The following is a 48,995-nucleotide window of genomic DNA, read 5'->3' as shown; positions in this document are numbered from 1 at the left end:
AAAAAAAGCATAACAATCTTAGAAAAAAATTCAATAACTTATAAAAATAAGCAGCAAGATCTATCCTTTTTTAATATGTTTCACCAATATAATTCATATATTTTTAACTTTTAATAGTAGTTACATCAAAAACAAACCATAGTAATAGGAGATCTATGTAAGATTTTGCAATTAAATAACTATAAAACTGGAAATATTTGAACGTAATACTTGCCCCAGCTTTGATATGTTGCACCGCCATCGTCTTTCTCATAAATACGCTTTCTAATTTGAAAGTTTTTTTTAATATCATGTCCAAGATTTTTTAGAACTATTCGTAAAACAAGCGTTCTTTAAGCACAATAAAAAAAGAGTACCCCAGGTCCAGGATACCCTCTAAGAGCTGATAAATCAGCGTTTCTATTATTCGCCAGCGTTGGCGTCTTTGAAGCCATATTTCTTGTTGAAACGGTCCACTGCACCGTCTGCTTGTGTGAATTTTTGACGTCCAGTATAGAATGGGTGTGAATCAGAAGTTACTTCAACACGGATAACTGGGTAAGTATTTCCGTCTTCCCACTCAATAGTTTCTTCAGAATTTTTTGTTGAACCTGACAAGAATTTAAAGCCGGTTGTTGAGTCCATAAATACAACTGGATGATACTCTGGATGAATGTTTTGTCTCATATTATTTCTCTCCTTTGCCCTGAGATATTTGCTAAATCAGAGTTATTTCTTTACAACATGTAACATGTTAACATGTTTCGTTGTTGGTTGCAATTATCTAATTTAAAATAATTTTGCTTTGTCTATTTAAAAAGCTTATCTTCTCATGTTTCTTTTTGGTTTCTTATCTGTAAATGAAACATCATGGAACGAATCGAGAAATTCCTGATTCGTTTTAGTTTTCTTCAAAAAACTGATGAATTGTTCGGTATATTCTAACGAATCTCCCAGCATGTTATTCCGCAAGCGCCAAGTCTCTTCTAATTGTTCTGGGCTCATCAATAGTTCTTCTTTACGAGTGCTCGAGCGTTTCAGATCAATCGCTGGGAAAATGCGTCGTTCTGCTAATTGGCGGGATAGATGCATTTCCATATTGCCGGTTCCTTTAAATTCTTCATAAATCACATCATCCATTCGGCTGCCTGTATCCACTAAAGCTGTAGCTAGGATAGTCAAGCTGCCGCCTTCTTCGATATTTCTAGCTGCTCCAAAGAACTTTTTAGGTTTATATAAAGCCGCCGGATCGATCCCACCGCTTAATGTGCGACCACTTGGTGGTACAACCAAGTTATAGGCTCTGGCTAAACGAGTAATACTATCCATTAAAATAACAACATCGCGCTTATCTTCTACTAAACGCATTGCCCGCTCTAAAACTAATTCTGAAACACGGGTATGATTATTCGGTTGTAAGTCAAAAGTTGAATAAACCACTTCTCCATCTACACTTCGTTCTAGATCTGTCACTTCTTCAGGACGTTCATCAATTAATAAAACAATAAGTTCTACATCTGGATAATTTTCTGTAATCCCATTGGCTACTTCTTTTAAAATACTGGTTTTCCCCGCTTTAGGAGGGGCTACAATCAATCCGCGCTGCCCAAAGCCAACTGGCGAGAATAAATCCATGATTCGGGTGGAAGTCCGTCCCGGCGTTGTTTCTAAAGTAAAAGGCTTTTCTGGATAAAGCGCAGTTAATGCCGGAAAGTGTGGACGTTTTTTCGCTTCTTCGGGATCTTTTCCGTTGACACTTTCCACATGCATTAGGCCATAATAACGCTCAGATTCCTTAGGAGGACGCGCTTTACCGGCCACTTTATCGCCATTTCGTAAACTAAAACGACGTATTTGTGAATTTGAAATATAAATATCTTCTGCACTCGGTCCGTAGTTGATTGGACGTAAAAAGCCGTAGCTATCTTGTGAGATGATATCTAGAATTCCTTCCATATAGAAGAACCCTTGTTTTTCCGCTTGAGCCCGAATCACAGCTAGTGAGAGTTCTTTTTTATTCATTTGACTATAATATGAAATTTTAAAACTTCGAGCATAATTATAGATTTCTTTTAGCGTCATATTATCTAATTCCGCCATCGTTAAATAATCGCTCATTTTGTCTCCTCTACCATTTCTATATCGGATCCTAATTTTGTTAATTTTTCAATAATGTGATCGTAACCTCGTAAAATATATTCCACTGAACGAATCGTTGTTGTCCCTTGAGCCATTAAACCAGCAATAACCAAACAAGCACCTGCTCGCAAATCAGAAGCCTCAACTTCTGCGCCGTGCAATTGACTTGGGCCATTGACGATCATAGTACTTCCTTCAATTGAAGCATTCGCTCCCATACGTACTAATTCTGGAATATGATTCATTCGTTTAGAATAAATAGTATCAATCACTTCAGAAGAACCATTGGCTTGTAATAACAGCGGTGTAATTGGTTGTTGCAAGTCAGTCGGCAGTCCTGGATAAGGATAAGTTTTCACTGTCACTGCTTGTAAATTCTGAGTTTTAGGCACATAGATTGAATCTTCCGTAATCTCTAGTTCTACACCAATTTCTTCTAATTTAGAAAGATAACTATCTAAATGCTCGTAAATAACGTTTTTAATTTTAATTCCTTCACCGTAAGCCGCCGCCAAGGCCAAATAAGTTCCTGCTTCGATGCGGTCAGGGATAATTGCATGTCTGCAACCATGTAAATTTTCGACCCCTTCAATACGAATTTCATCCGTACCGGCTCCACGGATTTTTGCACCCATATTATTCAATAATGTAGCTACATCTATAATCTCTGGTTCGCGAGCAGCATTTTCGATCACTGTGCGTCCTTTGGCCTTTACTGCAGCTAACATAATGTTAATAGTTGCACCTATAGAAACCATATCTAGAAAAATCCGGTCACCTTGTAACCCATCTTTTGTGGTACGTAAATACATCGCACCATGTTCATTTGTAACCTGTGCTCCTAAAGTTTCAAAACCTTTGATATGTAAATTAATGGGACGCGGCCCTAAGTCACAACCACCCGGCAGCCCAACAACACCTTCGCCGAATTTTCCCAATAAAGCACCCATGAAATAATAAGAAGCACGTAAGCTATTAATTTTTCCGCTTGGCATTGGAACTGAGACGATGTGAGTAGGATCAATTTCTAGTTGATTGTTTTCAAAAGTTGTTTTAACGCCCATGATTTCGAGGATTTCAATTAAAGAATGGACATCTTGGATATCGGGAACTCCTTCTAAAATAACGGGAGAATCCGCTAAAATTGCGGCGGGGATTAAAGCAACAGCACTATTTTTAGCGCCACTAATCGTTACTTCACCTGATAATGGTTGCCCGCCGTGAATGACAAATTTTTTCATTTATTTTCACCTATTAATTATTATTTGATATATACGCATTTATTCTACCATAACAGAAGACTTGAAAAAAGCCAAAAAAACTCACGGATCCCTAATAAGATCCGTGAGACCTATTGAAAGAACGGCTTATGCTTTGTCAGCTGAACCGAACCAATCAATATGGTTTTTAGCTTCTTTAATAATCGCTTCTTTACCAGGCGCTAATAATTTACGTGGGTCAAAGCCTTTTCCTTGTTGGTCTTTGCCTTCTTCAATATACTGGCGAGTAGCTTTAGCAAATGCAATTTGGAATTCTGTGTTTACATTAACCTTTGAAATTCCCATTGTAATTGCTTTTTCGATTTGATCTTGGGGGATACCAGAACCACCATGAAGTACCAAAGGAACATCTTTACCTACAGCATCTGTGATTGCTTGCAAGTGATCAAAGTCTAAACCTTTCCAGTTTTCAGGGTAAACACCGTGAATATTTCCAATACCACAAGCTAAAAAGTCAATTCCTGTATTAACCATTTGAATACATTCGTCGATATCCGCTAATTCACCTGTACCCACAATACCGTCTTCTTCACCGCCGATTGTTCCTACTTCACATTCAACCGACATGCCTTTTGCATGCGCTCTTTTAACAACATCTTTCGTTTTTGCCAAGTTTTCTTCAAAAGGAAGAGATGAACCATCAAACATTACTGAAGTATATCCAGCTTCGATACATTCTAATGCATGTTCATATTCACCGTGGTCTAAATGAAGAACAACAGGGACGGTAATGTTCATTGAATCAATTAAGTTATTTACCATATCAACAACTAATTTGTAACCGCCCATGTATTTAGCAGCGCCCATAGAAGTTTGAATTAATACGGGTGCATTTTTTTCTTGCGCAGATTGAAGGATCGCTTGCGTCCATTCTAAGTTGTTTGTATTGTACGCACCAATTGCATATCCACCTTTACGAGCTGCCTTAAAGATTTCTGATCCTGATACTAATGGCATAATAGTTTCCTCCTAAGTTTTAAATAAACGTTTTTTGTTAAGCTTTGCTTAACCAACACCCTTATTTTAGCAAATTATTAAAACTTTTTCTACTAAATCTAGAGGATTCTGTCGAATTTCCAACTTTTTCGCGTCATAAAAGCCAAATTAAAGGAAAATTTTCAGAAAAAATTTCTTACTGTAATATTGAACGAGCATTATTTGCGCTTTATATTGTTCGTTCAACTATTGATTGAACACTACTTCTACTTGACGTTGTTCGTTCAGCTATTGATTGAACATTACTTCTACTTTTCATTGTTCGTTCAGCCATTGATTGAACACTACTTCTACTTGACGTTGTTTGTTCAGCTATTGATTGAACATTACTTCTACTTTTCATTGTTCGTTCAACTATTGATTGAACACTACTTCTACTTGGCGTTGTTCGTTTAACAGCAAAAAACCTCGAAAAGGCTACTTTTCGAGGTTTACTTTTTAATCTTGTTCTTTCGTTTCTAATGCAGCTTCGACAAAACCCCGAATCAATCTTTGCGGACGATTAGGGCGCGAAATTAATTCTGGATGGAACTGGCAGCCTACAAAAAATTTATTTTCAGGAACTTCCACGATTTCTACCAAATGATTGTCTGGAGAAACTCCTGAAAAGACCATTCCATTTTCCTTAAAAACCTCACGGAAACCATTATTAAATTCATAGCGATGACGATGGCGTTCTTGTACCACTTCTTCTTGGTAAGCTTGTGCTGTTTTTGTCCCTTTTTGAATTTTACAAGGGTAAAGTCCTAGACGCAATGTGCCCCCCATATCTTCTACGCCTTCTTGGTCTGTCATAAGGTCAATCACATTGTATGGCGTTTCTGGATCTCTTTCCGTGGTGTTGGCACCTTCTAAACCAATAACATTTCTGGCAAATTCTACACAAGCCATTTGCATCCCTAAACAGATTCCTAAAAACGGAATATCATTTTCGCGAGCATAGCGGATAGTTTCGATCTTTCCTTCAATACCGCGATCGCCAAAACCACCAGGAACTAAAATTCCATCGACATTGCCCAACGCGTCAACAACATTTTCAGCTGTAATTTCCGCTGAATTAATAAGTTTTACGTCAATATCTGAATCATAATAAAAACCTGAATGTTTTAAAGCTTCGATGACAGAAATATAAGCATCCGGTAGCTCAACGTATTTACCGACAATTGCAATCCGGACAGTTTTCTTCAAGTTCAGTACACGGTCTACTAATCCTTGCCATTCGGTCATATCAGCTTCTGGCGCTTCTAAATGCAAGCGGTCTAAAACGATTTGATCCATTTTTTGTTTTTGCAAGTTTAATGGAATCGAGTAAAGCGTGTCTACATCAAGCGATTCGATGACGGCTTCTGGCGCAACATCACAAAACTGTGCTAATTTATTTTTCATCCCTTGAGAAATAGGTTCTTCAGTTCGTACCACTAAAATATTTGGTCGAATTCCCAAACCACGTAGTTCTTTTACACTATGCTGTGTTGGTTTGGTTTTCATCTCTCCGGCTGCTTTTAAATAAGGAATTAATGTTGTATGAATGTAAAGAACATTATCTGCACCGACGTCTGATTTCATTTGGCGTAAGGCTTCTAGAAAAGGTAAGGATTCAATATCGCCCACTGTACCGCCAACTTCGGTAATAATAACATCGGAGTCGGTCATGTTGGCCGCACGCATAATTTTTTCTTTAATCTCATTTGTAATATGCGGAATCACTTGAACAGTGGCTCCTAGATATTCGCCCTTTCTTTCCTTGCGAATCACTTCAGAGTAGATTTTCCCTGTAGTTACATTGGAGTATTGGTTTAAATTAATATCAATAAACCGTTCATAGTGTCCTAAGTCCAAATCTGTTTCCGCACCATCGTCAGTGACAAATACCTCGCCATGTTGATAAGGACTCATTGTTCCTGGATCCACATTAATGTACGGATCAAACTTTTGGATTGTTACTTTTAATCCTCGATTTTTCAATAAGCGACCCAAAGAAGCCGCCACAATTCCCTTTCCAATAGACGAAACAACGCCGCCAGTGACAAAAATGTATTTGGTCATAATAAAAACTCCTTATCTTTTTTTCAGGTGCTGAATTTAGAAATAAAAGAAAACTCCCTATTCAACTTGAATAGGGAGCCTAATTTTTCTAAAACGTTCCTAGCTCTTTTTCATATAAGAGCGCCCAAGCAAAATATTACCTTGTTCGTTTTAGAAAGTCAATCGTTTAAATAATTTTTATTAATAAAGTTCTAAATATTGTTCTCGTTCCCACTCTGATACAGTTTGTCTAAAAGCAGCCCACTCCATCTGTTTGGCTTCAATAAAGTTTTCATAAATGTGTGAACCTAATGCCTCTAGAATTACTGAGTCATTTTTTAATTCCTTTAAGGCGTTATGAAGAGTCGAAGGTAAATCAAAAATTTGCGCTTTTTCTCGTTCATCTTCAGTCATCACATAAATATTACGATCGACCCCTTCAGGAGGCACCAGTTCATTTTGAATTCCATCTAAACCAGCTTCAAGCAAAGCAGCTAGTGCCAAATAAGGATTAGCAGAAGGATCGACTGAACGCAATTCTAAACGCGTCGATAAACCGCGAGAAGAAGGCACACGGATTAATGGGGAACGATTATGACCGGACCAGGCAACATGTACTGGAGCTTCATAACCAGGTACTAAACGCTTGTAAGAATTAACTGTCGGATCACAAACTGCAGTATAGGCCCGTGCATGTTTAATTAAACCAGCTAAAAATTGGTAAGCTGTTTGACTTAATTCTAATTCACCATTTTCGTCATAAAAGGCATTTTCGTTGCCTTTAAATAAAGACATATTACAATGCATACCCGACCCAGCAATGCCTTCCATCGGCTTTGGCATAAAAGTCGCATGCAAATCGTATTTTCTAGCAATCGTTTTAACTACTAATTTAAATGTTTGAATACTATCACAAGCATCAATGGCATCTGCGTATTTAAAATCAATTTCATGCTGCCCAGGAGCTGCTTCATGATGAGAAGCTTCCACTTCAAAACCTAATTTTTCTAATTCCAAAACAATATCGCGTCGGCAGTTTTCTCCTAAATCCATCGGAGCAAAATCAAAATATCCTCCATGATCATTTAGGTTTTTAGTGATCTTTCTATCTTGGTCTAATTGGAATAAGAAAAATTCTGGCTCAGGGCCCAATTCAAAAGAAGTAAATCCTAATTCCTGCATGTGGCACAAAACACGTTTTAAATTTCCTCTTGGATCTCCAGCAAAAGGAGTGCCATCTGCATTGTAAATATCACAAATTAAACGTGCAACTTTGCCGTGTTCAGCTTCCCAGGGAAAGATCATCCAAGTGGTTAAATCAGGATATAAATACATATCACTTTCTTCGATCCGTACGAATCCTTCAATAGAAGAACCATCAAACATCATCTTTTGGTCCAGTACTTTATCCATCTGACTGATTGGTACTTCCACGTTTTTTATCATACCACTAACATCGGTAAACATTAAACGTAAAAAACGAACGTTTTCTTCGCGGGCAATTTCCTTAATCTGTTCTGTAGTGTAGTCTACTTTTGGCATATTGTTTTCCTTTCTTTTTTACAGTTTGTATTCAAAGATTTATACATATTTTGTAGCCTATAGCTTAGGGCGATTTGTATCAAATGGATTTTTTGGATTAAGCCCTCCTTGGGATAAGATCTCGTCGTAAAAAATACGGCGAACATCCTTATCGGTAAGTGGTTTTTTGTTTCTTGCTTTTTTCTCTTCTTCTTTTTGCATCTTGTACACACGTTTGATGCCAGCCATATTCAACCCATCTGAAAGATAATCTTTGATTTCCAACAACACGTCAATATCGTTTAAGGAATATAAGCGTCGGTTGCCTTCACTTCTTTCAGGATGAATCAAATCTTGTTCTTCATAGTAACGGATTTGGCGTGCACTTAAATCCGTCAGTTTTATAACTGTACCAATTGGAAAAACAGACATGGAACGACGCAGCTCTTTTTCACTCATACGCTTACTCCTCTTTCCTTAAGTTGCTCCACCTACTTTGAAACTATACCAATTTATAAAATTTCTGTCAACAGTTTATGTAAGAAAAGCTCACACAAAAAAGTAGTCAGAATTTCCTCCGACCACTTCTACTTTGTTTGATTCATATGTGTAATAGCAAAAGAGTTCTCTTTAGCAAAGCCTTTTACTATATACTCTTGCTTTTTTTCTTCAAAATCGGTCGAAACGACTAAGGTATTTTGTTTCAACTGCTCTAATAAACGACCTTCATCCGGCGCCAACACTAATGTATAAGGCTGTAATTGTTCCATCATAATCGATTTAATCGCCTCAACTAACTGATCTTTGCTAGCAGGATCCTTCGCTGAAAGTAAAACATTCGGAAATAATGTCGGTACAAATGAATCTTTTTCAATTAAATCTGCCTTGTTATAAACAACCAATACAGGAATTTGTCGCAACTGCAATTCATCCATTGATTCTATCACTGTTTGTTCCTGTTGCTGCCGATTCTTGGCCGAAGCATCAATCACATGTAACAATAAATCCATGTTTTGACTTTCTTCTAAAGTAGAATGAAAAGCATCCACTAATTGTGTAGGTAAGTCTTGTATAAATCCGACCGTATCTGTAATGGTCACTTCAAATCCTTCAGGTAGACGCCACTTTTTCGTTAACGGATCTAAAGTAGCAAACAGTTGGTCTTTTTCATAGGTATCCGCACTTGTTAATAAATTTAATAGTGTTGATTTACCTGAGTTGGTATAACCCACTAAACCAATTTGATAGACTTGTTGCTCATTACGTTGTTGACGTGTCCGCTTGCGATGAGCCTCCACTTCTTTTAACTCGCGACGGATACTTGTCATTTTTTTACGAATTAAACGGCGGTCTGTTTCTAATTTCGTTTCACCAGGACCTCTAGTCCCAATTCCACCGCCTAAACGAGATAAGGTCTTTCCTTGACCAATAATACGAGGAAAAGAATATTCCAATTGTGCCAGTTCCACTTGCAGCTTCCCTTCTTTGGAACGTGCACGTTGAGCGAAAATATCCAAAATTAATTGAATACGATCAATTGTTGGTGTCTCTAATGCTTCTTCAATTAATTGTCCTTGTCTAGGTGTTAATTCATGATTAAAAATTACCAAATCAATTTCAGATACTTCGATTAATTCCTGTAATTCTTGCAATTTTCCTTTACCAATAATTGTCTGGTGATCAAATTGATCGCGATTTTGTCTGATAGAAGAAACGACCTTTCCATTTGCCGTTTGTGCTAAGTTTTCTAATTCTTCCATAGATTCTTCAAAGGTATGAAAATTTTCTGGGGTCTGGACACCCACTAGTACCACTCGTTCTGTTTTAGCCATAATTCACCTCCAACCAGTTAGCGACTTCTGTTTTTACTTTAGATACTGCTTCAGGGTCTTGGAGTAAATCGAACCAATGAAAACACATTCGGTTGTTAAACCAAGTCAACTGTCTTTTAGCGTAACGCCTAGAATTTTGTTTAATAAGCGCAGCTGTTTGTTCTAATGAACGTTCTCCTGCAAAATAAGAAAAAAATTCCTTATAGCCGATTCCTTTGGCTGCTTGACTATCTGGATACTCTTTTATAAATGCTGCCTCTTCAACTAGACCTTTTTGCAACATATCATCCACACGTTTATTGATACGTTCATATAAAAGTGAGCGCTCAGTTGTTAGCCCAATCATAAAACTATCGTATAAACTCTCAGGTGTTTTTTTAGGAGCGGCAATACTTTCTCCTGTAGTTTCAATCACTTCCAAAGCACGGATCACTCTACGTTGATTATTGGCATGAATTTTTTGAGCTGCTAATGGGTCCTTTTCTTGTAATAAGGCATAAAGAGCTTGAGACCCGTTTTTTTGCGCAAAAGCTTCATACTTTTGTCGAATGGACTGATCCGTTTCTTCTTTTGTTCCTAATTGATAATCATAAAGGAGGGATTGGATGTACAACCCAGTCCCTCCAACAACAATTGGCAGATGACCTCGATGAACGATTTCTGCGATTTTTTGTCGTCCTTGTTTTTGAAAATCGGCTACCGAATAACGTTGACCGACGTCACAAATATCGATTAAATGGTGAGAAATTCTCTCTTTTTCTTGTTCAGTAACTTTAGCTGTTCCGATATCTAACTGACGATAAATTTGCATAGAATCTCCACTAATAATTTCGCCGTCGAAATACTTAGCCAACTGAATACTAAGGGCAGTCTTTCCCACAGCCGTTGGACCTGCAATCACTAATACTTTTTTCATGTCTTTTGTTGATTCTTTCTTCTTGCGGCCGATATCTCTTCAGGAAAATCTGTAAACACGCCCGCTACTTGTAATTCCATCACTTTTGTTAACGTCTCTTCGTCGTTAACTGTCCAAGGACGTACATCGATAGGATAATTCGGAACTTCCGCATCATGTTCTAAAGCCCAGTCAATTCTTGGGTGAATCCCCTTAATATATGAACGATCTAAAGCCGTAGTCGTTGCCTCTTCGGAGTTTCTCATAACTAAATCGATGCGCGTCTTAGGTTCAATTTTGTGGATTCTTTCTAGTGTATCAACGTTCAAACTACAATACCAATAAGTAAAGGGCCATTCTTGGCTAGTCATAAGACTTGAAACCTTTTCTTCAATACCAGGATATGCTTCTACATTTGTCTTAAACTCGATTTCTACAATTCCACGATAATTACGCGCAACAAGTAAATCAATCACTTCTTTTAAGGTAGGAACTTTGGTTGATTCATATTTTTCATCAAACCAACTTCCTGCATTCAGTGCCTTTATATCCGCCAGTGTTTTATCTTTAATAGCTCCCTTACCATTGGTGGTGCGATTTACCTGTTCATCATGCATGACAACTAGTTCATTATCTTTGGTTAATTGCACGTCTAGTTCAATTCCTTCTGCTCCTGCGCGGATCGCTTCAGCAAACGAAGGCAGTGTATTTTCTGGCCTTGTTCCACTAGCTCCTCTATGAGCAAAAATTTTCATTGATCTCACTCCAATCAGAGTTATTGTAACACGTATAGAAAAAATCAACAAAAAAGCGCTATGCCATAAGTACATACAATAGGAAACACTCGAATGACAATCAACAGAATTAGCTATTCTATCTTCTCTGCTGTAGCTTCAAGCAAAGCAATTAATCGCAGAAATTGTCTTTTTATTTTTCGAATGTTTTAATATCAAAAGACTTATGTCACAGCACCCTTTGGCTTATTAGAGAGGTTTGGAAAAATAAGTCAGTGGTTCATCGCTTAGCTTTTTCATTTGATTTTTCTTTTCATAAATCATTTCGGTTAATTCATCGGAAAGTTCTTCCACTAACATACGTGCACCTTTAAAGGTATACCCACCAATTTGAACGGTCTCTTCAGGGGATAAAACAACTTTACGAGTAGCGATTCTTTTAAAAAATTCATCTAAAAAATAATTAGGTAAATAAAAGCTATTTTGTGCAGCAAAAGAATGCAAATAAATATAATCGTCTACTGTAATGTAACAATCATCAAAGGCATTAAAGCTAGTATATTGTTCCATCATGATGACACGTTTATCTAAAATCTCGACTATTTTTTTATTTAATAGAACCAAAGTTTCAATTTCTTTGACTCTATGCTCTAGCATTCGCCGTTTTTCATCTTTACGTTGATCAAATCGTATACGTAAGTTAAATGCAATAGCCACAATAATTGCACCTACTAATACCCCTAATAAACCTGCGAAAAAAACTTTCATCTAACTTGCCTCCTTGTCTAAGTTTTACTGGATGAGTTTATCTTACCAAATTTTCTTCTTTATATCCAAGGTTTTATATTTGACCTTTATTGACCAAATGTGTATACTGTCAATTAGAAAAGAGATTTTGGCGTGATAAATTCGTTTTTTAATGATAAAATAGTTTTTAGACGTCAAAATTTTCTATGATTTAAAAATAAGGAGGAACACTAAATGAATTTGATTCCAACAGTAATTGAACAATCTTCCCACGGGGAAAGAGCGTATGATATTTATTCTCGCTTATTAAAAGACCGTATTATTATGTTAAGTGGTGAGGTGACAGATGACCTATCAAACTCCATCATTTCACAACTACTATTTTTGGATGCACAAGATTCAGAAAAAGATATCTATCTATATATTAATTCACCAGGTGGTAGTGTGACAGCTGGCTTTGCCATTTATGATACCATTAACTTCGTCAAAGCAGACGTACAAACAATCGTTTTAGGTATGGCTGCTTCTATGGGAAGCTTCTTACTAACAGCTGGTACTAAGGGCAAACGCTTTGCTTTACCAAATGCTGAAATTTTGATTCACCAACCATTAGGCGGTGCGCAAGGGCAAGCCACTGAAATTGAGATTGCTGCTCGTCATATCTTAAAAACACGTGATCGCTTAAATGAAATCTTGGCAGAACGTACAGGTCAACCAATTGATGTCATTAAACGCGATACCGACCGCGATAACTATATGACAGCTGAAGAAGCCAAAGAATATGGGTTAATTGATGAAATTATGACCAACAAATAAATAATAAATGAGGTGCTAGCTCCAATCTATTGAGCTAGCATCTTTTTTATGCCCATTAAATAACTGTTGTATTCAAATCGTCGTTAATTTTGTTGTTACGTAAAATGTTTTGTCATTGCCAAAAGCATAAGCGGTATTTTACCAAGCACCATTTTAGTAATCACTATATTTTCCGTTTAGATAGTCTTGCCCTAATTGGCAATAATGATCCACATTTTCTTTATTGGCTTTGATTTCTTCTGGTGTTAATTCACGGATAACTCTTGCTGGGCGTCCTAAAGCTAAGCTATTTGGCGGAATCACTGCTCCTTGAGTCACTAAAGAACCAGCACCAATCATACTATTCTCACCTACCACTACGTTATTCATAACAATCGAACCCATACCGATTAAAGCGCCGTCTTCAATTTTACAGTCATGCAACAGGCACTGATGACCTACAGTAATGTTATTACCAAGCACACAAGAAATATCATGATCAACATGAATCACCATTCCATCTTGAACATTCGTCCGATCTCCTACAAAAATAGGTGCGTAATCACCACGAAGCACACTGTTAAACCAAATCGTTACCTCTTTACCTAAAGTGACATCTCCAACAATTGTCGCGTTTTCTGCGATAAAATTTTTCATGATTTCTCCCTTCTAATCCAATTAAAATAAGGATATAAAATTATAAATGAGGGTTCCTTTATCAAACTTTCCTTCATTATTGTCAAAATGAAGGGAACTCTTTCGAACTTCCCTCGATTTTGAATAAAATAAGGGTTCCTTTGCCAAACTTCCCTTCTTTTCATCTAAAATGAAGGCTCCTTTGTTTAGCTTCCCTTCTTTTGTAAAGTATATCACATCACTTACTAGCAATAAAAAAACGACGCCAACTTTTTAGTCAGCGCCGTTCATTTATTTCTATTCTTGATCAGCAAATTGACTATTATACAAGTCTGCATAAAAGCCACCTTTAGCAAGTAAAGCATCATGCGTTCCTTGCTCGATAATAGAGCCATGATCCATGACTAAAATTAAATCCGCATCGCGAATTGTCGATAAACGGTGAGCAATAACAAAACTGGTTCGCCCTTTCATTACTTGATCCATTGCTTTTTGAATCAGTGCTTCTAGACGAGTATCTACCGAGCTAGTTGCTTCATCCAAAATCAAAATTTTAGGATCAGAAATGACTGCTCTTGCGATCGTCATTAATTGTTTTTGACCCAATGAGATATTATCCCCTTCAGAAGCGGTTTCCATATCATATCCTTCTGGTATCGTCCGAATAAAATGGTCTACATTAGCAGTCTTGGCTGCATCGACAACTTCATAATCTGTCGCATCTAATTTACCAAAACGAATATTATCTGCTATTGTTCCGCCGTACAGCCAAGCATCTTGCAATACCATACCGAACAACGAACGCACGTCACTACGATCCATTTCTTTTGTATCAATGCCATCAATTTTGATGGCTCCTTCGTCTACATCGTAAAAACGCATCAAAAGGTTGATGATCGTTGTTTTACCAGCGCCAGTCGGTCCGACAATGGCTACTGTCTGCCCTGCTTTTACACTAAAGTTTAGGTCTTCAATTAATGGTTCGTTAGACTTATAAGAAAAGCTTACATGATCAAATTCGACATTGCCTTCAACATGCTCAGGTAGAGCCACTTCATTTTCACTAGACTCTTCTTCGTCTTCATCTAAGACTTCAAATACACGTCGTGCAGAAGCTGAAGCACTTTGTAACATTGCAGATAGTTGCGTAATATTGCCCATTGGTTGACTAATTTGCCAAATATATTGAATAAAGGCCTGTAATTGTCCAACAACAATAGCTCCACTTAAGACAAACAAACTACCGACAACTGCAATCACAATATAAGTTAAATATGCAGTCGATTGAACAAGCGGCATCATAAGCCCAGAAATAAATTGCGCTTTAAAACCATTCTTTTTCACCGACTGATTAACTTTTTTAAAGTTTTCAGCAGTGTTGTGTTCCTGACCAAAAAGTTTAATCACATTAAAGCCGGTCATATGCTCTTGTACAAAACCGTTCATTTCACCTAAAGAGTTTTGCATACCATTAAAGTATTTTTGCGATTTTGAGATAACAAAGCGGGAAATAAAATAAGAAGCTGGCACCATAATCATCGCAGCAAGTGCCATATAAACATTAATATAAAACATCATCGAAAGAGATAATATGATACTTAAAAAGGCATTTACTAATTGCACTAACGATTGTTGTAAAGCTCCACTAACGACATCCACGTCATTGGTTACCCGAGAAAATACATTTCCTTGTTGGCGAGTATCAAAATAAGAAACAGGCAATCGATTAATTTTATGAGAAATATCTCTACGAAGGTCTTTCATAGCTGATTGCACGACACCTGTCATTAACAATCCAGCAGCCAATTGAGAGCCTCCATAACCGACCCCGATCATTACAATCGCAATCACTGTTTGTTTAATATAGTCAAAATTTATCGGATCTCCATTGGCAATATTTTTACTAATTTCTGTCGTTGGAAGTCCTGTTACATAAGGTAGTGCTGTATTAAAAATTACAGTTGCTACTACAAGAAACATCACCAAAATAAATTTAAATTTATAAGGTTTCAAATAATGACCCAATCGTTTTAAAGAGGAAAAAGCATTCATTGTTCTAACTCCTCCTTCGATAATTGAGACGAAGCAATGTCATAATAAACAGAGCTTGTTCTTAATAGCTCTTCGTGGGTTCCTTCCCCAACGACATTTCCTTCGTTCAATACAATAATTCGATCAGCATTCATAATCGTGCTGACACGTTGAGCGACAATTAATACAGTCGCATCAGTCGTCTCTTTTCCAATTCTTTCGCGTAATTTTGCATCTGTTGCAAAATCCAAAGCAGAAAAGCTATCATCAAATATATAAATCGCAGGTCTTCTAACCACTGCTCGAGCAATCGCTAAACGTTGTTTTTGTCCACCAGAGAAGTTGGCACCACCTTCAGAAATTCGCGTATCTAATCCATCAGGCAATTCAGAGACAAAATCGCTGGCTTGTGCGATGTCGATTGCTTCTTTCAACTCTTCGTCGGTGGCATCTTCATTGCCATAAAGCAAATTGTCGCGCAACGTGCCAGAAAATAGGACTGCACTTTGTGGGACATAACCGATTTTTTTGCGTAAAGCGTCGATATCATAATCACGAACATCAACACCATCCACTAGAATTTCACCCTCGCTGACGTCATATAGACGTGGAATGAGTTGAATAAGTGTCGATTTTCCGCTTCCTGTACTACCAATAAATGCCACTGTTTCACCGGGTTTTGCTGTAAAGTTCGCATCACGAACGACTGGTGATTCCGCATGTCCTGGATAAGCAAAAGTGACATCATTAAAAGCTAAATAACCATTTGTTTCTGTTTTTGTGACCCCATTTTCTTTATTATGAATAATTGATTCAGTATCCATTGCTTCTTGAATCCGATTAGCCGATACGGCTGCTCTTGGATACATCATAAAAATAGTAGAAAACATCATAAATGAAAACAATGCATGGAAAATATATTCAATAAAAGCAATCAAATTTCCAACTTCCAATGTTCCAGCATCGATTTGAATACTTCCTTGCCAAATAATATAAGCCATCACAATATTAAATAGAAAGAAGAATCCTGGTTGAGCTGAAGACATCAAACGAAATAAGTTTTTTGAACTTTTTTCATAAGCATCATTTACCTTAGCAAAACGATTCTCTTCAAAACGTTCATTAACGAATGCGCGAATCACTCGCAGTCCGGATAAATTTTCGCGTAAAATATTATTGATACGGTCAAGGTTGCTTTGTTGTTTTCTAGACAAAGGATTGGAAAAACCTGCGATGGCTACGACGCCAATCAATAGGAAAGGCAAAGCAATCAACACATACATTCCTAAACTTCCACTAGTCCGCAGTACCATATATAAACTTGCAATAAACATCATCGGTGTCATAAAACCTGTTCGCAAAAAGTTTTGCATGAACAACATAATTTGGTAAGCATCATTTGTTACCCGCGTAATTAATGAGGATACTCCTAATTGTTCATATTCGTTATGAGAATAATCTTGTATTTTCTCAAAAAGGTCTTGACGAATAGAGGCAGTGACATTTGTTGTAATACGTGTCATAAAATACCCCAACGAAATATTCATCAATACACCAACAATGACCACTGCTAACATGATTAATCCTATTTTTTTAATATAGGCATCATCATTATTGGCAACCCCTACATCAATCATTTGACTCAATAATGTAGGTAATCCTAGCTCAATAAGGATAAACCCGAAAACACAAATGAAATTAAAGAATAATAGCCCCTTATTTTTCAAGGTATAATGCATCATTAATTTCAAAATTATCCCCTCCTTTTTCTGTGCAATTACTTTAAAGATAGCACATAGCGATGAAAAAAGTAAAGAAAATGAGAAGCGAAATTAACAAGTTTTTTCAAAGGTCTTTTCATATACGTGTGTCAGCTTTTTTTGCTTATTATAATTTTTTTATTTTCATGTAATTTTCTTGTTTTTGATGGCGCATTTCTATACTTATTTTTATTTGTATGATAAACTATCAATGGACAATTGGTTACAGCTCAAAGGTGTACTATGTTATTTTATATATCCTATTAAGCTGCCAAAAACGGATTCTTATTGGATCAAAGAATACTTATTCATTTAAGTAAAAAAGTCAAATAAATATAATCGTTATAATAAAGGAGAACAGATACATGATTTACAAAGTTTTTTATCAAGAAACCAAAGAACGCAACCCTAAAAGAGAGCAAACACACTCTTTATATGTTGACGTTGAAAATGAAGTCGCAGCACGTCATGCTGTTGAAGAAAACACCCCATACAATATCGAATATATCCAAGAGTTAACTGGGAATCACTTGGAATATGAAAAAGAACAAGCTGATTTCCATATAACGGAGTTTTAGAATGAAGTTATCGCTAAAAAACAACGAAACAGGGGTTTTCGCTGTTGGCGGATTAGGTGAAATCGGGAAAAACTGCTATGGGGTGCAATTTCAAGACGAAATCATCTTGATTGACGCGGGAATTAAATTTCCAGAAGATGAATTACTTGGCATTGACTATGTAATTCCCGATTACAGTTACATTATTCAAAATATCCAAAAAGTAAAAGCTTTAGTGGTTACCCACGGTCATGAGGACCATATCGGGGGTATCCCTTATTTATTAAAAGAGGTAAATATTCCTATTTATGCCGGACCATTAGCTTTAGCTTTAATCACAAATAAATTAGACGAACACGGACTACTACGTGATGCAGATCTTCATGAAATTAATGAAGACACTGTAATTCGTTTTCGTAAAACTTCTGTCAGCTTCTTTCGAACAACTCACAGCATCCCCGATGCTTTAGGTGTTGTCGTTAAGACCCCGTCAGGAAACATCGTTGAAACTGGTGATTTTAAATTTGACTTTACACCAGTCGGCGAGCCAGCAAACCTTCATAAAATGGCAAAAGTTGGTGAAGAAGGCGTCCTTTGTTTACTTTCAGATAGTACAAACGCTGAAATTCCGACTTTTACTAAATCTGAAAAAACGATTGGTTCTTCTATCCTCAAAATCTTTGAGAAAGTAGAAGGACGGATTATTTTTGCTAGTTTTGCTTCCAATATTTTTCGTTTGCAACAAGCGGCAGAAGCTGCAGTTGCTTACGGGCGTAAGATTGCCGTTTTTGGTCGTAGCATGGAAAACGCGATTACCAATGGACAACGTCTTGGTTATATCAACGTTCCAGAAGGGACATTTGTTGATTCAAAAGAGTTGAATTCTTTACCGGCAGATAAGGTAATGATTTTATGTACAGGGTCTCAAGGCGAACCAATGGCAGCTTTAAGCCGGATTGCCAATGGCACTCATCGACAAATTCAAATTCAACCAGATGACACTGTGATCTTCTCTAGTTCACCAATTCCTGGAAATACAACCAGCGTGAACAATCTAATTAACTTGTTGCTAGAGTCAGGAGCTGAAGTTATTCATGGTAAAATCAACAATATCCATACTTCTGGACACGGAGGCCAAGAAGAACAAAAATTAATGTTGCGTTTGATGAAACCAAAATATTTTATGCCTATTCATGGTGAATTCCGTATGTTAAAAATTCACAGCCAATTAGCAGAAAATACCGGCGTGCCAAAAGAAAACTGTTTCTTAATGGAAAATGGAGATATGCTTGCATTAACTTCTGATTCCGCACGTCCTTGTGGTCATTTTAATGCAGGAGATGTGTATATCGATGGTAGTGGAATTGGCGATATTGGTAACATTGTCCTAAAAGACCGTCGCATCCTTTCTGAAGAAGGACTCGTAATCGCTGTAGCAACCATTGATAAAAAGAAAAAAGAAATTTTAGCAGGTCCTGACATACTTTCCCGTGGTTTTGTTTATATGCGTGAATCTGGTGAATTAATTAAAAAAGGACAAAATATCCTTTATAATGCTTTACGAGATGCATTAAACCAGTCAGATACCAGCGAATATAAATTAAGAGAAGCAATGAGCCAAGCACTACAGCCGTTTCTTATTGAACAAACACAACGACATCCGATGGTTTTATCTATGATTATGACACCAGATGACTAAACAAAAAGCAGTCCATTAAGTTGGACTGCTTTTTGTTTTGATGAATATTATGAAAAATTTTTGTAGTGTTCTAGATTTTCGCTTTTCTAGAGTTACTTGGTCAACCTTCCTCTCATCTTTCCTCTTTCTAAACTTACCTCATCTATTACAAACCTTTTCATTTTATAATAAGTTCATATGAATGAAAAAGGAGCTAGAAATATTAGTTCTTTCCAAATAAAAAAAGCCCTCGCAAATTTTATTGCAAGAGCTTTTCCTGTCAGTTTAATTTTTAAAGCATGATTCGTTTTAAACTATGCTTTTACAACGTTAACTGCTTGAGGACCACGATCTGATTCTTCAACATCAAATGTTACAGATTGTCCTTCTTCTAAAGTTTTAAAGCCTTCTTCTTGAATTGCTGAAAAGTGGACAAACACGTCACTTCCGTCTTCACGAGAGATAAACCCATAACCTTTTTCTGCATTAAACCATTTTACTGTACCTTGTTCCATTTCAAGTTTCCTCCTCGTGCGTTAGCACTTTATAAAATTGTAACATTGCTCGTACTACGTTAGAGACAGGTAACTGTGTGCCACTTCCATTTTCCAAACAAAATTACATTCACTATTTTACCCCTGAATACGTTTTTTTGCAAGTAAAAACTATTCGCAAATGATTAATTCCAAAAGCCTTCTTCTCGTAAGCTCACGTATTTTTCGTTGCCGATGACTAAATGATCTAATATTTCAATTCCCATCATTTCTCCGCATTGTTTCAATCTTTTAGTAAATTGTCGATCATTTTCTGAAGGTGTTGGGTCTCCGCTGGGATGATTGTGCGAGCATATAATACGAGCTGCACTGCAACGGACCGCTTCACGAAAAATCTCTCGCGGATGCGCAACAGCTTGGTTTACTGACCCGACAAATAATGTTTTGCGAAAGATGATTTCATTTTTCGTATTTAAGTATAAACAGATAAGATGTTCTTGAGTAAAATCTTTCATTTCACTCATCAATTGTTGTGCCAAGTCAAAACTCGTTACCACTTTCCCATACTTTGGCTGATTCGCACGTTGGATACGACAGCCCAATTCAATCATAGCTTTTAGCTCAATGGATTTAATCTGTCCTACGCCAGAAATCTTTTGCAACTCAGTTAGACTAGCATTCTTTAACTCATATAAGCTGGGAAAAGTCGTTAAAATGATAGCAGATAGTTCCATTACACTGTACTTTTTTGAGCCAGTACGTAGTAAAATAGCCAACAATTCTTGATTTGAAAGTGCCTGTACACCATATTCTAATAGTCGTTCACGGGGAAGGGAACTTAGTGGTATTTTACTTTTTTCCATAAAAAAGCCTCCTTTGCGTACTTACACTAATAAATACGCAAAAAGGTTCCAATTATTTTTCTAAAATGGAAGAAACTTCATTTAATGACGGCAAGACAGCGATTGTTTTTTCCTTAATCGCAGGTGTAGGTGCGATTAAGTCAGGCACCATGATAACATCAATCCCTGCTTGATCTGCCGCTAATATGCCATTTTTCGAATCTTCTAATATAAGTAAATTTTCCTTAGGAAAAGAAAAACGCTCCGAAGCAATCTCGAAAATCTCAGGATCCGGTTTCGCTTTTGTTACATCTTCAAAAGAAATAATATGAGAAAAATCATCTAATAACTGATTCTTTTCTAAAAGGATATTAATAATTTTACGTTGATTGCTAGAAGCAACACAACGTTGAATACCCTTTTCTTTTAGATAATTCAATAATTCTTTTAAGCCTGGTTTTATGTCAGCAGCGCCAGATTCAAATAACTCTACCGCACGGTCAAATGAATCATTAATGAAAGTATTCACCGTCTGTTCACCAAAAAATGGATCATACATTTCATGATAAGCTTGCCAAACTTCTTCATCCGAAACGCCAATATATTTTTCATAAGTGGCAAAGTCATAAAAAATGCCCATCCTATCTGCAACCGCTTGTGTTGCTTTATAGTAAAGAGACTCAGTGTCAAACATCAAACCGTCCATATCAAAAATAATTCCTTGTATACTCTGCATAGTATCCTCCTGCTTAAGAATTAAGTTCTTTAATTAATTTTCGCACTTCTGCTACAAAATAAAGAGAGCCTGTTACTAAGACCATATCATCGCTTGAAATTTTTTCTAAAATATTGGCTAATCCAAATTGCCATAATGAAACAACGTTAATTCTTTTTTCGTTAATTTGCTGGTAATTTTTTTCTAATCGAAGAGCACCTGCATAATCAAAATTTGTTAAATAAATATCCGCATTAGGAATTTCTAATAGCTGCTCAAGCATACTTGTCACATTTTTTCGTTCTAGAGCGGAAAAAAGTACATAAATATGTCGATCTTTAAATTCCTTATTGATATTTTCCACCAGCCGCTTCATCGCCTGTTCATTATGAGCCCCATCGAGTACGATTAAAGGATCTTGACTGATTCTTTCCATTCTAGCTGGCCAACACGTATTTAACAGTCCATTTTTAATATCTTTTTCATCAAAGGGAATTTTTTTCAACTGGCAAACTAAATAAAAAAGTTGAATAGCTACCGCAGCATTTTCTGTCTGATGTTTTCCCAGTAAAGAGGTATCTAGCTTCGTGATTTTTCCATTCTCATTATAAAAGTCAAATTGTTCACCCCACTTAGAATGAGGTCCCCTATAATTCATTTGGTAACTTTCATTAAAATGATAAACCTTTGCTTGTTGTTTTTGAGCGGTATCATCGATAACAGCAAGTGCATTTTCGCTGATATTTCCCGTAACAACAGGAATCCCTTTTTTTATAATGCCCGCTTTTTGTGCAGCAATTTTTTCAATCGTATCGCCTAGTACCTGTTCATGATCCATACCAATGGTCGTAATAGCTGTCAGTATGGGAGAAACAACATTTGTACTGTCATACAAACCGCCTAAGCCAACTTCAACAACAGCGATATCAATTTTTTCTTCCTTAAAGTATAAAAAAGCCGCCGCTGTTAATAGTTCAAATTCGGTAATTTCAAACAGTACACTATTTGACTCTGCTGAATTTACGATGGGTTGAATTTTTTGCACAATGCTCAACAAAACTTCATCAGAAATTGGCCTGCCATTAATAGCAATTCGTTCATTAAGCACTTCAATATAAGGTGAAGTGAAGGTGCCCACGGTTAATCCGGTTTCTTGGAGCATAGAAGATAAGAAACTAACGGTTGAACCTTTGCCATTGGTACCGGCAATATGCACAACCGAAAGCTCTTTTTCTGGATGGCCAAGTTCGTCTAGTAAGGCATTAATTCGCTGTAACCCTGGCTTTGAACCGAATTTTTGTCGACTTTCAATAAACTGGATAGCTTCTTCTACTGTTTTTGTCACATCATTTCACCTCAAGTTGTATTATAACAAATCCCTTTCTTACATACTATGAGAAATAATAAGAAAAGGACTTGTGACATAACTTCCTTTAATAATAAAATATCCGAACTATAAGTGAGATTAATCCTATGGTTTCTCGTCGCAAATTCACGACAATTAGGGAATATCACCAAATATAGTTCGAATATTCTATCTTGTCTTTACTTATGTCACAGTCCTTTTCAAGTTATTGGTCGATTTGCTGCAATTGTTCAATCCGCTCTTTGACTGTTTGTTGTTTTTCGAGATAACCTGCTTGCTTGTCACGCTCACTTTGTACCACTTCTGCCGGAGCATTGGCTACAAATCGTTCATTAGCAAGCTTTCCTTCAGTACGTTTAACTTCTTTGTTCCATTTTTCTAATTCTTTTTCCAAACGGTTCAATTCTTCTTTAACATCAATCAAACCAGCTAATGGCAAGTAAATATTAGCTCCTGTTAATACAGCTGTCATTGCTAATTCCGGCGGCTCGAGTTGGCTATCGATAACCAGTTTTTCTGGATTACAGAAACGGTCAATATAGTTTTTATTTTCTTGCAAAAATTCTTCAATGGCCTGATCACTCGTTTGAATAAGCAGAGTTACTGGTTTTGAAATTGGGGTATTTACTTCTGCGCGAATATTACGAACAGAGCGAATTAATTCCATCAATACACCCATGCCTTTGGCGGCTTTCTCATCATTAAATTCCGGATGTACGACCGGATATTGTGCTGTTACCAGTGAACTTCCTTCATGCGGTAATTGTTCCCAAATTTCCTCTGTTACGAAAGGCATGATGGGATGTAGTAGTCGTAAAATTTGGTCTAGCACATAAACAAGGACACTTTTATTGGTTTGTTGCGCTTTTTTGTCTGAACCATAAAGTGTTTCTTTGCTCATTTCAATATACCAGTCGCAAAAATCATCCCAAATAAAATTGTACAACTGACGGCCTGCTTCACCAAATTCAAAGCGATCGAATAACTCTGTCACCCTTTTCACCGTTTCATTTAAGCGAGTCAAAATCCAGCGGTCAGCAACTGATTTTTCGCCGCTAAGGTCGATATCTTCTACACTCATACCTTCGACGTTCATTAAAACAAAACGAGCGGCATTCCAAATTTTATTAATGAAATTCCAAGCAGCATCCATTTTTTCATAACTAAAACGGACATCTTGTCCTGGTGTAGAACCATTGGATAAAAACCAACGCAAAGCGTCAGCTCCATATTGATCAATCACTTCCATCGGATCAATCCCATTGCCTAAGGATTTACTCATCTTACGTCCTTGGGAATCGCGAATGAGTCCATGGACTAAGACATTTTCAAATGGACGTTGGTCCGTAAATTCTAAGCTTTGGAAAATCATACGGCTCACCCAAAAAGAAATAATATCGTAACCTGTGACTAAGGTGTTGGTTGGGAAATAACGTTGATATAATTTATTTTCAGTATCGGGCCAGCCTAAAGTTGAAAACGGCCACAAAGCAGAACTAAACCATGTGTCTAAAACATCTTCATCTTGTACCCAATTTTGGCTATCTTCAGGGGCTTGCATCCCTACATAAACTTCCCCTGTTTCTTTATGATACCAAGCTGGAATTTGGTGGCCCCACCATAATTGACGTGAGATGACCCAGTCATGAATATTTTCCATCCAGCGTAAGAACGTCTGATTAAACCGTGGTGGGTAAAAATCGACGGCCTGTTCAGTTGCTTGGTTATCAATAGCCTGTTGCGCCAAAGGTTGCATTTTTACAAACCATTGTTTAGACAAACGAGGTTCTACTACGGCATCACTACGTTCAGAATGTCCTACACTATGCACCATTTTTTCTACTTTAACTAGACGTCCTAATTGCTCTAAGTCAGAAACAATCGCTTTTCTAGCTTCAAAACGGTCCATTCCAGCATATTTACCAGCATGCTCATTCATCGTACCATCATCATTCATGACGTTCACGCGCGGTAAATCATGACGATTTCCTACTTCAAAGTCGTTGGGATCATGAGCTGGCGTAATTTTCACTACACCTGTCCCAAATTCACGGTCAACATATTCATCTGCAACAATAGGAATTTCGCGATCCATTAAAGGCAAAATCGCTTTTTTGCCGATGAATTGTTGATAACGTTCATCTTCTGGATGCACAGCGACTGCCGTATCACCAAGCATAGTTTCTGGACGGGTTGTAGCAATCTCCACTGTGCCAGTGCCATCAGCTAAAGGATAAGTCATATGATAAAAAGCACCTTCATCATCTTTATGAATAACTTCAATATCGGATAAAGCGGTTTGTGCGACCGGATCCCAATTAATGATGTATTCTCCGCGATAAATTAGCCCTTTTTCATATAACTGAACAAATACCGTCCGTACAGCTTTTGACAGGCCGTCATCTAAGGTAAAACGTTCATTTTCATAATCCAGAGATAAACCTAACTTTGCCCACTGTTCTCTAATATGTTGCGCATACTCTTCTTTCCAATCCCAGACTTGGTCAATGAATTTTTCTCGTCCTAAATCATAGCGAGAGATTCCCTGTTCTTTTAATTTCGCTTCAACTTTCGTCTGGGTAGCAATCCCGGCATGGTCCATTCCCGGAAGCCATAAAGTATCAAAACCTTGCATCCGTTTTTGTCGGATAATCACATCTTGTAAAGTAGTATCCCAAGCATGACCTAAATGCAACTTGCCAGTAACATTAGGCGGTGGGATAACCACTGAATAAGGCTTGGCCTTTTGATTACCGCTTGGCTTAAATAAGTCTTGTTTTAACCACGCTTCATAACGCCCGCTTTCCACTTCTTGCGGATTGTATTTTTTAGATAATTGTTTTTTTGACACTTTGTTCCCTCCTTAGATTAAATAAAGTAACTATAGTTTGCTTTTCTCGCGTATTTCTCATTATTTTGCCACATGTATTCAAGGTCCGAATAACAAATCGACAAGGCATTAAAAAGCAAATTTTTAGATTTCTTTAGCCGCTAAATCGTAGTGATTCGGTTTGGGGAACTACGCTCGTTCCTCTCGCCTAGTACTGTTCATCTCTTCGCTTGTCGCTTCGATCTCATCAAGGTCTAAGCGACAAGTCGCTAAGGCCTTGAAGGATCTTCTCTTAGCTCCCCTTGGTCGCTAAATCGTAGTGATTCACAGCAAAAAGCCCTAAGATAAATATTATCTTAGGGCGCTTATTTACGCGGTACCACCTAAATTGCAGGCTTTATACTCTGCCACTTGTTAAGTGATTTAACGGTCACGACTCGTTTGATTCTACTTTTTTCAAATCAAAAACATACAAGCTACCTTCACTAGTGACTGATGAAAATTTTACAGCCTAGAATTTTCTCTCTAGAATCAGTTGAACTAGCTACTCCTCTTGATTATTGTCTTTTTTATTTTACAATGCACTTTTTTTAAAGTCAACTTAAATCAGAGCTTTTGCTTCTTCCAGTGCTTTTTGATAATCTGGTTCATCAGACATTTCAGGAACAAATTCCTCATAAGTAATGGTGCCGTTTTGGTCAAGTACAAAGATGCTGCGAGTGAATTTATCTGCTTCTGGAATATAAAGGTTATACGTTTTACCAAATGTGTTTTCTGGATCATGTAACATGATCATATCCACGCCCTCTTGACCACACCATTTGGCTTGGTCCTCTTTCGTATTATTCGAGATAGTTACAAAGTTAATATCTTCCAGTTGACTAGCTTCTTGATTAAAACGCTTGGTCTGCAAAGCGCATACCCGCGTATTGATATCAGGAACAACACTGATAATCGTCGGTTTTCCATTATCAAAATCTTCCAATGTGTAGGTACGGTCTTGTAAATCATTTAAAGAAAATGATGCTGCTTTATCTCCAACTGCGGGTTGTTGTCCAGGTACCTCTAATTCTTCACCTTTACGTGTAATAATCATATTTTTCTCTCCTTACTATTTCCCTGTTAATTTTAAACGAAAATTCGTTATAACATACTAACAGTATAAAGTAGCCAAAAGAAATTATAAAAAAATATGCTTATGAGGTAATAGCAAGTGGTGTATCTTTATAATTACGGTCAAAAAAGAGTAGTGTTAGTAATTCAGTTGTTAAATCGATATAACGCATATTGATATTGCTTGGTACCTCAACGCGATCTGGAGCAAAGTTTAATATTGCTGTAATACCACTATTTACCACTGTATCAATTGCTTCTTGAGCGTGTTCGCTAGGCACAGTAGATATAGCAACTTTAACGTTTTTTTCTCGTGTTACTCGTTCAAAATCTTCCATACTATAAACATAAAACCCCGCAATCGTCTGGCCGATAATTTCTGGATCAGTATCAAACACACAGGAGATAATAAGATTTTGATTACGACGAAAATTATTATTCGCTAGAGCTTTCCCTAAATTACCAAATCCAACAATCGCCATATGGCTCGTTTCGTTACTATCTAAAATATCACTAAACACTTTGATTAAAAATGTAACATCATAGCCATAACCGCTACGACCCAACTCTCCTAAATAAGAGAAATCGCGTCGTATCGTAGCAGATGGAACCTGCGTAATTTCAGCAAGCTCTTTTGATTTAATCCGCACTACGCCTTTTGCATCCAAAATAGTTAAGTTTCTTAAATATAAGGGAAGTCTTTTGGCTGTAGCACGGGGTATTTTTTTCTTATTATAGCGTTCCACTTCCTAGCCTCCTTGTTAACTTGTTCACATAAAAGTGTACCATGCTTGCTTTTTTTTAGCAACTGAGAGCTAAGCACTACACTGTATCCGGGTCTCATTGACAGTCTGCTATTTATAATAGTTTCACAGAAAAAGCAGCCCATTTTTTACATGAGCCGCTTTTTGTCTCTATTTATTACTATTTTAGAGTAACTTCACCCGTCTCGCTCTAGTTTTCCTTATCGCTAGGTCCTTTTTACAATAATTCAGCAAATTCATCTTCTTGCTCTTGCGCACTTGATGGGACAATTTTTTCGATTTTGATATTTTCTAGAGCACGCTGTACTAAACCATCAATATCAAGCCTTTCTTCGTATTGTTTTACTTTATCCAAATGTGGTTTTGTTTTAGGTTGTGGTGGCGCAAAAATTGTACAGCAATCTTCAAAAGGTTGGATGGACAAATCAAAAGTATCGATTTTTTGCGCAGTATCAATAATCTCTAACTTATCCATTGTCGCAACTGGACGGATAATTGGCGTATTCGTTACTTCATTAATAGCTACCATGCTTTGTAGCGTTTGAGAAGCTACTTGGCCCAAAGATTCTCCATTTAAAATAACCAAGCCACGACGTAGCTGCCGGATTTCATCTGTTAGTCGCAACATCATCCGACGAGTTAAAGTCATCCAGTAACCTTGAGGTACATGATTTTTGATTTCTTCTTGCACTTCAGTAAAAGGAACTTCAATAAATTGGATTTGTCCTACATACGGCGCAAGTTTTGCTGTTAAATCTTTTGCTTTTTGCAAGGCTTGTTCGCTGGTATAAGGTGGACTGGCAAAATGGACTGCCTCAATTTCTACGCCGCGCTTCATTGCCATAAAACCTGCAACGGGGGAATCAATTCCACCTGAAAGCATCAACATTCCCTTCCCGCTTGTACCAACAGGCAAACCGGTTGCTCCGGAAATCGTTTTGTAAGATAAGAAAGCGCCATTGCTACGAATTTCTACCCGCAAGTTAATATCCGGCTTTTTCATCTGCACTTTAATGTCCGGAAACTGTTCAATAACGGCATCAGCTACTGTGACATTCAATTCATTACTCGTCTGTTCAAATGTATGATCGCTACGTTTAGCCGTTACTTTAAAGGTCTCTTCTCCAGTGTAAATTTCACTGACCATTTCTCTAGCACATCTTTTAATCTCTCCAATATCTTTTGCTACACGGATACTTGGAGAAAAATTTTGGATACCAAAAACCTTTTGCAACTTAGGAATAATCAAGTCACTATCTTCGCCATTTAAAACTAAGTGCATGCGATCGCGATCCGCATGAATTTTTACATTCGAAAAATCAACGAGCGCTTGGCGGACATTTGCTGCAAGCCGCATGATAAACGAGCCTCGATTTTTCCCTTTGGTCGATAGCTCGCCATAGCGAACCATGATTTCAGAATATTTCACAAAAACACCTCTAATTAATTTTTGAAAAACGTTGGTACAATTGCTCAAATACAATCATAAACTGTTCAACTTCTGCCATTGTGTTACTTTCATCTAAACTAATTCGGATTGCACAAGTGGCTAATGAACTAGGAACATTCATAGCTGCAAGCGTACTTGATTCCGTATTTTTCTTGCTCGAACAAGCACTGGTTGTTGACGTAATAATTTCTTTTTCTTCCAATGCATGCACTAGTACTTCACCGCGAATTCCCTTTAGTGCAATACATAAAATATGCGGTGCATCATTTTCACTAGGAGAAAATATGGTTACTTTATCAAAGGCACTAAGCCCACTTACAAGCGCAGCTTTTAAATTATCTAGATGTTCGGGACGTTGTTCTTTTTTCTCAATAGCTATTCGTAGTGCTTTCGCCATCGCAACAATAGCGGGTACATTTTCTGTCCCGCTTCTTTGTCCCTTTTCTTGACCGCCTCCTGTCAAAAGCGGCTGGATACGACGTCCTTTTTTCCAATAGATAAACCCTATCCCGCGAGGACCATGAAATTTATGGGCGGAAAAAGCGGCAAAGTCCACACGAGGCGTTAACCATTTTTCTATATCCACTTTAGCAATCGCTTGAACAGCGTCTACATGGAAATGTATCTTAGGAAATCTTTCTAACAACTTACTGATTTTCTGAATAGGTTGGATGGTTCCTATTTCGTTATTCACAGCCATGATAGAAACTAAAATCGTATCTTCTCTAATAAGTCCAGCAAGTTGGTCTACATCTACAAATCCTTCTTTTGTTACCGGCACTTGGTCAATTTCAAAACCAAAACTTGCCAACTGTTCAGCTGTTTTTTTCACAGCCGGATGTTCAATGCTTGAAATAATCAGATGCTTGCCGTACTCTTTTTTTTCAAAGGCCGTCCCTTTTAATACCCAATTGTCTCCTTCAGTACCTCCGCTGGTAAAAACAATTTCTTCTGCTGATACTTGCAATGAATCTGCAATTTGTTTTCTAGCTTGAGTTAGTAAGCGGTTGGCTTGTGCACCAAGAAAGTGTAAACTTGAAGGATTACCAAAGACACGCTGACTCGTTTTTTTATATGTATCTAAACTTTGTGGAAAAATTGCTGTTGTTGCACTATTATCAAAATAGATCATCTATATAAGATCCTCTCTTTAAAAATACTGTTTCATTATATCCAGAACTGTAATTAGTTTCAAGTTCGATGATTGCTACTACTATTCGTCTGATTCGAAGTAAAGGACACTACGCCTCGCTTTCGCTCGCCCTAGTACTGTTCATCAGCTACTCTCAGCTCCCTTTGGTCGCTGAATCGTAGTGATTCACAGCAAAAAAGCTGGAATGAACTTAAAAAAGTTCAAACACAGCTTTTTAAACAAATTCTTTTCGATTTTCATAGTAAAAGTCTTCAATCCGCTTAAAGGCACCCGGCTCTACTCGCTCTAAAGCTGTTCCAATTTCATCTAATGCATCCTTATAGCGGTATTCGTAATTAAATAAATCAAGCGCCCGTTCAATCGAAGCTCTTACTTCAGTATGTGAATGACGGTAACGATTGGCATGTTGCAGCATTTGTTCCGTCAAGGCTGCTTCATCGATCATATCATGCGTTTTTTCCGTTAATAGATTTAAATCTTCCTTACAAATAACTACCATTTCGTTGACTTGATCCATATCGACACGAATTTTGTTCAGTGAATCATCGAGTTCTTCTAATCGATCCGTTACTCCATAGAAAAAATCTAAATAATCACTAGGCAAGCCCGGCAAACGTTGCTTTTCAACAAACCGCTTTAAATTGCGTAATTTAAATTCAAGGTCTTCCGCTTGTTTCTGTGCCTCATTTTCCTCTTTACGTAAATCACGCATTGCCTGATCAATTTCCACTTGCTCACTTTCGATTTCGTCCAAAATCTTATAAGCCTCTTTATAAAAACTTTGCGCTTTAGAATAAGGAATTTCATGAGCTTCTAATTTTGGATCAACAGAATCATTACGACGAGCAACTTCTTCGATTTCTGTTTGAAAACCTCGTACTCGACCTAATTCGTTATGATTCAAAGTGTAAGTCTGCGATGTGTGATCAAGCTCGATTAGTAGCTGACGATTGTTATCAGTAGCGTGTTGAATATAGTCCGCAATGGCTTTGCGATTTTTTACGACATAACGTTTAGCGTCGATTTCACGTTCCATCACATCGTACAATTGATCAATTTCCTGCGCTGTTTCTTCATTTGCTTCCGCTACAGCTGTAATTTCAACTTTTTCTAAGTCTTCCAAGCCATTTGTCACTCGATGTTTTACATGCTGGATATTTTCCGCAAAATTTTCTACAGGAAGTACATACTCTTGATCCATTAATTGCTGATAGCCTTCTTCAATTTCTTCTAATTGTTCAGGAAATGTCTCATTCAGCTTTTCATATTCATCAGGAATTTTTTTCATCAGTTCTTCTAATTCAAAAGTATGTTTTTCAGCAGATTCTAGTACGTCATGAGCTTCTACCGGATCCCCTGAAGTATTCAATGTAACAAACTGCGTGAATTCATTCTCCACATTTTTTACTTGCTTTTGGACTTCAGCAAAAGCCGGTCCGAACTGGTCAGCTCGTTCTCTTAAAGCTTTTTTCATTTCTTCATAAACGTCTAAAGCTTGCTGAACTTTTAGCGAATTACGCTCTTCGCTTTCTCGTAATTCTTTAAAACCTTGACGCACCGTGCCAATTTCCTTTTCCATGCGATCCATGGTTTTCTGGGCTTTTTCTACTGCTGCTTTTGCTTTAACAAAACGAAAAGCTTCATTTAAATTTTCAATTTCAAAAATTTGGCTTTCCAATTCAGCAAACTCATCTGTAGAAAGTTTCTCCCATTTTTGATTCCATTCTTTAAAGGAACTTTGGCTTTGACCTACTAGATGCATTTTTTTGATTGCCTCTATATCCTCATTGATTGGCAAATCAAATAAAGCTTTTTTCCGGTCTTCTAAGGCTTTTAATTTCTCCTGATTTTTCCGGCGTATAAAAAAGCCAATACCATAAATGATCGCTGCAATCACTATAATTGCTATCACGATTCCCAAGATCAGATTACTTCCCATTTAGCTGCCTCCATTTTTGATCCCTTTCATCAACCTGTAATAAAGGACAGATGATTTTATTTACTTGAACACTAAATCCCATAGAGATACAGTCTTTTCTAAATAAAGACATCTAGCCTTAATTATAGCATAAAGACAGTCGTCAATCACTATGAACCCTTAAAAAAATAATACTTCATTATGGCAACTTTTTCAATTATTTCTCTCTTTTTTTGTCATATACCTATTACACTACTTGATTTATCATCCAATTACAGGTACGCTATTAAAAAAGTTTTTGAATTAGACGGGCGGAGATAACACATGAAAACAACAAAATTTGGCGGTAGTTCACTGGCAAATTCAACACAATTAAAAAAAGTAACAGAAATTATCCAATCAGATAATACACGACGTTTTATCGTCGTTTCTGCTCCTGGAAAACGATTTGCAACAGATAAAAAGGTAACAGATTTGCTGATTGAATTCTATCAAAAACGATTAAAACATGAAGCAACGGATGAAATTATTACCACAATTTATAAACGCTATGAAGAAATCGGCAAGGATTTCCAAATTGAAGAAAACATTCTAAATCAAATTTACCGATCATTGGAAAATTTAAAAGAACTTCCCATGAAAAATAACCCGCATTTTTTTGATGAGATTTTATCCAATGGGGAAAATAATAACGCCAAACTGGTTGCAGGTGTTTTACAAGCTGAAGGAATCAATGCTCGCTATATTGATCCTCAAGAGCTAGGTATTATTGTTACCGATGAACCTTTAAATGCACGCATTTTAATGATGTCTTATAAACTAATCCATCGTTTTCGTAATAGTCCAGAAGTTTTAATCATTCCGGGATTTTTTGGCTATACTGAAAAAGGCGAGATTTGTACTTTTTCACGTGGAGGTTCGGATATTACAGGTGCGATCATTGCAGCGGCAATGAATGTTGATTTATATGAAAACTTTACTGATGTCGACGGTATTTCTGCTGCTCATCCGGGTTATATCCATCATCCCGAGCCTATCCGCAAAATCACATATCGAGAAATGCGGGAATTATCTTACGGTGGTTTTTCTGTTTTTCATGATGAAGCGTTAATGCCCTCTTATCGTGCTAAAATCCCAGTTGTCATTAAAAATACTAATAATCCTAACCATCCCGGAACTTTAATTACTAATGAACGGGAAAATAAAGAACAGGCAGTAGTTGGCATCGCAAGTGATAGTGGTTTTAGTATGATTTATCTCAATAAATACTTGATGAACCGTGAAGTTGGTTTTACGCTAAGAGTTCTAGAAATTTTTAAAGAATTCAATTTAAATTATGAGCATATGCCTTCAGGAATTGATGATATCTCCATTATTTTACGTTCTAATCAGTTAAATCCTCAATTAGAAGAAGAGTTACTGCGAAAAATCGCTTATGTTATCGATCCAGATGAGCTTCAGATTATCCATAATCTTTCTATGGTCATGATTGTCGGGGAAGGAATGAGACAAAGAGTCGGCAGTATGGCAGAAAGTACAGCAGCATTAGCTAGAAAAAAAATCAATATCGAAATGATCAGTCAAGGTGCTTCTGAAGTCAGTATCACATTTGGGATTCATCAAGACCGCGAACAAGATGCTATTCGAACGTTATACTATACTTTCTTTGAATGAAAAAGCCGACTGGGGTTGCCAGTCGGTTTCTTTTATTATTCAATTGTCACCCATTTATAATCGTATTTAGCCCCTGCACCGTGAGAAACAATTCCTTTGACGTTATCAGAAATTAAATGACCTTCAGCTTTCTGATAGACTGGAATCACACCCATCTCTTCATTTAAAATGTGTTCTGCGTCTAGTAAGTCTTGGAAACGTTCTTCAGGTTCATTGGCATGCGTGGTTGCCGCTTCTTTTACTAATTTATCATATTCATCATTGCTCCAACTACCGTGGTTATATGAATTTCCTGTTTGGAATAAATCAGTAAAACTGCTAGGATCCGCATAATCAGCACCCCAACCACCAAGAAGAGCTTCAAAATCGCCTTCAGTACCACGATCAAGCCGAACACTAAACGGTACTGTCGTTGTAGTCACCGTTAAGCCATCTAACTCGCCCCAAGCGCCTTGGACATATTCTGCTACTTGTTTTGCACCATCCTGGTCATCGGACAATAAATCAACTTCTAAGGAATCAACACCTAACTCATCTTTTGCTTTTTCCCAGTATTCTTTTGCTTTATCTACATCATATTCAAGCGTAGAATCTGAAACTTCAGTAAAATCTTCTCCTGATTCTGGGTCTGTCCCCGTTCCTTCAGGTACCAAATTAGTAGAAGCGATCGAACCATCTCCTAAAACTTGATTTACAATAGATTCCCGGTCTAACGCATAAGATAGAGCCAAACGAAGATTTTTATTTCTAAATGGGGAATCTTCATCTTCTTCGTTCAGTTCAATATAACTTGTCCGTGATTCTTTTATTGATTGATATTCCGGATTATCTGCGTTTTGCTGAGCTAATTCTCCTGTAAGAACGACATCATCTGTTTGTCCATCATTAAATAGATTTAACCCAGTCGTCGCTTCTTTTACTACTGAAACATTAATTTTGTCTAAATTCACGTTATCTTGGTCCCAATATTCTTCATTGGCTGTATAACTCCATTCAGTATCTGAACCAGAGCCTTCAAATTCAGTTAAAGTAAATGGTCCATTATAAACGGAATCCTCATCCGTTTTCGCGTAATCTTCTCCCTTTTCTTCTACTACATCTTGTGGTTGAGGAAAGAAAGAAGGAAAAGCTAATAAATAGTCAAAAAAAGGAGTTGGCGTATCTAATCGAACTTCCAATTCATAATCATCTACAGCTTCAATTCCTAATTCAGATGGTTCCTTATCTCCTTCAATAATATCATTGCCGTTTTCGACATAACCATAAAGGTAAGCATACTCTGCTCCAGTTGCTGGATCTGCGGTCCGTTGCCAGCCATAAACATAATCCTCTGCGGTTACTGGGTCTCCATTGGACCATTTCGCATCTTCTCTAAGTTTTATTTTATAAGTCAAACCATCATCTGAGACTTCAGCCATTTCAGCAGCTCCAGCTGGTTGTGGTTCATCATTTTTATCTAAACGATAAATTCCTTCATAAACATTATTAAGAGCTGTGAAACTAACTGTATCTGTAGCTAATGATAAATCAGCTGAAGGCATTTCTTGTACGACAGATAAATTAAATTCTTGTTCACCACTACCTCCATTACTTCCACCCTCGCCACTATCTGTTGTATCTCCCGTACTACAAGCTGCTAATAAAGCAACGCTAACAAAAATGAGCCCTGCTAATTTCCCCTTTTTCATTCAATCATCCCTTCATGCTATAAGTTTCACTTATTTAATATGAGTAATATTGTACATAAATTCTAATCGTTTTGCAATCTATTTTTCAGAAATTATTTTATTTTCTAATTTATCTAAAAATTCATCCATTAATTATCAGATAAGCGTATTCTTTTAAAAATAAAAATAATCGCGTATAATTGTCATTAAGAAAGGGAGGATGTCAAATGGCTTGGGACATGAATGATTATCCAGCATCAATGAAAAGTTTGGACAAATTGGTACGTAAAAAAGCAATTGATATGGCAAACGCTTTACTACAAGATGGTTATCCAGAAGGCCGTGCGATTCCAATTGCAACAGAACAAGCACAGAAATGGTATGATAATGCAAGTCCAGAAGAAAAAGAGTCCTTTAAAAAAGCAAAGTCCCCTCAAAAAAGCGACCAGCATGGCGGATCTAAACGAAGTGGAAAATTGTTAGACGCAGACGTTGAGGTCAAATACAATGAGGATAACCAATGGGAAGTTATTTCAAAAGGCGCAAAAAAACCAAGTGAAACGTACGATACAAAAGATGAGGCAGTGGATCGTGCGAAATATGTGGCAAAAAACAAAGGAACGAAAGTCGATATTTATAAACAAAACGGTGAATTACAAGAATCGTACGATTATTCCGAGAATAAATCATAGTATTTCCATTTACTAGCAAAAACTTCTCCTGGTATTAAATCAGGAGAAGTTTTTCAATTTTAATTTACTATACAACGGAATTATACTATTTAGCTTTCACGTGCTATTTCCTCTTTTAAGCTAACTTACACGGCTAATAAATTTTCAAAATGTCCTCTTAAAGTTTTTTAGCAAATTAGCACATAAAATTGCAGAAACTACGTACTAAATTTGACTCCATCATAACCAAACAAATAAACTATTGGTTACAAGGTAAAAATAAGACAAAAATACCCGAACTGTAGTTGATAAAATTTGCCGATTATCGTTAAATTATGACGAGTAGCCCCAAAAAACTTTCTGTAGTTCGAATATTTTACCATCAAAAGAAATTACTTTGCGTTCTTTCTTATTTTTTTACTGAAACCCATTTATAGTCATACTTAGGACCTGCACTATGAGATACAATCCCCTTCACATTGTCAGATACCATGTGTCCTTCTGCTTTTTGATAAACTGGAATAACTCCCATTTCCTCGTTAATGACCTTTTCAGCTTCGATTAAATCTTGAAAACGTTCTTCAGGTTCATTTACGTGTGTTGTTGATGAAGCCTCAACCAATTTATCATATTCATCATTCTTCCATTTGCCAAAGTTATAGGCACTCCCAGATTCAAACAGATCAATGAAAGTGCTAGGGTCTGCATATTCAGCGCCCCAACCGCCAACAACAGCGTCAAAATCGCCTTCAGTAGAACGATCAATACGAGCAGTAAAGGGGACTGTAGTTGAGTTAACCTTCATACCTTCTAGTTCTTCCCAAGCTCCTTGAATATATTCTCCGACTCTTTTTGTAGAATCTGTATCTTCAGCTAACAAGTCAAATTCTAATGAATCAATCCCTAATTCATCCTTTGCTTTTTCCCAATGTTCTTGTGCTTTTTCTGGGTTATATTCAAGTGTAGACTCCGAAACTTCTGTAAAATCTTTATCAGTATTTGGATCTTTTCCAGTCTCTTGCGGTAATAAATTAGTAGAAGGTTCTGAACCATCGCCTAATACTTGATCTACTAAAGACTCACGGTCTATAGCATAAGACAAAGCTAAACGAAGGTCTTTATTTTTAAATGGAGAATTTTCATCTTCCTGGTTTACTTCAACATAAGTGGTGCGCGCACTTTTAATCGATTGATATTCTGGATCATTTACATTTTGTTGCGCTAACTCCCCAGTAAGGACAACATCATCTGTTTGTCCATCATTAAATAAATTCAAACCTGTTGAAGATTCTTTAACGACTGAAACATTTATTTTATCTAAATCTACATTATCTTTATCCCAGTACTCCTCATTTGCTGTATAACTCCACTCAGTATCTGAACCAGCTCCTTCAAATTCGGTTAAGGTAAATGGTCCATTATAAACGGAATCGTCGCCCGTTTTTGCGTAGTTTTCCCCTTTTTCTTCTGCTACATCCTGCGGTTGAGGAAATAAGGAAGGGAGCGCTAACAGATTATCAAAAAATGGCGTTGGGTTATCCAATTGGATTTCCAATTCATAATCATTTATTGCCTTAATTCCCAACTCTGAGGGTTCTTTGTCCCCTTCAATGATCTCATCTCCGTTCTCAACATAGCCATAAAGATAGGCGTATTCCGAGGCAGTTTCTGGGTCTACCGTCCGTTGCCAACCATAAACATAGTCATCGGCTGTCACTGGATCGCCATTAGACCATTTGGCGTCTTCTCTAAGTAAGTTTTATATTGTAAGTCAATCCATCTTCTGAAACTTCAGCCATTTCAGCTGCTGCAGCTGGTTGTGGATCATTATTTTCATCTAAACGATAAATTCCTTCATAAACATTATTAAGCGCTGTAAAACTAATTGTATCCATTGCTAATGATAAATCAGCTGAAGGCATTTCTTGTACGATCGACAAATTAAATTCTTGTTCATCATTTTCTTCTTTCTCACCACTTTTTGCTTTATCGCCTGTAGTACAAGCGCTTAATAGTAGAGCACTAACCATCACAACCCCAAATAACTTTTTCCTTTTCATTTAAACATCCTTTCTTATATAACCTAAGTTTGTTGATATGACTAATATTGTACAAAAACTAACATTATTTTTCAATTTATTTTCCAAAATGTTTTCTATTTTCTGATTTATCTAACAATTTAAATTAAAGTTTAAAAGCAAAATAAACAATTACAAAAATACTATAACCCCATTGTTAATAAATCATAGGATTTCTATTTATTAACAGTGGGGCTATAACATAAATTCTTTGGGTAATAAAATATCCGAGCTATATTCGATTTTGATTGACTAGTCGTGTCGAATTTACGACCAATTCCTGCTGGATCACAGGGAAAATCTCTTTATAGTTCAGATATTTTTGTCTTATTTTTACTTATGTAGCAGTTTGCTTAATTTACCATACAATAGAATCATGCCAACTTGATTTTTAGGTGCTATTTGTATGTTTCCATACTATTTTAGCCTTTCTGTACGCTTTTTCTGCATTTAAAGCAATACTTTTAAACTAGTGTACTTTCTTCATAATTTTCAGCAAATCTAATTAAAGAAACTCTTTCCTCTTATGAGTAGCCGCTCTTTTATTTACTATTTTTCGTTTGTCGCAACAATTCCTCTTTAATTTTTGCTTCTGGTGCAAAGTCTTTCTCCCAATTAGCTGGTTTCAACACTTTATTTGTTTTTGGGTCATAATGCGGTTTTCCATCAGGAAACAATTTTCCCATATTCGCTCGATGAACAATCTCCATTATTGGTTTGGGATCTACGCCTAATAACACAAAAGAACCGTAAGTAAAATACAAAAGATCTGCCAAAGCATCAACTTGAGCGACTAATGGCTCAACCTCTTTAGCAGACGACTTACTCAGAACCTTTTCTTTAGCTTCTTCCATTGCTTCATGCAATTTATCTACTAGCTGCAAAAATTCTTCCTCATCTTCAGAACTAGCTGCATATAATAATTCAACAAGTTCTTCTACTTTAAAACCCGCTCGATGCAGTGCTTTTGTTTTAGTAAAAGCTGTCGGTTTATCAGGTTGTTGCGGATTAAATGTCTTATGAAATTCTTTTGCCATTTCAAATGGTTCCAAAAAAATCTTCCTTCCTATTCATTTATTAATTGAAAGTCACGCAAAGCAACGACAATACCCTCTTGATCATTTGTTTTAGTCACATAATCAGCCAACTGTTTGGTTTCTTTCGGTGCATTTCCCATAGCAACACCCACGCCTGCACCTTGGATAATCTCATTATCATTTAAATGATCGCCAAAAACCATAGTTTCATTTAATTGAATATCTAAATGATGGACTAAAGATTTAAGTCCTATCACTTTTGAGCTGTCTTTAGGAACTATATCCACTGAATAAGGGTTGGAACGTTTCAAATCACAATGCGGCAGTGCAGCTACCAACTTTTCTGTCTCATATTCCGCACTGAGCATTACACACTGGTAAATGGGCTCTTGTAAGTTGGCAAGATTGGCATAGCGTTTTTTGCGACGGTTTGGGCTATATTTTTGCAAAAATAATTTCATTTTACGTATAGGAAACTTGGCAGGAATAAAACGTAAAAGGCGTAGTGATAATCGTGACTGCCCGAATCGCATCGTCCAACTACCGATAGACCGCTTTTTTCCGCATAAAATCATTTGCCGAAAATGACGATCGGCATAGTCGATAATTTCAGCTAAAACTTCTGGCTCAAAAGGGCGCGCATAAATGATCTGTTTCTTGGTGTAAACCAACTGCCCATTATATGCGATGAATAAATCAAAAGGCAGATCTTTCAAGATATGAGCAATACTTGACGGCGTACGAGCGGTAGAAACTCCGCAAACAATCCCCTTCTTGTGAAGAGTACGAATAGCTTTTTTCGTGTTTTTAGTAATCTTTCCTTTACTATTTAAAAGTGTACCGTCAATATCAAAAAATACGGCCTTTATCATTTCATTCACCAACTTTTTAAAATAAGTCTAACTGACTTGGATTTAAATTCTCAAAATCCAATTGCAATAAATCCTTAAACTGCAGAGCGTTTTCTGCCGCATCTCCTCCTGCATTATTGTTAAAAATAACAGAAATATTTTCACTTTGTTTTTTCACCTTAGTAACAATATCACGGAGATTTTCTAATTCTTCTTTATTATAACGATAATTCGTGCGTAAACGTTTGGCATCAGGTCCTGTAGCGTTCCACCCTACATCATTTCGTCCATGAAAACGCAGAAAGACAAAATCTGGGTTTGTTACGTATTCATCTAAAGGAATAGTAGTAGTCAGCTTTTTAGGTTCATCCACAATGACCAATGAAAATCCCTGTTCTTTCATAAAAGCTCTTGTCTGTTTAAGCAGACCGGCATCATACCAAGTATTATTACGAAGTTCAACGGCAATTGGCGTAGCGGGAAACAACTGACGTAATTTTCTTAAATAATCTACATTTTCTCGTTTACAATCAAAAAAAGGCGGAAATTGAGCCAATAGACAAAACAAATGGCCAGTGTCAATCATGGGCCGTAAACTTTTTAAAAACTGCTCAGCAAGTTCACTCAGTGTATTTTCTCCTGTAAGTTCTTCGTGCATAGTAAAAACCTTTGGGAGCTTCATAATAAATTGAAAGGACGCTGGCACCTGATTTAACCAACCTTTCACATAATCTAGTTTTGGAATAGCATAAAAACTGGTGTCCATCTCTACCAGTGGAAATGAAGCAGCATATTCAAACAAGCTGGTTTCTTTTTTACCTGTTAAATACGTATGTTCTTTAAAACTTGTACATCCAATAGCAATCATTTTATTTCCTTCTTTATTTTAAAGTTAGCACTATTATAAAGAGAAAAATTAGATGACGCAACAAAATCTAAAGGACGGTGTTTTCTTTCCACAGCTTTTACGATAGAATTGTTAAACCAGCAAAAAAGAAAGGTCGAGATCAATGAAACAAATTCTTGTTTTACATACTGGCGGTACAATTGCTATGAAAGAAAATCAACTCACTGGTAGTGTGAGTCCTGATACACAAAACCCGTTATTAAATGCCCCTATTACTTTACCAGAGGATGCAGATTTAATCGTGGAAGACATTTTTAACTTACCAAGCCCTCATATTACCCCCGACCATATGCTAAAAATTAAAAATCGTATTCAAAAAGCTTATGAAAAGGGAATCGATAGTGTTGTTATCACCCATGGAACCGACACTCTAGAAGAAACCGCTTATTTTTTAGACATCACTATCGGTCATTTATTGCCTATTGTTCTTACCGGTGCAATGCGTTCTAGTAATGAACTAGGCAGCGACGGTTTATATAATTTTGCCAGTGCTATTCGAGTCGCCGCTTGCCCTGATGCTAAGAGGCAGGGGGTACTTGTAGTAATGAATGATGAAATTCATGCAGCACGATATGTAACCAAAACTCACACCACAAATGTAGCGACTTTCCGTACTCCTTCTATCGGTCCTGTGGGGATGGTTAATAAAAATGAAATTTTATTTTTGCAAAAAACATTGAACACACAATACGCAGATGTCGATTCTATTTCTGGATTCATTCCAATTTTAAAAGCCTATGCCGGCATGAATGGTGAACTGCTAGAAGGATTGACACATACCTCTTTAGATGGCTTAGTTATCGAAGCTTTAGGCGCAGGTAACTTACCGCCAGAAAATATCAAGCCCCTACAAAAAATGTTGGCCGCGCACATTCCAGTAGTTTTGGTTTCCCGCTGCTTTAATGGTATTGCCGAGCCAGTCTATGATTATGCTGGGGGTGGTATTCAGTTACAAAAAATGGGCGTTATTTTCTGTCCGAATATTAATAGTCAGAAAGCTCGGCTCAAATTGCTCGTTGCCAACCATCTTCCATTAGAAAGAGAACAATTAGTCCATTTTATGCAACATTAAAAAACACACTGTTAACTAGAAGATTGTAGTGACCCAAAAATTAAAACTAAACTCAAACTTCTGAGGGCCGCTCCTTTTTCTTGTTAACAAGTGTGCCTTTTTTATCTTGCTTGCCAGTTAATTTCTGCCTGGCAATAGGTTTTATCTGCGATTTTGACCGCGTGTAATGTTTTCTTGCCCTGATCTTGATCGACAATTTCATATTGACTTTCAATAAGATTTCCGTATTCAACTTCCTTATCAAAACGTACATTCATATATTTAGGTTCATAAGTAGTCAAAAAGTCGTAACCCAATCCATCAATTAACCAGTTAAAGTATACTGCATTATTAACATGATGATTACTATCAATATCGTAAAAACGCACGCGGTAAGGAACGCTTTGAGGATCTTCCAAAGTCTCTATTTTTGGCGGACGCTTAATTTTAGTGATCTTTTCACTTTCAAACGGTGCAATAATCTCTTGTGTGACACTGCTAATTTTACGTGTTGTATAATCCATCAATGAAAAGATGGATTCAATACGTACTAGTTCTTCACCAGATTCCGTTGTAATCCAAAAATTTCGATAACAAAAATATTTATTATATTCCATCGCTTGTGTTGTAATCTCTACTTTTTCATTTACTTTAGGCAAACGGGATACGAAAACTTCATATTGGGTAATAATCCAGGTTACACCAAGAGATTGAATATAATCGTTTCCTCGGTTTAATAAATCACTTTGTTCTTCAGATACTTTAATTACAATGGCAATCATGGTGGAAAGTTTTATGGTGTGGTTTACATCACATTCGTAATAAGTAATCTCATGCGGTCTCGTATATTTTGCTCCCAAGCCAGCAAAGCCTCCTTTAGAAGAAATAAAATTCAATAATATAAGTATAACAAAATCTTTTTTATTCGTCTGTCCTTTCTCATATTTTTTGTATTTTCTAATAAAAAAAGAAGAGCACACGCACTCTTCTTTGAACGATATTTTACTATTTGATTATGCTTCATTTTCAGTAACTACTTGATCTGAATCATTTAATGTATCGCGATCTAAATCATGGAGCCTTGCGCTTGTTACAACACCGGCAACCATACTATCACTAACGTTTACCAAGGTTCTAGCCATATCAATCAATGGTTCAACTGAAATAACAAGACCCACAATAGCAACTGGTAAATTCATTGAACTTAATACAATCAATGAAGCAAATGTTGCACCGCCGCCAACACCAGCTACACCAAATGAACTGATTGTTACGACCAAGATGAGCATCAAAATAAAACGCCAGTCAAAAATATCAACGCCGGCATTGGGTGCCACAATAGTAGCTAACATTGCAGGATAAAGCCCAGCACAACCATTTTGTCCAATGGAAATACCAAAACTACCGGCAAAATTAGCTGTTGCATCTTCTACGCCCAAAGCCTTGGTTTGAGTTTGTAAGTTCATTGGTAACGCACCAGCACTTGAACGAGAAGTAAAAGCAAAGCTCAAGACTGGGAAAGATTTTTTAAAGTAAGTCAATGGATTTACTCGTACAGAAGCCAATAATAAACTATGAACGAGTAATACAATCATTAAACCTACATAAGAAGCAATAATAAATGTACCTAAGTTAACAATTGCGCCAAAGTCACTTGTTGCTAAGACATTTGTCATCAAAGCAAATACGCCAAAAGGTGTTAGACGTAAAACAAGCGTTACAATACGCATCACGATATTATATAGACTTTCAATAATACGGTTGAACATATCTGCTTGTTCTGGTGCTTTGCGTTTAACACCCAAATAAGCGATACCGACAAAAGCAGAAAAGATCACAACACCAATCGTAGAAGTATCTCGACTCCCCGCTAAATCAGCAAATACGTTCGTTGGAATAAAGGAAAGTATTTGTTCGGGAATCGATAAGTTTTGAACTTCTGATTGTTGTTCAGTAATTTCAGCGATCCGACTGGATTCTTCAGCGCCTTGCGCAAATTGCGCGCCATCCAAATTAAACAACATCACCATTGAAATACCAATCAATGCAGCAATAGCAACTGTACCTAATAAAGTTGCTAACACTGAGAAACTGATTTTTCCAATCTTAGAGCTTTCCTTCATACGAGTAAATGCACTCACGATGGAAACAAAAACCAGTGGCATGATCAGCATTTGAAGGAAAGCAACATAGCCATCCCCGACAATAGTCATCCAATCAAGCGATTGTTCAACCACTGGACTTTCTGTTCCAAAAATTAACTGTAAAATACCGCCAAATAAAATTCCGGCAAAAAGTCCTGTAAAGACTCTTTTGGAAAACTTAACGTGCTTTTTATGCATACGATAAAGTACATATAAAACTGCAACAAATAAAAGTAAAACAATTACAGTGAGCAGATTTGTCATTTAACATCCTCCTCTATATTTCTACGTTTATAATGACAAGTCCGTCAAGGGAAGTAAAGGTTCCTAGTGACCATTCTTCAACAGTACACTCTAATGAAAACGCGTGTGAAAAAATCATTAGTGACGGTTTCATTATAACGAGGAGTCTTCTGGATGTCTAATATTTTCACTTTTGTTTAGTAAGTTCCTATCTTTTAGCTTTTATAAAGTTATGCTATAGTAATGACGGATGTAGTAAAGGAGGCATTTTCGTGGAAAAACAATCCAATGATTTAACAAAACAATTTATTTTTTTACTGGCAGCAACTTGCGGAATTGTTGTTGCTAACATGTATTATGTGCAACCAATTGGCACACAGGTCGCCGAAAGTTTTCAAGTAAATACCAGTGCAATCGGCAGTGTCACTATGTTAACACAAGTAGGTTATGCTTTAGGTTTATTATTTATTGTACCTTTAGGAGATGTTTTAAATAAACGTCGACTCATTATTTCAATGGCTGCCTTATCTTCTTTATCTTTGTTAGCAGCTTTTTTTGCGCCAAATTTTCAACTATTTATTATTTCTGCTTTTGCCATCGGCTTACTTTCTGTCGTTCCGCAAATTATTATCCCCTATGGTGCCGTACTAGCAGGACCAGAAAAACGCGGTCAAGTAATGGGAAAACTTTTAAGCGGCCTTTTAGTTGGAATTTTGCTGTCAAGAACGTTTTCTGGTATTATTGCTAGTTTTTTACCCTGGCGTTCTGTCTATTTAATTGCGCCTACAATCATCATTTTATTAACAATCTTACTTACCATTAAGATGCCAAAAGACACAACCAAAAATACGACTCTTTCTTATATGGCTTCTTTAAAAAGCATTCCTTTATTGGTTAAAAGCCAAAGAGTATTGCGTGAAGCTGCTGTCTCGGGTTTCTTTATGTTCGGTACCTTTTCTATTTTTTGGTCGACACTGATTTTTTATATTAGCAGCCCTGTTTACCATTGGGGAACTTTTGAAGCAGGTATACTAGCTATCTTTGGTTTAGCTGGAGCACTCGCAGCTCCTATCGTAGGCAAACTATCCGATCAATATGCTCAAAGAACGATTGTATGGATGGGCCTTTTAATGCAAACGATTAGTTTTATTATCTTACACTTTTTAGCAGCACATATTTTCCCATTAGTATTATCCATTATATTACTAGATGTCGGTAACCAATTCGGCCAAGTAGCCAATCAAACACGCGTACAAAACCTCGGTGAACAAGTTAGCAACCGGAACAACACCGTATTTATGTTTTCTTATTTCATTGGCGGTGCTTTTGGTTCTTTTCTAGGCACTACGATGTGGGGAGTAGCTGGTTGGTCTGGCGTTACTTTAACCGCTCTATTATTCCAAGCATTAGCCATCATTTTTCATTTTGGTGTTTTTCGAAAGCAAAATAAAAAATAGATAGTAACTTTATAGGACATCACTTTTGCAATCTATTGGCTAGAATTAATTTATAAGACATAAATAAAGAAAACTATTGGCCCGGCACGCCAAATAAGACATTAATGGGCGATTTCTATGTCCGATAACTGACAAAAAAGCATTAAAATTCACTTTTCTAGCCTAAATGAGACATAACTTCCGTAATCTATTGCCCTGAAAGAAATCATGAGACATTAATTACAAAGATTTTTGTCCCATAATAACGAAACGGACATAAATCGGCAAGACTAGTGTCCCTTATAATCATAAATACTACAAAAATAGCAAAACAACGAAAAATATTTCACGCATATAACGAGAAAACAAAAGGCAAGCTTTTTAGGTTTTAAACAACCTCTAAAAAACTTGCCTTTTTTGTCTCTTATTCAATTAAATGTACTACAAACGTTGTTATGCCAAAGCTCCCATTGGATCCCATGGATCTAAAACGGTCGGGTCTTTTTCATAAGCTGCTAGTTGTTCGTCAGTTAATAAGTCTTTTCTAACCACAATTTGGTAAGTGTATTCGTCCATCCAAGCATCGCTTGCGACAAAAAAGCCCTTGTCTCCGACTTTATCTCCCCAGCTGTTTTCTACTTTCCATTTCGTTGATTTACCATCAACAATGTCTACACCTGTAAGTACCATAGCGTGGGTCATTAAACTTTCCCCGTAATCCAAACGTTGAGCTTTTGTCATAGTAAAATCAACATCAAATAGTTCATTCATATCATAAGTATCAATAGACATAATGCCATTTTGTCTATTTGATGATTGACCTACATCACAGCCAAACCAAACGGATTCACCTTGCTGTAATTGTGCAACAGCTAATTTTTTGAAGGTATCCATATCAACATTCAAATATTTTACTTGTTTACCACCCACAACATTGCCTAACATCTCTACTGTATAAGAATAATTATAAGGTTTGTCATCCGTTGGCGCATTAATGATAGGAATATAATTATCTAAATCCACACCCACATATTTATCATAGAAAGATTTAGGTGTTAAATCACGATCTATATGGTATTCCTTATTTTCATCGCGATATTCAAAATCAAAAGATGTTGGGGGTGTTCCCAAGGAAATGGCTAATATATTATAAACTTCTTGCAACATTTCCTCTTTTTTCTTTTGAATCTCACTTTCAGAAACGCCATCAGTAACTAATTGACGTAATGTTGCAGCATCTTTGCGCAGTTTTTTATTCAAGTAATTATTCAAATCACGTGAATTAGAAGAATTACTACTTTCTGGCATTGCTGCTTTAGGTACCACACCATATTTATTAAAAAGTGAAACCATCATATCCCATTGCCCACCATCTTGTTGGGGCGTTTCTAATAAAAAGGATACCTTACGGCTTGTTACCTTTTGATCCGCTGTTGCTAAAATGTTTTCATAAAAATAATTGGATTTTTCATATTTATCCCAGAAATTGGTATAATTTTGTGATAACTCAAAGTCCTTCAGACCAAAGTGATCTAGGATTTTATGACGAAAGGTGTTAAGCGCTGCAAACATCCAGCAACGTCCAGACTGTTTTTGGTTTGCGACACTTCCTGTTTTTAAATCAATTGAAAAAACGGGCACATTGTTTGATTGTGCAACGATATTTTCAGCTGAGTTGGTAATCCCATTTTTAACAACTGCATTTTGTATTGCTTGTTGTTTTTTATTTTCTTTAAAATCTGCAGCAAATTTTGCTGTCAATTCCTTTTTAATTTCAGCCATTTGTCCATCTCCTTTAAAGCTCTATCTTTTCATTGTACTCTTACTATTTAGTAAAAACAACTAGCTATTACTATTAGATGGCGTTGTTTTTTTCTTATTTCCTAAAAAATACTGTTCAATTTTATTATAAATTCTTCCCACTGGCTCACTGGCTAATACAGTTGTTAGTAAAATACTAGCTAAAGCTAAAACAACAAACCCCGGAAAACCTAAACGGATATTTTCTAAGTCAAAAGCACGCATTCCCCGAATAAAGAAACCATGTAAAAGATAAGCGATTAATGTGTATTTTCCTTTTTTAGTATAACTTTTTTCTCCTGTTGGAACCAAAGAAAAAAAGGCTAGCATGCCAATAATTGCCAACGTAAAGGTAACAATACGCACTAAAAAGCCCCATTCAGGAATGTTTAAAAAATCATCATAAGGTTTTGAGCCAAAAAACATATATTTGTTTACTTCATTTAAATAATTGACTAAAGCATAGATAAAAACAAATCCCAGCGCAAACAATTTTTTATATCTGAAATTTTTAAAACGCTCGGCAAAATCTTTGGGAAAATAATAGCCAATAATAAAAAATGGTAAGAAAACGGCTGTACGCTGCAAGGTCAACTCACGACCAATAAAGGGGGTATATCCGACTAGTAAGCTGATAAGTATACTTATCGTAATTCCAGCCGACGGACGTATTTTTCGGAAGAAATACAAAGAAATCTGCCAGAAAAAGGAACTGATCAAAAACCATAGCGACCAATTGGGGACATCCAATTGGAAAGTGAAATTTTCCTCTGCTCCTGATAAGCGATTGAAAAGCGAATAAGACCATTGAAAAAATATATAAGGTACAATAAATTTTTGAAAATTTGTCGCCACTGGATCTTTTTCAGGACTAAATGACTTGGCAAAAAAACCTGAAATGAAAATAAAAGCTGGCATATGAAAAGCAAAGATCGTGTAATATAAATCGTGATTCCATTGCTCATTTTCAATAAAAGGCTGCATCATATGCCCGAAGACCACTAAAATCATTAACAAAAATTTGGCATTGTCAAAATAAGGGTCTCTTTTTTTCTGTACCATGTAACGCAATCACCAACTTTTCTACTAACTATTTTGTAATCTATTGGCATTATACCTGAAAATTGTTGCAATTTAATTTCAGTTTTATGAAAAAACAGCAAATTTTTTAAGCGATTCTCTTTAG

General features: G+C 36.7%; 39 protein-coding genes, 1 pseudogene and 1 other annotated feature. Of the genes and pseudogenes, 7 read left to right on the top strand and 33 right to left on the bottom strand.

Annotation, left to right across the window (positions count from 1 at the left end; translation table 11 throughout):
* Nucleotides 1-402: 402 nt before the first annotated feature.
* The 11 genes from TS1_RS06165 to TS1_RS06115 form a co-directional block, all read right to left on the bottom strand.
* Nucleotides 403-666 carry a type B 50S ribosomal protein L31 gene (locus TS1_RS06165; RefSeq protein WP_068708880.1) on the bottom strand — a complete coding sequence of 88 codons (264 nt, stop codon included), beginning with the start codon at nt 664-666 and terminating at the stop codon, nt 403-405.
* A gap of 135 nt (nt 667-801) precedes the next feature.
* Nucleotides 802-2,097: a transcription termination factor Rho gene (rho, locus tag TS1_RS06160; protein ID WP_068708878.1), complete on the bottom strand. Its 1,296-nt coding sequence runs from the start codon at nt 2,095-2,097 to the stop codon at nt 802-804.
* The gene (locus TS1_RS06155; protein WP_068708876.1) at nt 2,094-3,359 is read right to left on the bottom strand and encodes a UDP-N-acetylglucosamine 1-carboxyvinyltransferase; all 1,266 of its coding nucleotides are present in this window, start codon (nt 3,357-3,359) and stop codon (nt 2,094-2,096) included. The genes rho and TS1_RS06155 overlap by 4 nt, the downstream gene beginning before the upstream one ends.
* A gap of 126 nt (nt 3,360-3,485) precedes the next feature.
* The gene (locus tag TS1_RS06150) at nt 3,486-4,355 is read right to left on the bottom strand and encodes a class II fructose-bisphosphate aldolase (RefSeq protein WP_068708874.1); all 870 of its coding nucleotides are present in this window, start codon (nt 4,353-4,355) and stop codon (nt 3,486-3,488) included.
* A 477-nt stretch (nt 4,356-4,832) separates the two neighbouring features.
* Nucleotides 4,833-6,440: a CTP synthase gene (locus tag TS1_RS06145; protein WP_068708872.1), complete on the bottom strand. Its 1,608-nt coding sequence runs from the start codon at nt 6,438-6,440 to the stop codon at nt 4,833-4,835.
* Nucleotides 6,441-6,620: 180 nt separating this feature from the next.
* The gene (gene glnA, locus TS1_RS06140; RefSeq protein WP_068708870.1) at nt 6,621-7,961 is read right to left on the bottom strand and encodes a type I glutamate--ammonia ligase; all 1,341 of its coding nucleotides are present in this window, start codon (nt 7,959-7,961) and stop codon (nt 6,621-6,623) included.
* 57 nt (nt 7,962-8,018) lie between these two features.
* A complete protein-coding gene (locus TS1_RS06135) occupies nt 8,019-8,399 on the bottom strand; it encodes a MerR family transcriptional regulator (protein ID WP_068708868.1) in 381 nt (126 codons plus the stop codon).
* 128 nt (nt 8,400-8,527) lie between these two features.
* The gene (gene hflX / locus TS1_RS06130) at nt 8,528-9,772 is read right to left on the bottom strand and encodes a GTPase HflX (RefSeq protein ID WP_068708866.1); all 1,245 of its coding nucleotides are present in this window, start codon (nt 9,770-9,772) and stop codon (nt 8,528-8,530) included.
* Nucleotides 9,765-10,688, bottom strand: a complete 924-nt coding sequence (gene miaA, locus TS1_RS06125) for a tRNA (adenosine(37)-N6)-dimethylallyltransferase MiaA (RefSeq protein ID WP_068708864.1) — start codon at nt 10,686-10,688, stop codon at nt 9,765-9,767. The genes hflX and miaA overlap by 8 nt, the downstream gene beginning before the upstream one ends.
* On the bottom strand, nt 10,685-11,422 hold the full coding sequence (locus TS1_RS06120; protein ID WP_068708862.1) for a glycerophosphodiester phosphodiesterase: 738 nt from the start codon (nt 11,420-11,422) through the stop codon (nt 10,685-10,687). Before TS1_RS06120 ends, miaA begins: the two co-directional genes overlap by 4 nt.
* Nucleotides 11,423-11,650: 228 nt before the next feature.
* Nucleotides 11,651-12,169 (bottom strand): hypothetical protein, encoded by a 519-nt coding sequence (locus TS1_RS06115; RefSeq protein WP_068708860.1) that lies wholly within the window; start codon nt 12,167-12,169, stop codon nt 11,651-11,653.
* 213 nt (nt 12,170-12,382) lie between these two features.
* Between TS1_RS06115 and clpP the strand changes: the two genes are divergently transcribed.
* Nucleotides 12,383-12,964, top strand: a complete 582-nt coding sequence (gene clpP / locus TS1_RS06110; protein ID WP_068708858.1) for an ATP-dependent Clp endopeptidase proteolytic subunit ClpP — start codon at nt 12,383-12,385, stop codon at nt 12,962-12,964.
* A gap of 153 nt (nt 12,965-13,117) precedes the next feature.
* Here clpP and TS1_RS06105 read toward each other — a convergent pair whose 3' ends face one another.
* From TS1_RS06105 to TS1_RS06095, 3 genes are all read right to left on the bottom strand, one after another.
* On the bottom strand, nt 13,118-13,600 hold the full coding sequence (locus TS1_RS06105; RefSeq protein WP_068708856.1) for a gamma carbonic anhydrase family protein: 483 nt from the start codon (nt 13,598-13,600) through the stop codon (nt 13,118-13,120).
* 276 nt (nt 13,601-13,876) lie between these two features.
* Nucleotides 13,877-15,631, bottom strand: coding sequence for an ABC transporter ATP-binding protein (locus TS1_RS06100; RefSeq protein WP_068708854.1), 1,755 nt, complete (start codon nt 15,629-15,631; stop codon nt 13,877-13,879).
* Complete coding sequence (locus TS1_RS06095) at nt 15,628-17,361, bottom strand: ABC transporter ATP-binding protein (protein WP_068708852.1); 1,734 nt, start codon at nt 17,359-17,361, stop codon at nt 15,628-15,630. The genes TS1_RS06100 and TS1_RS06095 overlap by 4 nt, the downstream gene beginning before the upstream one ends.
* A 374-nt stretch (nt 17,362-17,735) precedes the next feature.
* Between TS1_RS06095 and TS1_RS06090 the strand changes: the two genes are divergently transcribed.
* On the top strand, nt 17,736-17,948 hold the full coding sequence (locus TS1_RS06090; protein WP_068708850.1) for a DNA-directed RNA polymerase subunit epsilon: 213 nt from the start codon (nt 17,736-17,738) through the stop codon (nt 17,946-17,948).
* Nucleotide 17,949: 1 nt separating this feature from the next.
* Nucleotides 17,950-19,626, top strand: coding sequence for a ribonuclease J1 (gene rnjA, locus TS1_RS06085; RefSeq protein WP_068708849.1), 1,677 nt, complete (start codon nt 17,950-17,952; stop codon nt 19,624-19,626).
* 293 nt (nt 19,627-19,919) lie between these two features.
* Here rnjA and TS1_RS06080 read toward each other — a convergent pair whose 3' ends face one another.
* From TS1_RS06080 to TS1_RS06035, 10 genes are all read right to left on the bottom strand, one after another.
* The gene (locus TS1_RS06080; RefSeq protein ID WP_068708847.1) at nt 19,920-20,120 is read right to left on the bottom strand and encodes a cold-shock protein; all 201 of its coding nucleotides are present in this window, start codon (nt 20,118-20,120) and stop codon (nt 19,920-19,922) included.
* 164 nt (nt 20,121-20,284) lie between these two features.
* The gene (radC, locus tag TS1_RS06075) at nt 20,285-20,962 is read right to left on the bottom strand and encodes a RadC family protein (protein WP_068708845.1); all 678 of its coding nucleotides are present in this window, start codon (nt 20,960-20,962) and stop codon (nt 20,285-20,287) included.
* 52 nt (nt 20,963-21,014) lie between these two features.
* Entirely contained in the window at nt 21,015-21,677 is a 663-nt protein-coding gene (locus TS1_RS06070) for an HAD family hydrolase (RefSeq protein WP_068708843.1), read from the bottom strand.
* A 13-nt stretch (nt 21,678-21,690) separates the two neighbouring features.
* Nucleotides 21,691-23,001, bottom strand: a complete 1,311-nt coding sequence (locus TS1_RS06065; RefSeq protein WP_068708841.1) for a bifunctional folylpolyglutamate synthase/dihydrofolate synthase — start codon at nt 22,999-23,001, stop codon at nt 21,691-21,693.
* A gap of 226 nt (nt 23,002-23,227) precedes the next feature.
* Nucleotides 23,228-25,873 carry a valine--tRNA ligase gene (locus TS1_RS06060; protein ID WP_068708839.1) on the bottom strand — a complete coding sequence of 882 codons (2,646 nt, stop codon included), beginning with the start codon at nt 25,871-25,873 and terminating at the stop codon, nt 23,228-23,230.
* 333 nt (nt 25,874-26,206) lie between these two features.
* Nucleotides 26,207-26,422, bottom strand: a binding site (T-box leader).
* A gap of 31 nt (nt 26,423-26,453) precedes the next feature.
* Complete coding sequence (gene tpx / locus TS1_RS06055; protein ID WP_068708837.1) at nt 26,454-26,948, bottom strand: thiol peroxidase; 495 nt, start codon at nt 26,946-26,948, stop codon at nt 26,454-26,456.
* Nucleotides 26,949-27,048: 100 nt separating this feature from the next.
* Nucleotides 27,049-27,711 carry a redox-sensing transcriptional repressor Rex gene (locus TS1_RS06050; protein ID WP_068708835.1) on the bottom strand — a complete coding sequence of 221 codons (663 nt, stop codon included), beginning with the start codon at nt 27,709-27,711 and terminating at the stop codon, nt 27,049-27,051.
* Nucleotides 27,712-27,946: 235 nt separating this feature from the next.
* Nucleotides 27,947-29,158: a tRNA uracil 4-sulfurtransferase ThiI gene (gene thiI / locus TS1_RS06045; protein ID WP_068708833.1), complete on the bottom strand. Its 1,212-nt coding sequence runs from the start codon at nt 29,156-29,158 to the stop codon at nt 27,947-27,949.
* A 10-nt stretch (nt 29,159-29,168) separates the two neighbouring features.
* Nucleotides 29,169-30,311 carry a cysteine desulfurase family protein gene (locus TS1_RS06040; protein ID WP_068708831.1) on the bottom strand — a complete coding sequence of 381 codons (1,143 nt, stop codon included), beginning with the start codon at nt 30,309-30,311 and terminating at the stop codon, nt 29,169-29,171.
* A gap of 235 nt (nt 30,312-30,546) precedes the next feature.
* Nucleotides 30,547-32,271, bottom strand: coding sequence for a septation ring formation regulator EzrA (locus TS1_RS06035; protein ID WP_068708829.1), 1,725 nt, complete (start codon nt 32,269-32,271; stop codon nt 30,547-30,549).
* 303 nt (nt 32,272-32,574) lie between these two features.
* Between TS1_RS06035 and TS1_RS06030 the strand changes: the two genes are divergently transcribed.
* Nucleotides 32,575-33,924, top strand: coding sequence for an aspartate kinase (locus tag TS1_RS06030; RefSeq protein WP_068708827.1), 1,350 nt, complete (start codon nt 32,575-32,577; stop codon nt 33,922-33,924).
* 35 nt (nt 33,925-33,959) lie between these two features.
* On the opposite strand, the gene TS1_RS06025 is transcribed toward TS1_RS06030, so the two are convergent.
* On the bottom strand, nt 33,960-35,612 hold the full coding sequence (locus TS1_RS06025) for a peptide ABC transporter substrate-binding protein (protein WP_068708825.1): 1,653 nt from the start codon (nt 35,610-35,612) through the stop codon (nt 33,960-33,962).
* A 206-nt stretch (nt 35,613-35,818) separates the two neighbouring features.
* On the opposite strand from TS1_RS06025, the gene TS1_RS06020 reads away from it, so the two are divergent.
* A complete protein-coding gene (locus TS1_RS06020; RefSeq protein WP_068708823.1) occupies nt 35,819-36,283 on the top strand; it encodes a DUF2188 domain-containing protein in 465 nt (154 codons plus the stop codon).
* A 388-nt stretch (nt 36,284-36,671) separates the two neighbouring features.
* Here the strand turns inward: TS1_RS06020 and TS1_RS06015 are convergent.
* The 4 genes and pseudogenes from TS1_RS06015 to TS1_RS06000 form a co-directional block, all read right to left on the bottom strand.
* A pseudogene (locus tag TS1_RS06015) lies at nt 36,672-38,322 on the bottom strand (ABC transporter substrate-binding protein).
* A gap of 560 nt (nt 38,323-38,882) precedes the next feature.
* Entirely contained in the window at nt 38,883-39,377 is a 495-nt protein-coding gene (locus TS1_RS06010) for a pyrophosphohydrolase domain-containing protein (protein WP_174519328.1), read from the bottom strand.
* A 29-nt stretch (nt 39,378-39,406) separates the two neighbouring features.
* Nucleotides 39,407-40,249, bottom strand: a complete 843-nt coding sequence (locus TS1_RS06005; protein WP_068708819.1) for an HAD-IIB family hydrolase — start codon at nt 40,247-40,249, stop codon at nt 39,407-39,409.
* A 16-nt stretch (nt 40,250-40,265) separates the two neighbouring features.
* Nucleotides 40,266-41,096, bottom strand: coding sequence for a DUF72 domain-containing protein (locus TS1_RS06000; RefSeq protein ID WP_068708817.1), 831 nt, complete (start codon nt 41,094-41,096; stop codon nt 40,266-40,268).
* Between the two features lie 142 nt (nt 41,097-41,238).
* Between TS1_RS06000 and TS1_RS05995 the strand changes: the two genes are divergently transcribed.
* A complete protein-coding gene (locus tag TS1_RS05995; RefSeq protein WP_068708815.1) occupies nt 41,239-42,207 on the top strand; it encodes an asparaginase in 969 nt (322 codons plus the stop codon).
* Between the two features lie 101 nt (nt 42,208-42,308).
* Here the strand turns inward: TS1_RS05995 and TS1_RS05990 are convergent, their stop codons facing one another.
* Nucleotides 42,309-43,046, bottom strand: coding sequence for an acyl-ACP thioesterase domain-containing protein (locus TS1_RS05990; RefSeq protein ID WP_068708883.1), 738 nt, complete (start codon nt 43,044-43,046; stop codon nt 42,309-42,311).
* 153 nt (nt 43,047-43,199) lie between these two features.
* Complete coding sequence (locus tag TS1_RS05985; protein ID WP_068708813.1) at nt 43,200-44,594, bottom strand: L-cystine transporter; 1,395 nt, start codon at nt 44,592-44,594, stop codon at nt 43,200-43,202.
* 251 nt (nt 44,595-44,845) lie between these two features.
* Between TS1_RS05985 and TS1_RS05980 the strand changes: the two genes are divergently transcribed.
* Nucleotides 44,846-46,030 carry an MFS transporter gene (locus tag TS1_RS05980; RefSeq protein ID WP_068708811.1) on the top strand — a complete coding sequence of 395 codons (1,185 nt, stop codon included), beginning with the start codon at nt 44,846-44,848 and terminating at the stop codon, nt 46,028-46,030.
* Between the two features lie 432 nt (nt 46,031-46,462).
* Here TS1_RS05980 and TS1_RS05975 read toward each other — a convergent pair whose 3' ends face one another.
* Both TS1_RS05975 and TS1_RS05970 read right to left on the bottom strand, forming a co-directional pair.
* Nucleotides 46,463-47,791, bottom strand: coding sequence for a C1 family peptidase (locus TS1_RS05975; protein WP_068708809.1), 1,329 nt, complete (start codon nt 47,789-47,791; stop codon nt 46,463-46,465).
* A gap of 60 nt (nt 47,792-47,851) precedes the next feature.
* Complete coding sequence (locus TS1_RS05970) at nt 47,852-48,871, bottom strand: acyltransferase family protein (protein WP_068708807.1); 1,020 nt, start codon at nt 48,869-48,871, stop codon at nt 47,852-47,854.
* Between the last annotated feature and the right edge of the window lie 124 nt (nt 48,872-48,995).

The organism is Tetragenococcus solitarius NBRC 100494 (assembly GCF_001544195.1).
Classification (GTDB): domain Bacteria; phylum Bacillota; class Bacilli; order Lactobacillales; family Enterococcaceae; genus Tetragenococcus; species Tetragenococcus solitarius.
Note: the sequence above shows the minus strand (reverse complement) of the source record. Positions and strands in the feature narration are given on the sequence as shown.

Coding starts and splice junctions, on each gene's coding strand:
- rnjA (WP_068708849.1), top strand. CDS start 17,950: ATGAAGTTATCGCTAAAAAACAACGAAACAGGGGTTTTCGCTGTTGGC.
- TS1_RS06040 (WP_068708831.1), bottom strand. CDS start 30,311: ATGATCTATTTTGATAATAGTGCAACAACAGCAATTTTTCCACAAAGT.
- TS1_RS06105 (WP_068708856.1), bottom strand. CDS start 13,600: ATGAAAAATTTTATCGCAGAAAACGCGACAATTGTTGGAGATGTCACT.
- TS1_RS06035 (WP_068708829.1), bottom strand. CDS start 32,271: ATGGGAAGTAATCTGATCTTGGGAATCGTGATAGCAATTATAGTGATT.
- TS1_RS06120 (WP_068708862.1), bottom strand. CDS start 11,422: ATGAAAATTTTTGCTCATAGAGGAGCTAGTGGAACAAGGCCAGAAAAT.
- TS1_RS06030 (WP_068708827.1), top strand. CDS start 32,575: ATGAAAACAACAAAATTTGGCGGTAGTTCACTGGCAAATTCAACACAA.
- TS1_RS06025 (WP_068708825.1), bottom strand. CDS start 35,612: ATGAAAAAGGGGAAATTAGCAGGGCTCATTTTTGTTAGCGTTGCTTTA.
- TS1_RS06080 (WP_068708847.1), bottom strand. CDS start 20,120: ATGGAACAAGGTACAGTAAAATGGTTTAATGCAGAAAAAGGTTATGGG.
- TS1_RS06150 (WP_068708874.1), bottom strand. CDS start 4,355: ATGCCATTAGTATCAGGATCAGAAATCTTTAAGGCAGCTCGTAAAGGT.
- clpP (WP_068708858.1), top strand. CDS start 12,383: ATGAATTTGATTCCAACAGTAATTGAACAATCTTCCCACGGGGAAAGA.
- TS1_RS05975 (WP_068708809.1), bottom strand. CDS start 47,791: ATGGCTGAAATTAAAAAGGAATTGACAGCAAAATTTGCTGCAGATTTT.
- TS1_RS06135 (WP_068708868.1), bottom strand. CDS start 8,399: ATGAGTGAAAAAGAGCTGCGTCGTTCCATGTCTGTTTTTCCAATTGGT.
- TS1_RS06020 (WP_068708823.1), top strand. CDS start 35,819: ATGGCTTGGGACATGAATGATTATCCAGCATCAATGAAAAGTTTGGAC.
- TS1_RS06010 (WP_174519328.1), bottom strand. CDS start 39,377: ATGGCAAAAGAATTTCATAAGACATTTAATCCGCAACAACCTGATAAA.
- miaA (WP_068708864.1), bottom strand. CDS start 10,688: ATGAAAAAAGTATTAGTGATTGCAGGTCCAACGGCTGTGGGAAAGACT.
- rho (WP_068708878.1), bottom strand. CDS start 2,097: ATGAGCGATTATTTAACGATGGCGGAATTAGATAATATGACGCTAAAA.
- glnA (WP_068708870.1), bottom strand. CDS start 7,961: ATGCCAAAAGTAGACTACACTACAGAACAGATTAAGGAAATTGCCCGC.
- TS1_RS06100 (WP_068708854.1), bottom strand. CDS start 15,631: ATGAATGCTTTTTCCTCTTTAAAACGATTGGGTCATTATTTGAAACCT.
- TS1_RS06155 (WP_068708876.1), bottom strand. CDS start 3,359: ATGAAAAAATTTGTCATTCACGGCGGGCAACCATTATCAGGTGAAGTA.
- radC (WP_068708845.1), bottom strand. CDS start 20,962: ATGGAAAAAAGTAAAATACCACTAAGTTCCCTTCCCCGTGAACGACTA.
- TS1_RS06115 (WP_068708860.1), bottom strand. CDS start 12,169: ATGAAAGTTTTTTTCGCAGGTTTATTAGGGGTATTAGTAGGTGCAATT.
- TS1_RS06090 (WP_068708850.1), top strand. CDS start 17,736: ATGATTTACAAAGTTTTTTATCAAGAAACCAAAGAACGCAACCCTAAA.
- TS1_RS05970 (WP_068708807.1), bottom strand. CDS start 48,871: ATGGTACAGAAAAAAAGAGACCCTTATTTTGACAATGCCAAATTTTTG.
- TS1_RS05995 (WP_068708815.1), top strand. CDS start 41,239: ATGAAACAAATTCTTGTTTTACATACTGGCGGTACAATTGCTATGAAA.
- TS1_RS06000 (WP_068708817.1), bottom strand. CDS start 41,096: ATGATTGCTATTGGATGTACAAGTTTTAAAGAACATACGTATTTAACA.
- TS1_RS06145 (WP_068708872.1), bottom strand. CDS start 6,440: ATGACCAAATACATTTTTGTCACTGGCGGCGTTGTTTCGTCTATTGGA.
- TS1_RS06005 (WP_068708819.1), bottom strand. CDS start 40,249: ATGATAAAGGCCGTATTTTTTGATATTGACGGTACACTTTTAAATAGT.
- TS1_RS06070 (WP_068708843.1), bottom strand. CDS start 21,677: ATGCAGAGTATACAAGGAATTATTTTTGATATGGACGGTTTGATGTTT.
- tpx (WP_068708837.1), bottom strand. CDS start 26,948: ATGATTATTACACGTAAAGGTGAAGAATTAGAGGTACCTGGACAACAA.
- hflX (WP_068708866.1), bottom strand. CDS start 9,772: ATGGCTAAAACAGAACGAGTGGTACTAGTGGGTGTCCAGACCCCAGAA.
- TS1_RS06165 (WP_068708880.1), bottom strand. CDS start 666: ATGAGACAAAACATTCATCCAGAGTATCATCCAGTTGTATTTATGGAC.
- TS1_RS05985 (WP_068708813.1), bottom strand. CDS start 44,594: ATGACAAATCTGCTCACTGTAATTGTTTTACTTTTATTTGTTGCAGTT.